The sequence below is a fragment of the Catenulispora rubra genome (assembly GCF_015356825.1).
GTDB classification, from domain to species: Bacteria; Actinomycetota; Actinomycetes; order Streptomycetales; family Catenulisporaceae; genus Catenulispora; species Catenulispora rubra.
Genome location: NZ_JAACYW010000013.1, coordinates 1 through 57,671 on the forward strand (window position 1 = coordinate 1; position 57,671 = coordinate 57,671).

Sequence of the window (57,671 nt, forward strand, 5' to 3'; positions counted from 1 at the left end):
GGTGGCGGCGGAGGCTGCGGTTCGGCCTTCTCGGTACGATCCTGCCCCTTCCCCACCAAGAGCGTCCGTGCCTCGTCGATGCCGGGCCGGTCGGCGGGATTCTTCGCCAGGAGCTGGTTGATCAGTGGCGCAAGGCGCTTCGCCCTGGTCATCGGGGGGTGCGGTTTGGTGCAGATGGCGTTGATCGTTGTCAGGAACGATGGTGGGTCCTGGCGGAACGGCGAGATTCCCTCGACCGCCTCATACAGCGTGACGCCGAGTGAGAACAGATCGGCGGCGGTTCCGTCCGGGTCGCCGAGAGTGGGCTCGATCCGTTCCGGAGCGGCGTACTCGAACGATGCCAGGATTTTGCCGGTGACGGTCATGGACGTGTCTGTGAGGCGCTTGGCAATGCCGAAGTCGGACAGGAAGACACTGCCTTCGACGCCCAGTAGGACGTTGCCGGGTTTGATGTCGCGATGCATGATCCCAGCAGCGTGGGCGGCCTGCAGCGCGTCCAGCATGGCACCGGCGATCTTGGCCGCCTCGTCTTCGTGGAGAGGCCCGTTTGTCTTGAGCTGGTCCAGCAACGTCCGGCCTTCGACGTAATCCATGACCAGCCAGGGCATGCCGTCGGCCTCGGTGACGACATCGAACACGGTCACGACGTTCGGGTGACGACGCAGCCTGGCTCCGATCCGTGCCTCGACCCTTGCGCGCGCGACTGCCTCGGCCCAGTCGTCGGCGGTGGCGTCCGGATCAGCCAGATTCACGCGCTTGAGTGCGACGTCGACGTGCAACTCGTTGTCCCAGGCCTTCCAGACCTCGCCCATGCCGCCGCGGGCGATCAGATTAGCCAGCTGGTACCGGTCGATCAGTTGCCCGGGTGCGTACTGTGCCATGAGCCCTACCCCCGCCGATGTGGTCTTCTACGCGCTGCGATACCAGCTCGCGGTCTCGCGTACGTCACGACTGTCTAAGTGCCCTGAGTGAGAGCGTGACTGACTACTTGACGAAGTCGCCCTACTCCAGCGCCTGCTGATACAGCCGCTGACGGTGCCTGGCCGGCCGTCAGTCGCCGTCCTCGTCCGCCGACGTTGTACCGCCTGAAGGCGAAGAAATGCCTTGCCAGGCTCCGGTTGGCATGTTTTCGCTCTGGCCTCCACGGCGCTACTGCTGCAGTCGGCGTCTACATCGTCCAGGCTCTTGCAACGACCCGTCCGGTGGCGCATCAGAAACCACCTGCCTTGAGAAGTGTGTACTGCTGGCGGAGGAGGTCCTTGGCGATGTCGGGCGCCGGAGTGCGGCCGTAGACCTGGATTTCGATCACGTAGACGCCGAATTGCGCGGCCATTTCCGTCTTGGCGTAGGACTGTTGCTTCGAGGCCGGGATGGTCGTGCCCACACCGCCGTCTACCTGGTCGGTCAGTGGCGGGGAAGGCGCGGATTCCTGGCGGAAGTAGGTGTTCCAGGTTCCGATCTGGCTCGCCGCATCGGTCGGGGCAGCGAATCGGTTGATGATGACGGCTGCCTGCGTGCCGTCGGCGTAGGTCCAGCCCTCCCTGGCCGCCGAGACGAATTCGTGGCTGGACAGCCATGTCTTCTCGATAGACCAGTCGCTCGCCGGGTAGAGCTTCGCCACAGCGACCGCGAGGTCCATCGGGTTGCCGGTGCCGCTGGTCTGGGACCAGCCTCGTGTCCCAGCCGGCGCTGGCAAGACGGTCAGCGGCGGGCCCGCGATGGCGTTGTCGTACCCGGTGATTCCGCCAGCTTCTTCCAGGGCCTCGATCCGGGCCGCGATGAACCCGGTGTTGACGTACGCCTGGCTGATCTGCTTGAGGCTGCTGTTCAGCGCGGTCCAGAACGCCGTGCTGAGCTGATCATGCGGCAGCAGCGCGATAGCGGATTCGCAGCCGTGGCCTCCGGCCCCGGCGTACTGAGTGAACCCGGACCACCACGGCCCTGCCTTGATATCAGGCAGCAGGAAGTAGTTGGCGCTGTCTTGAGATACCGCGACGATGTCTGCACACGCTGGCTCGATGGCCAGGAAGTCCTGAACCGTGTACTTGTGCTGGAGGGTGTAATCGGCGGCCAGCACCGGGAAGATCCTCGCCGCGTCGGCTTGGAGGCGGTTGAGCAGGTCCGCGCCGCCGAGATTGCTCCAGTACCCGACCTCCAGTGCCGCGGTTCCCGGATCTGGTGAGGCCTGCTGGGCCGAGGACAGACCCATTCCGAAGCCCACCGAGGCTGTGACCTGGTTGGCCAGGCTCACGTACCGGGACTGCTGCGGGAATTTCATGATGACACCGGCGACTGCCACGCCGAGGGCAGTCGCCCCGGCTAGCCCTGTGAACACCGGTGTCTTCCGGTGCCCGGACCCGATCGGTGACCGGGGCCGCGCTGCCTGAAACTCGCCGTGATCCCGGCGTGCTGCCGGGTGGGCCAGGGCGACCACACACACGGCGAACGCGACGAGGGCGGCGACCACGGCCGTCACGTCCACCAGGGTGGAGAAGCCCCACACGATCAGGCCGGGCCGCCAGGAGCAGGAGGTTTCCAGGGTGTCCAGGGGCCGGATGCAACCGTCGGTCGATACGAGCACGAAGACACCGGCGAAGCCTGCGAGCACTGTCGCTTCGGCGGCGACTAGCGAGGCCAGCAGCCGGAACCGGTTCTGCCGCAACCCCACTCCCACCGCGACCACCACGGCCGGCCCCACCTGCGCTCCCAGGATCAGCCACATATACGAAAACTCATACAGGCCGTGCAACGGCTGCACCGGCTGGGTCCGGTGCATATACGCCTGCGCCCACACGACGCAGGCCCAAGTGGCTACCGCGCCGCACGCGGCCCAGATGAGAGGTGTGCGGAGGGAAGGCAGACCGCCTGCGAAGGAGCCGCCACGGCGCGCCCATGCCAACAGCGGGATCATCCAAACCGCGGCCACCGCCAACAGGTCGAGCGGCGGGTAGGTCAGCTCGGAAAGCACGAACTCGAACCAGCTGACCACGTTGAGAATGGTGGGATGCACGACCGGCTGACCGTAGAAGTATTTCATGTATCGCAGGAAGCCGCTGGGAGAGATGCTGATGCCTGTCGAGTACGGGCTCCCGAAACCCGTCCACCAGGCGAACCACCAGGACAGGGCGAGAAAGCCACCAGCCAGGCCCGCCGTCAAGGCCCAACGCGGGATCCCGCCCGGCGACCGGGCCAGCAACGCGCCCGCACACTGCACGGTCCACACGGCGAACCCCACGCCGGCGGCGAGAACGATCAGAAGCATCTCCGGCCTGGCGGGAACCAGCTGAGCGATCGTGCCCTGGCCCGCGGTGAGATCGCCGACCGCCATGCCGGCGCCGAGCCACAGACCCGTCCGCAACCCGGTGACCACCGCGCGCGGGCCTGTCGGCGCTGTGCTCCCCTCCTGGCCGCTGTACGCCACCAGGCGCCACAGCGCGACTCCCACGATCAAGGTGATGAGGATGGCCGACAGCGCTCCCGCAGCCTGGACGATCCACGGCGCCCCCATCCACGAGCCGGCCACGAAATAGACCACGTTCCCGTACTGGAAGTCGGCGTCGATCAGCGCGGCGGCCACGCCGGCCAGGAACACCGGCACCGCCTGCACCACGAACAGCACGTGCAGATCGTCCAGAGACGCGGCGCGCAGATCCCAGCTCGGGTGGTTGCGCCACAACCCGGCGAACCCGCGGGCCGCCCGCCGCGGCCCCGACAGGGTGCCGGTTCTGTGTTGCAGCCAGAGCTGCCTCGCCGCGCAGTGATTGAGGACAGCATCACGATCGGCGTAGATCTCCCGGTTGCGCAGCACGTCGCACCGCGCAAGGTACCCGAGAGCGGCGAGCACGAGCGAGATCAAGATGTCCCGCGTGTCGACCGGATTGATGCCGCCCAGTCCCGGCCGGACGGGTCCTCTCGTGGCCAGGACTGCGGCGGTGATCAGATAGGGCAGTAACGCCACGAGCACGAAGGCCCGCCAAACCGCCATGGTGCCCCGGGCCGCGGAGACGTCGCCATAACGAATGTGAGCGAATTCGTGCAGGAGTACCGCACGGAACTCCGGGTCGTCCTCGTTGTCTGCCGCCCTCTGCTGTCTCTGCGCTACGAGGCCGAAGTGCAGGCACAGCACCGGATTCCTGGTGCTGCCCAGGACGGTGGCACTGCAAGCCTCAGAACTGATATCCACGACATAAGTGACCTCGGCCCCCACTCCGGCGTGGCCCTGCAGCCTCGCGACCTCTTGAGAAATGAAGTATCCGCTCGTCGGATCGTCGAAGTCTTTCAGCGGGCGCACCCGCGACGGGCGGGTGTGCCACCATCGATCGGTGTGGAAGGCAAGGACAGCCACGACGAGCACGAGAACGGGCCAGCCCAGCGTCAGCCACACCGGCGGCGGCGGAGCGACGCGGGTCTCGCAGCTCGTATACGCGCGGGCCTGGGTGAGCCGGGCCACCAGCGTGCTCCGGTCCGGGGATCTCAACACGTCGATGCCGGCGGCCAGGTCGCATTCCGGGAGTCGTTTCCCAGTAACGGAGTACGCCGTTTCGAGCACCATCTTGGCGCTGGTGACCAGCGCTAGCGCGACAACAAGCGCGAAACGTGCCCCGGTCCCGGCAGGCATCGCCCGTTCGTCTGGGCGAGGCGCCACGGCGACCACCGCTACTCCTTGGTCGGCGCGGGCGCCATCGACAGCTCCAGGAACACCGCGTTGGCGATGTCGGCGGCACGCTGATTCCCCAACTTCCTGTTCTCCAGCTCCTGGCGGACCGCATCGCGGATTCGCTCCCGCTGCTCCTCGGTCAGGGGCGGAATGGTCGCGAGCCGGGGCTTGCGATGCAAAATCCTGCGCAACAGGGCCCCCACGCCGGCGAGCATTCCGTCACCCGCGGCGGATCCGAACTTCTTGGCCGCCTCGTTGAGGGTGATCCAGACCACCGGGGTGGCCAGCGTCGCCATCTCGCCCAGCCCGAACCCCAGGGGCTCGTCCCGTCCCCGCCGGTGACGCAGGCGCCACAGGATCCAGGGATCGCCGGTACGCGCCAGTCTCGTAAAGTACGGAAGCTCCCCACTGGACTGGGAAGAAATCACCGAACGCACGACGTCGCGAATGACTATTTCCTCAGTGTTTTGGGACATGCCAGAATAGAAGTTTCCCATAACCCCTCCTGAGGCAACGCGCATGATCGTGGATGCCCCGTTGCTACCGTGACGGTAATGACACCCACGCAGCGCGGACCAGCGTCCGCGACCTTTGCAGATCGATTACATAAGGTGTCGCGGTACTGGTTAGTGAGGCTATCCGGGAGGCATCGTCACATACAAGACCCCTGCGATACCCTTGCAACGGAACAGCATCCTACGAGGGCAACCAACCCACCCCTTGACCGGCGGCTCCGTCGCCGACGTACTGCTTATGCCACCCCTCGAAGGCCATGCATCCGGGCATTGAGCACTGACGTGGAACCTGATCGCCAATGTCGCGCTTCACTCCTGCATTCGTCACCTCCCACGTTCAACACTAAGGGCTCTGCGACACCTAGAGAGTTGGCTTGCTGAAGGAAAAGCCCTTAGCCTTCCTGTTGTGGCCGCAGCACCCGAAGGTGCCCATCGCACTATGCTAGAGCTACCTCAACGGAGCGATCCTGATTTCAGCACCCACCTCCTGCAAGACTCCAGCCGGACGGCAGAATCGAATAGTTGACATCACCGATGCCGCATGGATCATCGCTCCGAAGCGGCTGGATCCGGGCGTGGACGCATCCGGCTGAAGCCGACGGCACTTCCAGCAGCGGCGCTGCGGGGGCGTCCTCCTTCTGGCGGCTCGATGGTTTCCCAGGGCTGCTCGGAGTTGTTCGGCAAGCTGTCGGCCGACAGTGGTGTAGGTGGCGGTCCGATGTCGTGTGCTGTCGCTGCGCTGGAACAGCTCCAACCCGGTGTCACGTTCGATCTTGTTGCGGCAGGGCGCGATCGTGAAGGTCTCGACGATGGTCGCCGGCTTCGGGATGCCTGGAATGGCGCTCTACAGCTCCAGCAAAGCCGCCATCAACCTGCTGACCAAGGCGTGGGCGGCCGAGTTCGGGCCGCGCGGGGTGCGGGTGAACGCGGTCTCGCCCGGACCGACGCGCACCGAGGGCACCACCCCGATGGGGGAAGGCCTGGACCAGCTCGCCTCCCAGGCGCCCACCGGGCGGGTCGGCGACCCGAACGAGATCGCCCAGGCCGTCGCCTACCTCGTGGGCGACGGTGCCAGCTTCGTCCAGGGCGTGGTCCTGCCGGTCGACGGCGGACGCGCCGCCGTGTGATCCAGGCCGGGCCGGGGACCACCGCCGACCCCGGCCCGGCTTTCCGCGGATCTGAGAGCTTTCAGCACAGCCCACAGACGGAAGGCCGCTGAAGGACTATTGCCAGCCCAACGGGATCGGGTCATGCGCTGCAGGAGGTTCACCGCCCGCGGCGCTGAACGCTTCGAGCGCCTCGATCAAGCTGTCGCGTTGCTCCACGGGCATGCGCTCGACGATCGCGGCGATCTCGCCGCGGCGGCGTTCGGTGACCTGCTCCACGACGCGGCAACCGGCGTCCGTCAGCGACAGGATCGACTCGCGGCGGTTCTCAGGGTTCGGGGCGCGGTCGATCATGCCCGCGGCGTTGAGCCGCTCCGCCATCCGCATCGCGGTGGAGGGGTTGACCGCGAGGTGTTCAGCCAGGTGGGTCAGGCGCAGCGGGCCGCGCGTCGACAGGACGACCAGGGCCCGGAACTGCGGAAGGGTCAGGCTGTCCTCCGTTTCGCTCAGCGAGCGGGCCGAGACCGCGACGAGCAGGCGCGATGCGGTCAGCACGGCCTCGGTGACCCGGTCGACGTCGCCGAGTGCGTCGGAACCGGGCCGGGTGGTGGTTGCGTGCGGCTTCGCGCTGTGACTGGCGGCTCGCGGGCTCATGCCACCTGTTCTACCGCGCCGCCGAGGCCGATGTCGGGCCGGCACCGCAAGCCGCCGGCAGGCGCGTCGGCACCTGAGACCGGCTTGACTTGACGACCTGCGACGTTTGCATAATGCAAACCATGACCCCCACGAGCGATGCCCCACCCCGAATACCGTCCCGCACGCTGCTGCTTCCTGCGCGGCGAGGCTTTCGGCGGCAGGTCAGCGCTCTGGTCGCGAGCCGCGCCGGCCTGGTGGCGCTGGCTCTGACGATCGGGGGCGGGGCCGGCCTCGGGGCGATCGCTTTCCGCTGGCTGATCAACACGTTCACGCACCTGTTCTCCGGTCACGCCGACTACTCCGCCGCCGGCCACGCCGCGAACCCGCATGTGCCGTGGCTGGGGATGTGGTTCGTGCTGTTCGCTCCGGTGATAGCCGGGCTGATCTACGGGCCGCTGGTCTACAAGTTCGCTCCGGAGGCGCGCGGGCACGGCGTACCGGAGGTGATGTACGCGGTCGCGCGCAAGGGCGGCCGGATCGCCCCGCAGGTCGCGGTCGTGAAGTCGCTGGCCTCGGCGTTGTGCATCGGTTCGGGTGGTTCGGTGGGCCGGGAGGGGCCGATCGTGCAGATCGGCTCGGCGCTGGGGTCGACTCTGGGCCGGGTGGTCGGCGCCGGGGAGGACCGGATGCGGCTGCTGGTGGCGTGCGGCGCGGCCGGCGGCATCGCGGCGACGTTCAACGCACCGCTGGCCGGGGTCTTCTTCGCGATGGAGCTGATCCTCACCTCCTTCGCCGCCGAGGGGTTCGGGATGATCGTGCTGTCCTCGGTGGTCGCGTCCGTCATCGGCCGGGCGGCGTTCGGGAACGAGCCGTTCCTGGTCCTGCCGGAGTTCCACACCGCCAGCCCGAAGCAGCTGCTGCTGTTCGCCGCCCTCGGGATCGTCGCCGGGGCGGTCGGCGTCACGTTCTCGAAGATCCTTTATCTGATCGAGGACGCCTGCGACTGGGCATGGCGCTGGCCGGAGTGGGCCCGGCCGGCGGTCGGCGGCCTGCTGCTGGGCGTCGTGCTGCTGGTGTTGCCGGAGATGTACGGGGTCGGATACCCGGTGCTGGGCAACGCCGTGGCCGGCAAGTACGCGATCGGGTTCCTGTTGGTGTTGCTGGTCGGGAAGATCGTGGCGACCAGTTTGACCATCGGGATCGGCGGCTCCGGCGGGGTGTTCGCGCCGAGCCTGTTCATGGGGGCGATGGCCGGCTCAGCCTTCGGCCTGCTCGCGCATGACGTCTTCGGCGCCTCGGCCGGAGGCCTCGGCTCGTACGCACTGATCGGAATGGGCGCCGTGTTCGCCGGCGCCGCCCGCGCCCCGATCACCGCGGTGGTGATCATGTTCGAGCTCACCGGCGAATACTCCATCATCGTGTCCCTGATGGCCGCGATCGTGGTGGCCACACTGACCAGCAAGATGCTGACCGGAGACACCGTCTACACCTTGAAGCTGCGCCGCCGGGGCATCGACCTGGCCACACCGCCGGCGTCCTCACCGTTCGCCGGGTTGGACGTGGCCTCGATCATGGAGCCACTGCCCGCACCACTGCCTGGCGGTACGCGCTTGTCAGAGGCCGCCGACTCGCTGGCCGCCTCACGGCACGGCGTTCTGCCGGTCGTCGCGGCGGACGGGTCCTTCGTCGGACTGACTTCCGCCCGGGCGGTGGCCGAAGTCCTGGCCGAAGGCGGACGCGACGGCGAGCCGGTGCGCGAGTTGGTCCACTCCCCCAAGACCATCCGGTCCGACACCGACGTGACCACAGCGCTGGACGCACTGTTGGCCGCGGATCCGGCGGGTCTGCCGGTACTGGATGCCGACGGGACCGGCCTGGCCGGGTGGATCACCCACCAGTCGGTGCTGGCGGCCGTACACCGGCCGAGCGTGCCGCAGGCGGCTTGAGCCCCTGGCAGGCGGCTTGCTCCGGCCATAGGCAGTAGGTTTGCACTACGCAATCATGTCTCGGTTCCAAATAATCCGGTCGTGCGGCGGTTCTTGGCCGGGGCAACATCTTCAGGAAGAAAGGGAGTCGGTGATGTCGGCGGCGGACGCGCTGGTGGTGTTCGTCCTCGGGGTGGTCGCCTCGCTGTCGATGAGCTGGCTTCTGGTCTCACGTCTGGAGCGGATCGGGGAACGCCTCGGCGTCTCGGAGGCGATTCTGGGGCTGGTCGCGGCGCTGGCGGCGGACGCCCCGGAGGTCACCTCTGCGGTGACCGCGCTGACGCATCACGAGGCGAAGGTCGGCGCCGGGGTGGTGCTGGGCTCCAACGTGTTCAACCTGGCCGCGTTGCTGGGCCTGGGCGCGATGACGGCCGGGCGGATCGCCTTGCACCGCAAGGTGGTGCTGCTGGACGGTGCGGTGGGGTTGTGGATCGCGTCGGCGTGTCTGGCGGCGGTGACCGGAGTGATCACGCCTCTGGTCGCCCTGGCCGTCGCGTTGCTGGTGTTCGTGCCCTACATCGCCGTCTCCGCGGCCAAGCCCGCCACAGTGCAGGCCTGGCCCCTGCCTGCCCGCTGGACCCGATGGCTGACGTCGGCCGTCGACGATGAGGAGGCGGAGATCGCCGAGGCGATCCGGTCACGCCGGGGACGCCCCGTCGACGTCGCCGTGGCCGTCGTCGCCCTGGTGGTCGTGGTATCAGCGAGCGTGGCGATGGAACGCGCGGCCTCCGACCTCGGCGACCGCTGGCAGGTCCCGCAGATCATCACCGGCGGCCTGGCCCTGGCCGTGATCACCAGCCTGCCCAACGCCGTCGCCGCGGTGTACCTGGCCGCACGCGGCAGGGGCGCGGCGGTGCTCAGCGCCGCGCTGAACAGCAACACACTCAACGTGGTCGCCGGGCTGCTGCTACCCGCCGCGATCCTCGGCATCGGCGCCCCGACCCCGCAATCGGTGCTGGTGGCGGCCTGGGCGCTGGGACTGACCGCGTTGGCGCTGGCGTTCGCCTGGCGTGATGCCGGACTGTCCCGCGGCACCGGCATGCTGATCATCGCCGCCTACCTGGTGTTCACCGCGACCCTGCTCGCCGGGGCGACCCGGCTACCGGTGTGGCCGGCTACCGTTCCGCCGGTGTTGATCGCGGTGGGATCGACCCTGTGGTGGCTGCGTCCCCAGCCCGCACCGAACGTTTCGGTGGTCTTCGTGCCTGCACAGACCCGCGGCGTCCCGCCTGTGCCGGTCCGCAGCCGGGTTGTCGCTTTCATCCGTAGTGCCAGTGGCGGCCAGGCTCCTTCGCTATGGCCGGATCGCACGGTGTCTTGGATGTTCGGCTCCGGCCTGGCTTGGTGCGCGACGGTGGCGGTGCTGGACGCGGCCTCCGGCCGACACCTGGTGCTGATCGGGCTGCTGATCGTCGGGCCGTGCTGCGTGCTGCTGACCGGACGCTGGCGCCGCACCGCCGCGGCCGGACTGTTCGCGATAGCACTGGCGGTGGTCTGCGGCTGGCCCGACGGGATCTTCGGCACCAGCGAACACCTGACGTTCATCGCCTCGGTGATCGCCGTCAGCGTCGTCAGCACCACGGCCGCTGCCGTCGTCGATCGCTCCCGGTCGGCCTGACCGGGAACCACGGGTTGGCGCCAGGCAGCCTTCGGCGCGCTCAGCGCTTCCCGCCGGCGAAGACCCGGGCCTCGTCGATCAGCTCGGCCCAGTGGATCTCGTCTCGGTCGTCGATCAGGACCCATTCACGGAAGGTCCTGCCCGCAGGAGCGAACGGCTTGCCCACTCCGGCGGTGATGAGCTCCTCGACGCGGTCGCGGGGAAGTCTGACGATGAGGTCGCCGGTGCGGTGGTCGCAGGAGGCGAAGAACGCGCCCGCGCGGCGGAGGCAGGGGAAGCCCATCATCGTGCCGGTCGTCACGTCCGGGTTGGCGAGCGCGGCGACGCTGGCCTCCCGGAAGAAGTCGGTGGGGTGCTCAGTCATGTCTGCCTTCTTCCATCACGAGGCCGGCGCCGGGGCCCGGCTCGACTCGCAGGAGGTAGCCGGTGGCGGCCAGCCAGCGCGGCCACGCCGCGGCGGGGCCTTCGACGCTCACGTCGCCGGAGGCGCGGCCCTCGTCCCAGCCGGTCTGGCCCGCGGCCCAGCGGTCCAGGAATTCCGAATCCGTCCGCACGATCAGTTCCGCCCCGAGCGCGGCTCCGGGTTCCTGGCGCAGCCGCCCCTCGGTGAAGTACAGGGTCGTCGGCCGGTCGTCGACGACAAGCTGGAACTGGCCGTCGGCCAGCGTCTCGATGCCTTGGACGTAGGTGACGTCGAAGTGCTGGCGGTCCGAGCCGTCGGCTGTCGGGTCGGCCAGGAATCCCACGCCCCATCGGCGCAGGGCACCGAGGGCCTCCTCCAGTTCCCGGCCGCGGGCGGTGAGCGTGTACATCACGCCGGCCCCGACCACGCCGGATTCCCGTGCCACGACGCCGGCTCGCTCCAGGCGCCGCAGCCGGTCGGCCAGGACGCTGGTGCTGATCCCGGGCAGCCGGTCCAGCAGGGCGCCGTAGCGGTACGGCTGTTTGAGCAGCTCCTGGACGATCACGAGCGTCCAGCGCTCGCCGATCACGTCCAGCCCGCGGGACAGCGGACAGAACCGCCCGTAGCCGGTCCAGGGCTTGCTTGGCATCGCGGCGTCCCTGTCTAGGCGGTCGGCATCAGTGCGGCCATAACCGCGGTGTCGAAGATGAGGCGGGCGGAGGCGAGTTTGCCGTCGCGGACGGTGTTCCATTCGGCCATCGGGATCGAGCCGGCCCCGGCCGGCGTCTCGATCTTGAAGTCGTAGAAGGAGCAGACCTGGTCGCCGTCCTGCCACTGCCGGTGGATCCGGACGCCGCGCATGATCGGGCCCAGCTGCGCCGAGCCGGCCAGGAAGGCGGCTTTGCCCTCGGACTGCAGGATCGGCCCGTGGAATCGGAAGTCGTCGGTGAGCAGCTCGGCGGCGCCGGCTGTGTCGCCGGACGTGAAGCGGTCGAGGTAGGTGCGGAAGAGCTCGCTGGCGTCCATGACGATGATCCCTTTCTTTACTGGAGAGTGCTTCTATAATGAGAGTATCGCGCCGCGATCGAAACCCGCCAGTCGACCGCGAGCGGTTCTGCCCGCGAGGTGTCAATCTGGGCCTGGCCCGTTCGTAGCAGTGGTGAGGAGGCGGGATCGGCCCGCCAGGCACGAGGAGATGCACCATGGCGAAGTACCTGTTGTCGGTCCACAGCGTCGAGGGCGAGGTCCGCGAGCCGATGACCGACGAGGAGATGCAGCAGTCCTTCAAGCAGGTCATGGCATTCCAGGAGGAGATGAAGTCCGCGGGCGTCTGGGTCTTCGGCGGCCGCCTAACCGAGCCGGCCACCGCCACCGTGGTGCGCATGTCGGAGGGCAAAGCGCTGACCACCGACGGCCCGTTCGCCGAATCCCGGGAACACCTCGGCGGCTTCTACATCATCGAGGCCGAGGACCTGGACGCCGCGCTGGGCTGGGCGACCAGGACCAGCGACCTCATCGGCCGGCCGATCGAGGTCCGGCCGTTCTGGGACGAGCCCGGAGCCTGACGCCCATGGGCGAACCCGACGCCGCACCCAGGCCCGACCAGACCGAAGTCGGCCGGATCTTCCGCGAGGAGTCCGGCCGCTCCGTGGCCACGCTGATCCGCCAGTTCGGCGACATCGACATCGCCGAGGACGCAGTCCAGGAGGCGTTCACGGGCGCCCTGGCCAAATGGCCGGCGACGGCCTGCCACCCAACCCCGGCGGCTGGATCACCACGACCGCCCGCAACCGCGCCATCGACCGCCTGCGCCGCGAGACCCGCGGACAGGAGCTGCTCAGGGAGGCGGCGGTGCTCTCACCCGGCAACGAAGGCCCCGGCGGTCCCGAGGAGACGGGGCCCGTGTCCGATGACCGGCTGCGACTCATCTTCACCTGCTGCCACCCGGCGCTTTCCATCGAGGCACAGGTGGCGCTCACCCTCCGGCTGCTGTGCGGCCTGTCGACCAAGGAGGTCGCCAGGTCCTTCCTGGCGGCCGAACAGACGATGGCGGTACGTCTGGTACGCGCCAAACGCAAGATCAAAGCCGCGCGGATCCCCTACCGCGTCCCGGCCGATCACCAGCTGCCCGAACGCCTGGGCCCGGTACTGGCCGTCATCTACCTCATCTACACCGCCGGGCTGGACGGCCCGTCCCAGACCGGACTGTGCCCGGAGGCAATCCGGCTGGCCCGAATCCTAGCCACGCTCATGCCCGACGAACCCGAAGTAGCCGGCCTGCTCGCACTGCTGCTCCTGACCGAATCACGGCGGCCCTCACGAACTCGATCAGACGGCTCCCTGGCGCTGCTCGACGAACAGGACCGCACCCGCTGGGATCAGGCCCTGATCGCCGAAGGCCAAGCGATCGTGCGGCACTGCCTTCGCCGCAACCAACCCGGCCCATACCAGCTCCAAGCCGCCGTCAACGCCGTACACTCCGACGCCGCCACCGCCGATCAGACCGACTGGCCGCAGATCCTGGCCCTGTACGACCACCTACTGGCACTGGCTCCCACACCTGTCGTAGCCCTCAACCGCGCCATCGCCATCGGCGAAGTACACGGCCCCGCCGCCGCCCTGACGCTGGTCGAGGAACTGGACCTGGACAACTACCACCCGTTCCACGCCACACGCGCCGACCTGCTTCGCCGGCTGGGCCGCGACGACGAGGCCGATGCGGCATACCAGAGCGCCGCCGAACTCGCGCCGACCGACGCCGAACGCGACTTCCTCAGACGCGGAGGCAGGGCCGCCCACGGATCGCTTGATACGCCCTGACACTTCGATGCCGTACTACGGCAGCAAGCTCAGTTTTCTCGCAGGCCTCGATGACGCGCGCAGCACCACGCCCGGGAGGGTGAGCCGGCGATCATTCCTGCGGTACTGCTCGCTCCATCACTCGCCCGGGTGACATTTCAGCCGGATGGCCGCGTGTGCGTTGTGGTTTCGCCGGACTTCGCTGGTGAGATTTCCCAGCGGCCCCGGCGGCGAACACTGTCCAGTCTGCCGCCCCCGCATTCGCCAGGAGGAGGATTGTTGTGGCCGGCGGATCAGGCGGAACACCGAAGCCACCGCGGCAGACGAGCCAGCGCGCACAAGCGCCCATCAAGCACGGCGCCGCTGCACTCCGTCGCGCGGCCCGGGCAGCCGGTCAGCAGATCGGCCGGGTGGTCGCGAACGCCCGGGCAACGTCGCGTCGCCTGCGGGAAGCACCCGCGCCGGGTGGGCCGTTCCAGCCCGGGTTCTGGCGCAGTCCGATCCGCGGACCTTGGCTGACCTCCGTGTTCGGGCTGGTGCTGCTGGCCGGCATCCCCGTGCTGTTCGTGACTGGTGCGCTGTCCTACGCCGCCTACAATCCCGGGCTCGGCCCACTCAATGATCAGACCCCGGACAAGGGCCTGCTCGGCTTCTACCTCTTCCACTGGCCGACCCATCCGTACTGGCTGTACCGACTCACCCAGGGTGTGCACGTCACGCTCGGCGTCGTCCTGGTGCCGGTGCTGCTGGCCAAGCTGTGGTCGGTCATCCCGAGACTGTTCGCGTGGCCGCCGGTACGCAACCCCGCCAACGCGCTGGAGCGGCTGACGCTGGTGCTGCTGGTCGGCGGGGTGATCTTCGAGTTCGTGACCGGGATCTTCAACATCCAGCTGTACTACATCTTCCCGGGCTCCTTCTACCGGCTGCACCTCTACGGGGCCTGGGTCTTCATCGCCGCGTTCATCGTGCACGTGACTCTGAAGGCGGGCCCGATGTGGCGCGCGCTGCGCTCCCGCAGCTTCGTCACCGAACTGCGCACCGACCTGGCCCACACCCGCCCCGAACCCGCGGACGCGGACCAGGACGGCCTCAGCCTGGTACCGGCCGCCCCGGCGGCACCGACCATCAGCAGGCGCGGCGCGGTCGGCATGGTCGGGGCGGGATCCCTGGCGCTGCTGGCGGTCACGGCCGGACAGAGCATCGGCGGACGCCTACGCGTCACCGCGCTGCTCGCACCGCACGGCCGCAACCCAGGTAGCGGACCGAACGGCTTCCAGATCAACAAGACGGCCGCCGCCGTGGGCATCTCAGCCTCCGATGTCGGCCCCGACTGGCGGCTGGAGGTCGCCGGCCACGCCACGATGCTGACTTTCACCCGCGCGGAGTTGCTTACGCTGCCTCAGCACTCGGCGGCACTGCCGATCGCCTGCGTGGAGGGCTGGTCGACACCGGACCAGCACTGGAGCGGCCTGCGGCTCGCCGACCTGGCGGCGATGGCCGGCCTCCCCGACGCCGGCACCGTACTGGTGGAATCGGTCCAGCCACCCGGCCCCTACACATCGGTGATGCTGCGCGGCAACCAGATCCGCGACCCCCGGTCCCTGCTCGCCCTGCGCGTCAACGGCGCCGACCTGTCCCTGGACCACGGCTACCCGGCCCGCATCATCGTCCCGGCCAACCCCGGCGTGAACAACACCAAATGGGTCCGCCGACTGACCTTCAGGACCTGACCATGAACCGCTTCCTCCGCTGGTACGGCGACGGGCCACTGCACCTGCTCGCCCTGATCTGCTCGCTGGCCCTCGCCGGTTATGCGGGCCAGCGCCTGACCACCGACCGCCCGCTGCAGGTGTCGATCTGGTTCCTCGGCGCCGCCATCGGCCACGACCTGATCCTGCTCCCGCTCTACTCCCTCGCCGACCTATCCGCCCGCTCCGTGCTGCGGCACCGCAACCAGCACACACCGGCACTGCCGTGGATCAACTATCTGCGAGTACCGGCCTTCCTGTCCGGGCTGCTCCTGCTCGTGTGGTTCCCCCTGATCCTCGATCTGTCAGCCCCGTACCAGCGCGATACCGGGCTCTCAGAAGGCGTCTACCTCGGCCGCTGGCTGGCGATCACCGCTGTACTGTTCGGCGTGGCCGCGATCGCCTTCGCGGTTCGACTGCGTATGACACGGGCCGACTACCTGAAGCGCCGATGAACGAAGCGCCGGAGAAGCAGGCCCTCGCTGAGACCGAGGCGACCACTCCGTGACCGATCTGCGACGGACCCTGCTGATCGCCGGCGGCTGCGCTGCCGCAGCCGGTGCGATCGGGCTGGTGGCGTTGCGGTTGCTGCGCGGCCGGTCGCTCTACGCCAAACTCATCACGGCGCTGGCACCCATAGCCTTGTCGACAACCGCAGGAAGCCTGTGCACTGTTCGCACGGGGTTTTTGTCCGGGCAGGTCGCGGTCTGCATCGCCGCCGCGCTTGCCCTCCCGGCCATGGCAGTGCTGCTCACGCAGCGCGTCACCGCAGATCTAAGAATCCTGCGCGCGGCAATACGCACCATAGGCGAACAAGCGCGTAGCGAGCACCCACACCAGCCGGTCAGGCTGGCCACCGCCGAACTGGACGATCTCAGCTGTGAACTGGTCGCGACCGAAGCCCGGCTGAGCAGGTCACGTGAACAAGAACGCGCCGAGGAACGCTCTCGCCGAGAGCTGCTGACCAAGGCCAGCCTCGAACTGCACACCCCGCTCGCGAACCTGCACGCCCTGACCGTGGCGCTGGAGGACGATACGGCCACGGAGCTGGATGCCTGCTATACCCAGACGCTCACGGCAGTAGACCAGCTCACCCGCATGGTGGACGACCTGTTCACGTTGTGCCGCGAACCGAGTGGCCACCAAGATCCGGGACGCCCCGAGTGACCGCGCGGCGGGAATCGAAGCCACGGCCGGTCGCCCCACCGTGATCAAGGGCGGCGCCGATGTCATCGGCCAGGCGGTTGTCCGAGCGGGTCGGACTGACGAGGTTGGTCCAGCAGGCGGTCACGGAATCCACGCGGGCAACGCATATCACCTGCGGAGTCGCCAGGGACTCACCGCGCAACCGATCCGTCCGGGCGGACCAGCCGCGGGATGCTGATCCGCAGCGTCTCGATCGCCTGATTCGAATCCATCCGCCCAGTGCGCACCTCTTCGCCCGCCGCGTGTCCGAGTGCCAGGACCGCGGCCAGGACCCAGTCGATCGTGAGCTTCGGATCGATGTGTCCTTCGCGCTGACCGCGTGCGACGACTGCCTGCAGGCGCTCCAGGATCGGCTCATGCCGGTCACGGTCCTGCTCCGGGGATGCCGGAGGCGACGACAGGTGCAGCAGGAACGGATCGGTGTCCATGCTGCGCCAGCCGATCTCCATCAACCGCACCAGAGCCTGATCAGCCGGGCCAGAGTCCAGGTCGGCGGCTTCGAGTGCACAGACGACGCGTTCGGTGGCCCGCTCGATCAGAGCGTTGATCAAAGCGTCGCGGGAAGCGAAGTGCGCGTACAGGGTCTTGCGGCTGACTCCCGCGGCCTGGGCGACCTCGGCCAGCCCGGCCTCCGGCCGTTCGGCCAGAACCGCCGAGGCCGCGTTCAAAATCGCCTCGGCGTTCTGCACGGCGTCCGAGCGCAGGCGGCGCTGCCGCGGTTTCTCGCTTAAAGGTGACACGGTTGCTTATCTTAGCGCAGCGGTTTACCGTGACATCAGTGTCACCTTTAAGTCGATCGCCGCCGTACCACGCTGAGGGGACCTTCCATGGCTACACCGACCGACCCAGCCATCCACGCCGTCGGCCTGACCAAGCACTTCGGGGACAACCACGCCGTAGACGGCCTGGACTTGACGGTCCCCGCCGGAAAGGTCTACGGGCTCCTCGGGCCGAACGGCGCCGGCAAGACCACGACCGTGCGCATGCTGGCCACGCTGCTGCGCCCCGACGCCGGAACCGCGACCATTCTGGGCCACGACGTCGTCGGCGAGGCCGACGCGGTACGCAGCCGCATCGCACTGACTGGGCAGTTCGCAGCCCTCGACGACGACCTGACCGGCGCCGAGAACCTTCGGATACTGGCACGCCTGCTCGGCCATCGGCCCCGACCCGCGGCCGAACGCGCGGCAGAGCTGTTGTCCAGCTTTGGCCTCGAAGACGCCGCCGACAAGCTGGTGAAGTCCTACTCCGGCGGCATGCGCCGCCGCCTGGACATCGCCGCCAGCCTGATCGCCACCCCCGAACTGCTGTTCCTGGACGAGCCCACCACCGGACTGGACCCGGCCGGCCGCAACCAGGTCTGGGAGACCGTCCGGTCCCTGGCCGGGCAGGGAGTCACCATCCTGCTCACCACGCAATACCTCGACGAGGCCGATCAACTGGCCGACCGGCTGGCCGTGATCGACCGCGGACAAGTCATCGCCGAAGGCACACCCGACGAACTCAAAGCCGCCACCGGAACCGGCGCGTTGCGGATCCGCCTGGCCGAGCCGCACCGCCGCGACGACGTCGTCCACCTGCTGACCGCATCCCTTGGCACGTCCCCGCAGTTGGACGGCGACCCCGCCGCACTGACCGTCACCGCCATCGAGCCCCAGCGCGCGCTCGCCGCACTGTCGCAGCTCGAAAGGGCCGGAATCGCCCTGGCCTCTTTCGCCCTGGAGCAACCCAGCCTGGACGAGGTGTTCCTCAGCCTCACAGGACGTGCCCCGCAGCCCGACGCCACCGAGCCCGCCACCGCCTGACCGCAAGGGGACCAACATGACCACGACCACCCACACCACACCCCGGTTCCCCGTGCCCACCGTGGTGCTCGGATCGCGCCCAGACCCGGCCGGCCCTTGGGCCGCCGCCCGCGTCTTCGCATGGAGATCGCTGCTGAAGATCCGCCACGTGCCCGAACAGCTGTCTGACGTCATCGCCGTGCCGATCATCTTCACGCTGCTGTTCACCTACCTCTTCGGAGGCGCCCTGGCTGGATCCACACACCGCTACCTGCAGTTCCTGCTACCCGGAACACTGGTCATGGCGGTCCTGCTGGCCACCATGTACACCGGCATCAACCTGAACGCCGACCTGGACAAGGGCGTCTACGACCGCTTCCGCACCCTGCCGATATGGCGCCCCGCCCCGATTGTCGGCGCGCTGCTCGGCGACACACTCCGCTACTTGCTGGCCTCCACGCTCGTCGTCGGCCTCGGGCTGGCACTCGGCTTCCGTCCTCACGGCGGCGTCGACGGCACGGCCCTCGGCATGGCGCTCGTGATCGCCTTCGCCTCCGCACTGTCCTGGGTGTTCTGCTGGCTCGGCCTGCTCCTGCGGTCCGCGAACTCGATCATGAGCCTGGCGATGGTGGTGCTGTTCCCGCTCACGATGGCCAGCAACACCTTCGTGCAGCCGGCCACCATGCCCGGCTGGCTGCGCGACTTCGTGGACGTCAACCCGGTCAGCCACCTGGTCACCACCACCCGCGCCGCCATGGCCGGGACCGTCATTGCCAGCCAGGTCGTGGGGGTTCTACTCACCACGCTGGCAACGATCGCGGTATTCGCACCGCTGACGTTGCGCGCCTACAGCCGCAAGCCCTGAAACGCGGCGACCGCTACCTTCGGCTACTTACTCGGCTACAGCTTCTTCTCCACTCGCACCGAGACCCGGACCCGCAGGACTAATTGAATCGACAACTTTCGCGATACCAGGAGACGCCACAACGCGCTGGCAATAGTGCACAGATCTGATTTGAACGGATCACAAAGGTCCGCCATCCCCAACTCTGCAACCCTGTCGACGGAGCAGGAGCGGCGAGGCTCACTAAACGAAAGGTTGAGTCACAACCCCTTGAGCCACCTCAACGCCACCCAAGCATTACATACGTTTGTTGGATGGCGCCCCCGTGTTCGATCTGAAAGACTCAAGCAGGAACTGAGGCAATTGGATCGGGGGATGCGAGGAAGCCTTTGACCGTTGATCACCTTTGCGAGGGGAAGCATGGAGATCAGTATTCTTGGTCCAGTATCAATTGTGCACGATGGAATTCACCGTGAGATAAAAGCGAGCAAGGTGCGGGCACTGCTCGCCACCCTCGCGCTGGAGCCCGGGCGCGCCGTGGCACGTGTCGAACTCGCCGAGGAGCTCTGGGCGGGGCAGCCGATGCGCAACACGCACAACGCTCTGCAGGTGACGGCGACGCGGGTGCGCAAGATCCTTGATGCGGCGGGGGGAGCTTCCGTGGGGGCGTTGCTTCGCGCCGTGCCGAAGGGCTACTTACTGGATTTGCCGGCGGGGTGGATCGACAGCAACCGGTTCCTCGACACCGCTGCGCAGGGAACCGCTCAGCTGGCGAAGAGCCCCATACGCGCCGCGGAGCTGCTGGAGTCGAGTCTCCGGCTTTGGCGCGGGCCCGCCCTTCTCGACGCGGGTGACGGAATGCGCTGCCGGGGCGCTGCCGCGCTGCTGGACGAGCGTCGGCTCGTGGCGTGGGAGGACCTGATCACGGCGCGGATCGCGCTCGGCCAGGTGCGGGAGACCGTTCCCGAACTCCAGCAGTTGACGGCCCGCTACCCGCTGCGGGAGCGCTTCTGCGAACTGCTGATGCTGGCCCTGTATCGGACCGGCCGGCAGAGCGAGGCGCTCGAGGCCTACGCCGTCACTCGCCGCCACCTTGACGAACAGCTGGGTGTGCGACCCGGCGACGGGCTCCTGCGCCGGCAGGCGCAGATCCTGGAACAGGCGCCGGATCTGAACGACCTTTCGGTGGTGTGGACCGAACGAGAATTCTCTGCTTCCCGTTCGGCCACGGCGGGGTCACGTACGCATCGCTGAGTCCTCGCCCAGCAAGGCGATGAGCCCGGTCTCGTAGGCGACCGCGACGGCCTGTGCGCGGGTCCGTACGCCGAGTCTGCCGAGAAGCTGGTGGACGTGGGAGCGCACTGTCGCGTCCGACACCGCCAGCTTCTCGGCGATCTGCATGTTCGAGCATCCCTGCGCGAGCAGGAGCATGGTCTCCGCCTGCCGTGCGCTCAGCTTGGCGGCCAGGCGCTGGGACGTGTCCGAGTGCCAGGGCCCCGGCTCGCGCCGGAGCTCCGGGGCTGCGGCCGCCGGCATGATCATGACGTCGCTGATCGCGACCATCCGGAGGGCCTGCAGCAGGTCCTCGGCGGAGCCCTCCTGGGACAAGATGGCGTGGACGCCACGGCGCATCACCTCGACCGCCCGGTGGGCGTTCTCCCCCTTGGCGGCCAGCACCACTTTGGTGACCTCGGCCAGGGCACCGAGCTCGTGGACATCGTTGATCGTCAAGGCCGGCGAGACGACGACCGTCACATCGGGCCGCAGCTCGCGCGCGGCGTCCAGGATGACGTCGCCCGTGCCCTCGCCGACGACGGTGAAGTCCTCCGCGTGCGTCAGAAGCAGCCGTAGACACCCGGCCAGCATCGACCCGTCGCAGCACAGTAGGACCCTGAGCATCATATCTGTGCTCCGATATGACGACGGCCGGCTCGGCCGGATACGTCAGCGCGGCGTGTCGCAGGAGCCGGAACAGGCCCCTGCGACACGCGGCGAGATCCGACGTTCATGAAAATCCCCCATGTTTTGTACCCGACTGGTGGCATTATGCGTACAACTTGCCCTGAACCAGGATCGACAATCGCCGACGGTCACGGCCGCGCAGGGACTTCGGCATCCCGCACCGGGGCCGCTTCCGTGGCGTCCTGCTTACGCCACAACGCGCTGGGCCACCAGATGCGGCGGCCGATGTCCAGGTTGAGGGCGGTCACCATCACCGAACGCACGATGACGGTGTCGATGAGGACGCCGAAGGCGACCGCGAATCCGAGCTCTGCGAACTGGGTCAGCGGCAGGGTGCCCAGGACCGCGAAGGTGCCGGCCAGGACGATGCCGGCGGAGGTGATGACACCGCCGGTGGACGCCAGGCCGCGCAGTGTTGCCGGACGTGTTCCCACGCTGTGGGTTTCCTCTCGGATCCGGGTCATCAAGAAGATGTTGTAGTCGATCCCCAATGCGATCAGGAAGACGAAGACGTAGAGCGGGAAAGAATTGTCCTCGGCTCCGAAGTGGAAGATGTGCCGGAACACGAGCGCGCTGACACCCAAGGTGGTGGCGCAGGACAGCACCACCGTGCCGATCAGCAGCAACGGGCTCACCAGCGCGCGCAGCAACAGGATCAAGATGGCGAGCACCACCGCCAGAACGATGGGCGCGATCAGCGCGCGGTCGTGCCCGCTGGCGCTTCGGGCGTCCAGGTTCATGGCACTGTCCCCACCGACCTTGGCGTCGGCGCCCGCGACGGCGTGCACGGCGGTGCGGGCGTTTCGCACGGTGGCGTAGGCCGCCGAGCTGTCCGGCGCGCCGGTGAGTGTCGCCTCCTGATACGCGTACCCGTCCTTCAGCACGGGCGCTGTGACGCTGCCCGGCGCGATCCCGGGCACCGTCTGCAGGGCCTGGTGCACCTGGTCCGCGCTCCCGGCGCGCGCGGTGATCTCCAGCGGGCTGGCGACCGCGGCGTCGAAGTGGCGGGCGACGGCGGCGTTGCCGACCACCGAGTCCTGGGTGGCTGTGAACTCCTGGGCGACCGACAGGCCGCCGGAGTGCAGTTGCCCGATGCCGATGGCCCCGACTCCGAGGATCAGCGCGGTGCCGATCCAGGCCAGGCGCGGCCGGCGGGCGATCCGGTCGCCGACGGCGGCCCACCGGCCCACGTTCGCGTGCTCGCCGCCGCCGACGCGGGGCACTGAGGGCCAGAAGATCCACCGGCCGCAGGCGACCATGAGCAAGGGGAACAGGGTGAGCATCACCAGCGCGCCGACCGCGATGCCAACCGCGAACACCGGTCCAAGGCCCCGGGTGGCGTTCATGTCGGCGAAGCTGAGGCAGAGCATGCTGATCGCGACGGTGGACGCACTGGCGATCACCGCGGGCCCGGAACGGCGCAGGGCCACCGACATGGCCTCAACGCGGCTGTCGTGGTTGCGCAGTTCCTCACGGTAACGGGCGATCAGCAGGAGCGAGTAGTCGGTGGTGGCGCCGAAGACGAGGATGGTGAGGATGCCTGCGCCGTCGGAACTGACCGTCAGTCCGGCATGAGCCGCCAGCAGGTAGATGATCCCCTGTGCCACGGTCAGGGCGATCCCCGCGCAGATGATGGGGAGCAGCCACAGCACGGGACTGCGGTAGGTCAAAAGCAGGATGGCAATGACGACGATGAGCGTGGAATACAGCAGGGTGCTGTCGATGCCGCCGACCGCTTTGCTCAGGTCGGCCGAGTAGCCCGCGGGTCCCGCGACATGGATCGCGAGGCCGGCTGGCGCCTGGTCCGTGGCGACGCCGCGCAGCGCGGTCACCGCGCCCTTGGCCTTGGTGAGGTAGTTCTGGCCGAGGTTGAGCGGGATCACCGTCTCGGCGGCCTGGCCGTCGGTGGAGAACTGCGGACCGAAGACCTGCCCGCTGAGGTCGGTGAGCGTGGCGTACTGCTTGGCGTCGGCCGCGGCCTTGGCCCGGTCCTGAGCCGTCAGGCCGCCGGCCCGCTCGTAGACGATGACGGCCGGCACCGTGTCCGGGTTCTGGAACAGCGACTGGATCTTGTAGACCTGGGTGGACTCGGCGCTGCTGGGCAGAGACTGCTCGACGGTGTTCTTCTCCGCGCCGGAGAGCTTCCCCGAGAAGCCGGCCGTGGCGCCGATGACGATCAGCCAGAACACGACCACCAGGTAGATCACCCGGCGGCGGCGGAGCGGGAGGAAGGCGCTGCTCGCCGGTCGCGACGACGCTGTTCCGTCGGGCGTTCCGGCAGGCGTTGCGGACGAGGGACGTCGTTGTGTCGTCATCGGATGGTTCGTCCTTTCAGGCGGCCAGGTAGCCCGGCTCGATGGGATCCCCGGAGATTTCGGCCACGACCGAAGCCAGCGCACTGAAGTCGGCGCTGAGCGTGCGGAACGCGCTGATCTGCATGTCCCGCTCGAACGCCGCACGGCTGGTGGCCCAGATGATCTCGAAGAAGTGGATCTTGGCATCCGGGTCGTCGGAGACCCGGTGCACGGTGAAGGCGTTCACACTGGGCAGCTGAGGACAGGTCGCGTAGTCGGTCTCGCGGACCCAGGCCTCGAATCGAGCGGGACTGATTCCTGGGCGCAGCCGGATGGGATGAACGATCACGTGCATGGCGACTCCATCGTCGATCGGGAACTCGGGGGTGGATCGTCGGCGGCCGGTCAGGCGCCGCGTGCTGGGCGTTTCGGGCGTGCGGTACGGTCGGGGCGGTCGAGGCGCAAGGCCCGGGCGACGTTGTTGCGCTGGATCTCGTTGCTGCCGGAGAAGATGCGGGCCGGCAGGCAGTCCCGAAGCAGCCGCTCGGCCTCGCCGTGCATGACGCCCTGCGCCCCGCGCAGCTGGACCGCGTCGAGACCGACCTGGACCGCGGCCTCGCTGACCGCGATCTTCGCCATCGCGGCGGAGACCCCGTCGACGGCACCCTCGTCGAGGTCGTGCGCGGCTTTGTAAAGCAGCAGACGCGCGCCCTCGTATCGCAGGAGCATGTCGACGATCCGATGACCGACGGCCTGGAAGGAACCGATCGGCGTGCCGAACTGTTCGCGCTGGCGGACAAAGGCGATCGTCGAGTCGATCACCCGCTTCATCGCCCCGAGGTAGACCGCGAACAAGCAGGTTCGCTCCCAGTTCATGGAAGCCGTGAAAACGCTCGACCCCCCTCCGGGAACGCCCAGCACGCGGTCCACCGGCACCTTGCAACCGTCGAGGTAGACCTCGGCCATGGGAGATCCGTGCAGACCCACCTTGCTCTCCGGCCTGCCTATGCTCAGGCCCGGGGTTCCCGCCTCGACGAGGAACGTGGTCAGCCCGAAGACGCCGCCGTCGGGTTCGGTCGCCGCCTGGACGATGAAGACGTCCGCGACCGGTGCGTTGGTGATGAAGGCCTTAACTCCGGTGATCACGTAGTGGTCGCCGACCCGTTCGGCGCGGGTGCGCAGGTGCATCGCGTCGGACCCGGCCTCGGGCTCGGTCACCGCGTGCGCTGCTATCAGCTCGCCCGAGCAGAGCCCGGGCAGCCACCGCCGTTTCTGCTCCTCGCTCCCGAAGTGCACCAGCGGAGTGACGCAGGCGAGCAGGTGTGCAGCGACGGAGAACGCGAATCCGGTGTCGCCGGTGCCTTCGCCGAGCGCCTCCAGCACGCCGGCGGTGTCCGCGGCTCCCAGGCCGCTGCCGCCGTATTCGACCGGCGCACAGCAGCCGGCGAGCCCCAGCTCCGCCGCCGCGCGCCAGCGCGCGCGGAACTGCTCCGGATCGGGTTCGGCGGGGTCGGCCAGCTTGCTGCGCGCGAAGTCGCGGACCAGGTCGCACAGCTCGTGCGTCGCGGGCTCCAGGTCGAGTTTCATGACACTCCGTCCGGGTGTTCTTCGATCAGGACGTGGTAGTTGATGCCGCCGGTGCCGAAGGAGCTCAGGGCCGCCCGGCGCGGCCGGGTCCCCCCGGCGGGCCACGGCGCGGGCCGACGGTCGATGAACGCGGGGATCGCGTCGAGGTCCAACTCGGGGCTGATGGTGCGCAGGTTGGCGTTCGGCGGGAAGGTGCGGGCCTGCAGGGCGAGCAGCACCCGCAGCAGGCCGGCGGCGCCGGCTGCGGCGAAGGTGTGGCCGAAGAACGACTTGGCCGAGCCCACCTGCAGGGGACGCCGGCGCTCTCCCCCGCCGTAGACGTCGGTGACGGCCGACAGCTCGACCCGGTCGCCGACCCGGGTGCCGGTGCCGTGCGCCTCCAGGTAGTCGACCGTGTCGGGGCCGAAGCCCGCGTCGCCGAACGCCTGGCGCATGGCGCGCGCCTGGCCGGCGCGGTCCGGCGCGATGAGGGAGTGGGCGTCGTTGGATCCGCCCACGCCGCGGATGACGCCGAGGATGCGGTCGCCGTCCTCCAGCGCGTCGCTGTATCGCTTGAGCAGGAACAGCGCGCAGCCGTCGCCGGGCGAGAAGCCGTCGGCGGCTTCGTCGAAGGGCGTGATCTTGTCGTGGGAGAGCAGACCGAGGGAGGAGCACAGGATCAGGTCCCTGACGTTGCAGGCCAGTTCCACGCCTCCGGCGATCGCGTAGCGGGCGGTGCCGCTGCGCAGGGCGCCGACCGCGAGGTCCAGGGCGGCCAGCGAGGACGCGCAGGCGGCCTCGACCGCGACCGGGACCGCTGCGAGGCGGAACTCGCCGGCGATGACGGCGGCGGTCCCGCTGGCCAGCCAGCCGTCCAGGGCGCCGGGCGCGTCCGGGTCCTCGGGGGCGCCGAACCGGCGGCGCGTGCGGGCGGCCAGCCGCCGCCGGTCTTCGCCGTCCAGGTGGGCGAGCGCGTCGAGAGCGGGAATCGCCCTGGCCGCCAGGTCCAGCTCGGCGGCGCTGTTGAGGGCTCGTTCGCGGCCCAGGCTCAGCGAGGAGCCGACGGCGATCAGGCCCGGACCATGCAGGGAGGCCGGTCGCGGTCCACCGCCGGAGAACAGTTGGGCCGCCACGGTCAGGGCCACCCGCTGTGCGGCGTCCATCGCCGTCCAGCGGCGCGGGGTGATCCGCAGACCGCGGGGCGGAGCGGTCGGGACCGGCGCGGGCGAGCCCTGGTCGGTGTAAGTGTGGGTGAGACTGAGCGCCGAGGGGTCGAAGTAGAGCTCCCGGTCCAGGATCCGGGTCGGCAGGGGGCCGATGCGGTCCCGTCCGGAACGGAAGACGTCCCACACGGCTGCGGGGCCATTCGCACCGGCGAAGTGCGCGCCCCAGCTGATGACCGCCACGGGTTCGCCCTCCCGGACCCGTACCGGCCGACGTATCGGTGTGACCGGGACAGCCTGGTGTTCCTCCAAGACGAAGTGGGCCAGCATCCCGGTCAGCGACGCGCCGCTGACGGTGGCACGGCGCGGCGTCGCCGACCGTTCCCAGAGCTGTGGGCTCGTCAGGAACCGGAACCCGGAGCCGGGCGTCGGCAGGGTATCGCCGGGCGACCACGTGGGTGGCAGAGTGCTGCGCTCGAGCGCGAGCGCTGCTTTGATCACACTCGCCAGGCCTGCGTTGGCGAAGGTGTGGCCGAGGCGGTCGCGGATGCTCCCAAGGACCGCCTCGGCGGGCGAGCCCGTGAAGAGGTCTGACAGCGCCGTCAGTTCGGCCCGGGTTTCGTTGGGGAAGCCGGACCCGAAGCACTCCACCAGGCCGATGGAGTCGGCGGGCACGTCCGCGTCCCGGCAGGCCAGTTCCGCGACCTCCCGGCGGCGTTCGACCGAGACCGAGTAGCGGAAGGTGCCCGGACGCGGGTCCTGTCCCAGAGCGCAGCCACGGATCACCGCACGGACCCGGTCTTCTTCGGTCACGTCGGACAGCCGTTTGAGGAGCACCGCGCTCACCCCTTCGGCCAGGGTGAACCCGTCGCCCGGGCCCGCGAAGGGGTGACCGCAGGCCGACGTCAGGCCTTTGACGTCCAGGGCACCGGCCAGCAGACTGCTCTCCCGCAGCTGGCCCGTGACCACCAGCACGGTATCCGAGTCGCCGCGGCGCAGACTGCCGACCGCGTGGGCGAGCGCGACGAGCGAGGTGCCGTCCGCCGCTTCCAGAGCCACGGTCCTGCCTCGGAGCTTGAAGACGCTCGCGATGCGCGCGGGGATGGTGCTGGCCATCTCACCGACCCGGTCATGCGGTGACCCGGCCAGGCGGGGCCCGAGCAGTTCCAGCAGCTCCGATGCCGCGGCGTCGGCGGCCGGCCCGAGGTCCGACCCGACGTCCAGCCCCAGGTCCGTATCGGAGTCCGGCCCGAGATCCCACCCGGCGTCCGGGCCGGAACCGTCCTGTCCGGCCGATCGCAGATCGTGGGCCAACCGCTGCGCCTCGATCCGCAGCGCGTTGAGATACTGCCGGTCCAGTCCGGCGCAGACCCCGACGATCACGTCGAACCGTTCGCCGCGCACCGGCCGGTCGGTGAGGCCCGCGTCGCTCAGCGCTTGCCGAGAAGCCTCAAGCATGAGCTTCTGCATCCGGGTCATCGACGCCGACTGCGCCGGCGGGATCTTGAACTCCGCCACATCGACCTCGATGTCGAGCAGGCCGTGGGGCAGAGTCGGGCGTCCCGCAGGGTCCTCGACGGCCGGCGGATCGGTGCAGGCGCAGTGCAATCGCGTGGCAGTCACCAGATCCCAGAACGCTTCAACGCCGCGGGCCCGCGGGTACAGCGCCGACATCCCGACGATCGCGACGGGCTCGCTCGGGGGGAGATCCATCGGAGCAGCTCCTTCGCGGTCGGTTGAGTGGCTCAGACGGCCGGGGACGGGGGAACCCCGGCCGTCGGTCAGGGGGTGGCCGGTCGGTCCGCCGCTTCGGGCAGGCCGATCAGCCGGCGCAGCGGGCCGTCGACCGGCACCGCGAGCTGCGGGTCGACCAGACGGTGCAGGACCAGGCCGTCGAGCAGGGCGCCGAGGGCCAGCGCGGTCGGCTCCGGGTCGGTGGTCAGGCCGTGGTCGGCGAGCCACCGCGCCACCGCCTGGACCCACTTGCCCTGCAAGGTGGCCAAGCCGGTGCGCAGCCGCTCGTTCCGGGTGGCAGCGAGCAGCATCTCGCTGGTCAGGACGGTCGCGGCGGGGTCGGCCGAGTACTGCGCCATCCCCGCCACAGCCAGTTCGACGCCCTGCAGGCCGGGAGGGGCCTGGTCGAGCATCGCCATCACGATCCCGACCTCGCGCTCGACGGTCTCCAGCGAGGCCTCGATGAGCAGGTCGGTGACCGTGCCGAAGTGATAGTGGACCAGTCCGGCCCGCACATCCGCACGGGCCGCGATCTTGCGCGTGGTCACCGCGCCCCAGCCCTCCTCAACGATGAGTTGGCCGGCGGCGGCGAGCAGCCGCGCCCTGGTCTCCTGGCCCCGCTCCACTGACGTGGGTGTCATCCGCTATGTGCTCCGTCGTGACTGGCCGGCGTCGGTCGCCGCCGGTCAGCGGCCCGCACGGTCCGTCTTCTCGTCGATTGGGCGATCGCCTTAGGCGTACGCCTTGGCCGATCGCCTTGGGCGTTTGCCCAATGACTCACAGCTTAGCGCCGGCGACGTTCTGTTGTCACGCGGCGCCTCATTCCGAAGAGGCGAGCAGCTCGGCTTCCAGCTCGGCGTCGTCGACCCGGTACGCCGCCTCTGGCTCGTCCGGCCGGGCCCCGGCCTGCTTCTTCAGTTGGTCACGCATCACCACGTACTTGGCGTTCAGCTCGTCGACCGCCACGAAGCGGTTCACACTCCGGCCGGTGACGCGCGGTTGGATCTGCTGGACCACCCGCATGTCCTGCACCTCCTGGACCCGCTTCTGCGCGAACAGCGCCATCCGCGGGATCAGCCGCCGCAGTGCCGGGAACCGCAGCGCCTTCTTCAGGTGCGCGTCCTCGTACCAGCGGAACAGGACCTGGGTGTGCTCCTCGTCGATCGGGGTCATCCAGATCGTGACGTCGAAGGGCTCGGTGTGGATGTGCACCATGCCCGGGAACGTGAAGGTGACGTTCATCGGCGCCCGGTTGGTCGGGTCGCCCTCCTGGCACAGGTCGAAGTCGTGGCGCAGCGTGGTGCCGTCCACCGACAGCCGGCTGTTCTCGACCTTGGTCATGGCGAAGTAACGCTTCCTGCCGTCCAGGCCGAGGTGCTTGGCGGTACCGCTCCAACCGATGTAGTCGAACCAGTTGAACCAGTGGTCCCGGTGCACGACCGGCACGTGGTAGAAGTCGAGCAGGCTCTCGATGTACCGGGTGTAGTGGACCGGCTGGGACCAGCTGGACGTCGCGTACAGCTCGGGCTTGTCCCGCACTTCCGGCGGGATCTGCACCTCGGGCAACGGCTCGGTGCGCCGGCCCCACCACAGCCAGATCAGCCCGGCCTCCTCGCGCACCGGGTGGGTGTCCAGGCGCATCGACTTGGGGATCCTGGCGTCCGCGCCCAGGCAGGGCGCGAGAACGCACTGGCCGTCGGCGTCGAAACGGAAGTCGTGATAGGGGCAGCCGAGGGTGTCGCCGCGCAACCGGCCGTCGGCCATGTTCGCGCCCTTGTGCGGGCAGCGTGCGGACTGGCACACCAGCGTGCCGTCGGTCGAGCGCCACAGGACGAGGTCCATGCCGAGCCGGCGGACGCCGACCGGCCGGTCGTTGCGGACGTCCTGGGAGCGCGTGATCGCGTACCACTGATCGGGAATCATTGTGCTGTCTCCTTCTCGGACCCGGGCACCGCCAGGCGGTGCCCGGTTTCGGGATGCGGGAAGTGAGTGCGGGAAAGACGAGAGGCAGCCCGGGCTCAGCCCTCGACGATCTCCACCACGCCGGCGTCACCGTCCACCACGACCATGTCGCCGGTGGCGATGCGGCGGGTGGCCTGCTTGGTGTTGACCACCGAGGGCACGTTGAACTCGCGGGCCACGATGGAGCTGTGCGAGAGCATCGACCCGATGTCAGTCACCACGCCACCGGCGATGGCGAACAACGGCGTCCAAGACGCGTCAGTGAAGCGGGTCACCAGGATCTCCCCGGCCTGGAACTCGTCGGCCTGCCAGACCAGGTCCTCGATCACCCGCGCCCGGCCCACCACGCGCCCCGGGCTGGCGGCCAGCCCCTCCAGGCGCGCGCCGTCCGGAGCCGGCACCACGGCACGCGTGGGATCGTGCTCGCCGATCAACGTGAGCGGGGGCTCGGGCAGCCGACGCACGTACTGGAACTCGCGGCGTGCCTCCTCCAGGCGTACCCGGGAGAAGACCTCCTGCGGCTCGTCGGTGCCCGACAGGTAGCTGAGCACGTCGGCGAAGTCGAGGTAGGCCACCTCGTCCGGCGAGCGCAGAACGCCGGCGGCGATCAGCCGGCGGCCCACCTCGTAGACCACGTTGCGGACCAGCCAGATCGAGGTGATCATCGACATCCGCGCGGTCTCCCGCAACTCGCTGCACTGCACGTACATCGCGATGACCTTCTCGATCACCGTGCGCTTCGTGCGCGGCAGCCGGGTGAGCACCACAGCGGCGTCGCCGTCCTGGTAGGCGCGGCTGCGGCCGAGGATCTCGTCGATGGAGAAGCCGTCCTCCGCGTAGCGGCGGATCATCTGGAACACGTAGGAGGGGTCGTCGATCCACCGCGGGTGGGTCAGTTCCATCTCCTGGTGGCTGCGGGTGCCGTTGGCCCGCAGGAACGGCTCGATCCGGTTCTTCCAGAACTCCTTTCCCGCCTCGTCGGCGAGCAGGGCGGCGGGCAGGGCCTCGAACGGGGTCTCGCGGATCAGGCGCATGACCGCCGGCCGGTCCTTGGCGGCCTGGGCCACGACCCAGATGTCCCGGGCCGACTCGACGGTGCGGAGGCTCGACATGTCGGTCTTCACGCGGTTCTGCAGGTTGTGGCCGTCCTTGCCGAGCCACTTCGCGCACAGTTCGGCCAGCACGCCGTAGAAGCCGAACGCGTTGATGTAGTACGGCATGTAGCCGACGTGCATGTCGTGGAAGTAGCCGAGGTAGCGCGTCATCTCGGCATCGAGCTCGCGGCGGCTCAGCCGGGTCAGGTCCAGGGCGCGGGCCCGGTCGAACTCGTACTCGCGCGAGCGGACCATCCGCTGCGCGCGGCGCTTCATCTGCGCCATCTCCACCGCGGTGCACCGCAGCCAGTGCGTCAGCGCGGCCCGGCCCTCACTGCCTCCGGGGTAGGTCCCGAAGGGGTTGTGGTAGCCGGTCAGGTCGGCCTCTTCGCTGGCGAACCGGGCGGTGAAGTGACGCTGGTCGCGGGTCGGCGGGCACTGTCCGAGCATGTAGGAGGTGAAGGAGATGTTGAGGTAGATGTGGCCCTGCAGGTAACCCATGTGCAGGTCCGGGTCGCCGGGGTCGAGCACCCCGACCGCCCGCGCGCAGTCGGTGTGCACGTTCGCCTGGTAGTACCGGGCGAACGACTGGCCCAGCGGGGACATGATGCCGGTGAAGATCTCGCCGATGTCCATGCGGGACCACAGCGTGCCCTCCGCGATCGGCCGCGGCTGCTCGGTGACGTACAACCGGTTGCGGTCGGTCCGCTGCGGGCGGGTGGTGATCGGCCGGGCCTGCAGGAGGTGGAAGCGGCCGTCCTTCAGGACCCACTCCAGGTCCTGTTCGGCCTCGTAGTACGTGCGGACCGAGACCGCCAGCCTGGCGAGCTCTTCCAGTTGATCGCGGGTCAGGCACGGAAGGTTGCGGTCGGCTTCGTCGACCTTGGTGATGCCGATCCGGCCGGGTTCCAGCGGCGCGCACTTGGTGACCTTGTACCGGATCTCCTGCTCCACCGGCGACATGGTGCGCTCGTCGACGAGGAACCAGTCCGACGGAACCTTGCCGGACACCAGGCCCTCGCCGAGGCCCCAGCAGGCCTCGACCACCATCTGGTGCGGCCGCGGGCTGACCGGGTCGGTCGTGAACAGCACCCCGCTGACGTCGGCGTGGATCATCTCCTGGACGATCACGGCGATCGCGCCGGCCGGTTCCGGGCCTTCGCGGTAGACCTGCGCCCGGTCGGACCACAGGGAGGCCCAGCATTCCTTGACCGCGGCGATCAGTTCCTCGTCCCCTGCGACGTCCAGGATCGTGTCGTGCTGGCCGGCGAACGACTGCCCCGCGGAGTCCTCGCGGACGGCCGACGAGCGCACCGCCACGCGGGGACGGCCCAGCTCGGCATAAGCGGCCAGGATCGGCTCGGTGATCGCCGCGGGCAGGGTGCCGTCCAGGACGCGGCGGCGCAGTACGGGCCCGGATTCGCTGCTCTCCCCCTCGTCGATGCCGAGGTGCTCCATCGCCTGCTCGAACACCGCGGTGCCGATGCAGAACGCCGGCGGGATCGGCAACCCGGCCGCGATGAGTTCGGCCAGGCGGGCAGCCTTGCCGCCGAGGACCTGGTCGTCGGGCTTGTCCACCCGGTCCAGGCGGATGACGGCGCTGCCGCGCTCGTTCACTGTCGTCGTGTCCAACGGAGGAACCTCCTTGTCGGTGCCGGGACCGGTCACGGCTGTCCGGCCGGGGCGTTGACGCCCACGACCGCGTGGAACTGGTCGCCGGGGATCAGGCGGCGGGTCGTCACCTGCGCGAACCCGGCGTCGTCCAGCTGCCGGACCAGGTCCTCGACCGTGGGCAGCGGCCCGCCGAAGTCGGCGTGGGTGAACCACAGGTTCAGGACCTCCAGGCCGAGGTTGCCGCCGCGGCACGCGGTGGTGAGCAGCAGCCGGCCACCGGGGGCCAGCAGCGAGCGCGCCTTGCGCAGCACGGCGACCCGTTCCTCGGGCGGGAAGTAGTAGATGTTGTTGTGCAACGTGACCAGGTCGAACTGCGGCTCGACGCTCAGGGTCCGCAGATCCCCCTGGCGGGTCTCCACGCGGCCCGCAAGCCCCCACACGGCCATGTTCTCGGCCGCCTCGGCGGCCACCTCGTCCTGCAGGTCGATCGCCAGCGCGGTCAGCCGCGGATTGAGCTCGGCCGCGAGCCGCACGTACGTGCCCGCGCCGCAGCCGACCTCCAGCAGCCGCAGTGGCCGGTCGCGATCCAGGGTGCGGCGCACGGCCTCCTCCACGAACGGCTCCACCACCCGCGTCGAGCGCGCGATGACCTTGCCGTCCTGGTCGCTCAATGACAGCGTCCTGCCCTCGCGCAGCATCTGCGGGGCCTCCATCAGCACCGGAAGATGGAAGCGAAGCACCTCCTCCAGCGCCGCCGCGACCGGTTCGCGGCCGGGCCGCGCCAACGCCTTGGCGGTCCGGCTCCGGAGCCGGTAGGTGTCGTCGAACCAGGCCAGGTCCCCCAGCCGGACGCCGATGTCGAGCCAGGTGCGCAGTTCCTCGGCGTGCTCGTCCACCTCCAGGCTGTGGGCCAGCGTCTGCAGGTCGCAGGGCCGCACGGCGAGTCGGCCGAGCACCCCGGAACGGGCGGCCGCGGCCAAAAACGCGGCCCGGTACATCGGCGTGACCAGACGTCTGGTGGCCGACAGGAGCAGTGGCAGCTGGCGCTCCTTGGCGATTCGGGTCAGGGTCAGCCGGTCCATCGCGAGTCCTCCGGTAGCTGGTGGGTGTGTCCTGCGCCGACCGTGTCGAACAGCCGGTCCAAGTCCGCGCGCACGAAGCGCAGCAGCGCGGCGCGGCCCGCGTCGTGGTTCAGGTAGAAGTGGCCGTCCGGCAGATGGCGGCGCAGCAGCGAGTTGGCGGTGTACTCCCGCCACGCCTCCATCTGCGCCGGGGTGGCGACCGGGTCGCCGTCGGCGGAGAACGCGGTCATCGGACAGTTCAGCGGCGCTCGCGGCGTCCACACGTACTCGGCGCACAGCCGCAGATCGGCCCGCAGCACCGGCAGCCGCCGTTCGAGGTAGGCCAGTCCCATCTCCTCGTCCGCGCCGAGCCCGCCGAGCTCACCGACCGTCCGGCGCAGGTCCGGGTCGTTGGTCGGCCAGCCGGCCGCGGCTCCGTACAGATGCGGGGCCTTGCTCGCGGACACGAACAGGTGCTCCGGCTCCGGCAGGCCGCGGTCGCGCAAGGCGCACGCGACCTCGTAGGCGAGCAAGGCGCCCATGCTGTGGCCGAACATGGCGAATCGGTCGGTGTGGCCGGCCTGGATCAGGGCTTGGACCACGTCCTGCACCAAGTGCCGAAGGTCGGAGACCGGCTGCTGATGGGAGCGCAGTCCGCGCCCGGCCAGCAGTACCGGCACCACCTGGACCGCGGGATCCAGCAGGCGCGGCCAGTCGTGATACAGGGACGGCGTGCCGCCGGCGTGGGGAAAGCAAATCAGGCGCAGCGCGCAGTCCGGATCCGCGGCCGGAAGCCAGGGGCCGGAGCGTTCCAGGACGGTGGTCATCAGCGCTTCGGCGGTCATCAGCGCTTCACCATCCGGCGGCCTTCGTCGGAGTCGAGCCAGGCGATGGTGCGGCGCATGCCTTCGGCGAAGTCGACTTCGCTCTTGAAGCCGAAGTCGTCGCGGGCCCGGTCGATCGGGTAGGACTGGTCCCGCGCGAACAGGTTGACCGCGTGCCGGGTCAGCACCGGCCGGGACTTGATCCGCAACGTGCCCCAGATCGTCTCCGACACGGTGGCGACCCCGGTGGCCACACCGGTCGGCAGGCTCAACTTCGGCGCCGGCGCGCCCAGCCCCTGGGCCAGCGCTTCCATGTAGGCGCGCCAGGTCGTCAGTTCTGCGTCGCGCAGGTTGTAGGCGCGGCCCGCGGCCTCGGGGGCGTCGCAGGCGGCGATCATCGCGTCGGCGAGGTTCTCCACATACAGCAGGCCGGCCGGAACGTCGCCGTGGCGGATGTAGACCATCTGCTTCTGCAGCAGCAGGGTGGCGAGTTCCACGACGAAGTCCTTGCTGCGCGGCCCGTAGACCGACACCGGCCGGATGACCGTCAGCGGGACGCCGGTGTGCTCGGCGGCCTCGCGGACCACGGTCTCGCCGAGCACCTTGCTGCGGTTGTACGGCAGCCCGATGTCGTTCAGCGCAGTGGTCTCGTCGCACGGGCGCTTCGGATACCCGTACACATCGGTGGTGCTCAGGTGCACGAACCGCTCGACGGTGCCTGCGTGGTCCGCCGCCTCCATCAGGTTCCGGACACCTTCCACGTTGGTCTGCTGGAACTGCTGCCAGGGGCCCCAGTCCGCCGACATGCCGGTGCAGTTGAAGACCTGCCGCACCCCGGCGGTGGCGCGTCGCAGGCTCTCGACGTTGGCCAGCGAGCCCACCTCGACCTGCACGGGCAGGCTGTCGAAGGCGGACCGGTCGCTGTCGGCCCGGACCAGCACCCGGACCTGGCGGCCCCGGTCGACCAGCCGCCGCGTCAGATGGCCGCCGATGAAGCCGCTGGCGCCGGCCACCAGCACGTCGGCCGTGCCGGGCGCCGAGGAGCGGGACCTCGCCGGGCGGACGGCGCTGTCGGGCCGGGACCGCTGCCCGTCCACCGGACTCTGATACCGCGGCTGCGGCTGCGTCTCCTCGTGCAGAAGGTCGAGCGCGTGGTCGAGGTCCTGCTCACGATGGTCGACGTTGACGAAGAACCGCAGCCGGGCCTGATCCTTCGCGACCGCCGGGTAGCCGATGGGCATCACGTTGACGCCCCGCTCCAGCAGCCGGTGGGAGACCGCCATCGCGCGGTCCCAGCTTCCGGTGATCACCGGGATCACCGCGGAGGCCCGCGAGACGCCGATGTCGAAGCCCCGGTCCCGGGCCTGCCGCCGGAAGTACTCGGACAGCTCCCGCAGCCGGGCGACCCGTTCGGGCTCGTCCCGGATGACGCGGAACGCCTCCAGCGCGGCTGCGGCGTTCGCCGGGGAGATGCCGGTGCTGAAGATGTACAGCGGGGTGGTGAACTTCATCAGCTCGATCAGGGGTCTGCGAGCGGCGATGTAACCGCCCAGGCTGCCCAGAGCCTTGCTGAGCGTGCCCATCCACAGATCCACGTCCTGCCGGTCGACGTCGAAGTACTCTCCGACGCCCCGCCCGGTACGGCCCATGACCCCGATCGAGTGCGCTTCGTCGATCATGAGCATCGCTTCGTGCCGCTTCTTGACCTCGATGAACCGGGGCAGGTCGGGGATGTCGCCGTCCTGGCTGTAGGCGCCCTCGATGACCACCACCGCACGCCGGTACTCGCCGCGCATCGCCGCCAGCATCCGGTCCAGCGCGGCCCAGTCGTTGTGCGGGAAGGGACGCCGGCGCGCGCCGGAGAGCATGGCTCCGCGCACGGTGCTGTCGTGGATCCACTCGTCGTGCAGGATCAGGTCCTCCGGGCCGAACAGGTGGCCCACCGTCGCCACGTTCGTGGCGTGGCCGCCGGCGAACACGATCGCCGCCTCGGTGCCGAGGAAGGACGCGATCTCGGCGTCGAGTTCGTGGTGCAGCGGCGTCTCGCCGCACAGCAGCGGAGTGGCCGAGCTGGAGGTGCCGTACTTGTCCACGGCCGCCTTGGCTGCGGCCAGCAGCCGCGGGTGACTCGACAAGGCAAGGTAGTTGAAGGCGGAGAAGTTGATGACCGAGCGGCCGCCGAGTTCGATCCGTCCGGTGTTGAAGCCTTCGTGGACGCGACCGTAGGCGTTGGCGCCGGCCGCCTCGATCCGCCGCAGCCGCTGCTGGATCTCGTGGTATTCGGGCCACTCCTCCACCACTCGCTCGCGTTTGACGGGGGTGCGGGTGGCGTCGGGCACGAGGCGGGCCGCCGGGGCCTCGGGGACGAACGTCGGGACCGCGGGTTCGGGTCGCGAGGCCGGGGGGCTGAAGCCGTAACTGGAACCCGAACCAGAACCAGAGCCCCCCAGCAGCCGCACCAGATCCCGAACGGTCGGGTCCTCGGGCAGGGACCGGCGCAGTTCCGGCACCCGGTGCGCGTACTTCTGCGCGATGCGCTGTTCCAGTTCCTTCTTCATCAGCGAGTCGAATCCGAGATCCGGTCCGAGGCGCGCGTCCAGGGGCACCTGGTTGTCAGGGAACCCGCTCACGCGGCCCACATAACGGATCACGTCGTCAGTCACGACCGCGTCGAGCGGCACGACGTCCTCAGTCCACGCCTGCGTTTGCACGGCGCTCTCCTTTCGTGGGGCATCGACGGCGGAGGCATCCAGGGGTGTCGCCGGGACGGGATCCGGCCCCGGCCCGTTCGGCTTCGAAGGCGCGATCTGGCGCCAGTAGGACTGTCGGTGGAACACGGTGCGGGGAACCGGGACCCGGGCCCGGCCGTGCGGCCGGTCCAGGCCCGCCCAGTCGACCTCGCCGCCGGCACAGTGCAGCCGGGCCAGGGACTGCAGGAACGTCTCCCAGTCCTCACTGCCGCGGCGGATGGTGGGCAGTCGCAGAGTCCTGCTCGCGTCGCCGTCCGTCCGGACCAGCGACAGCAGCGTGGGATGCGGGCCGATCTCCACGAAGCCGGTGCAGCCCAGCTCGTCCAGCGCGGCGAGGCCGTCCCCGAAGCGGACCGGGCTCAGCATGTGGTCGACCCAGTACTGGTCGCTGAGCTGGTCGACCCTTCGTCCGGTCAGGTCGGAGATCCAGGGCAACTGCGGAGCGTGGTGGTGTACCGCGCTGGCAGCACGCCGCATAGCGTCCGCAGCGCCGTTCATCATCGAGGAATGAAAGGCGTGCGAGACCTGGAGCGGCTTGGCGGCGATGCCCGCGCGCTCAAGGGAGACGGTCAGCGCCTCGATGTCGTCCGCCGGTCCCGACAACACCAGCCGGGTCGCGGAGTTGACGACCGCGACCGCGACCCGGGGACGGGCTTGCGCCAGCGATCGGATCACCTCGGCATCGCCCGAACACGCGACCATCGCGCCCCGGCCGGGCTGGGCGTCCATCGCCGCGGCGCGCGCCGCGATCAGTGTCAGTGCGTCGGCTTGCGACAACACGCCGCTTACGCAGGCCGCCGCGTAGGCGCCGACGCTGTGTCCGAGGACAGCGGCAGGTCGGACTCCGACCGAACTCCACAGATCGACCAGCGCCAATTCCACGGCCACCAGGGCCGGCTGGCAGTAGCGGGTCTGCCGCAGCCGGTCCGCGGCCGGGTCGGACAGCAGATCGTGCAGGGACGTCCCGAGCAACGGCCGCAACACCGCGTCGCTGCGCTCCAGACTCTCGGCCACCGCCGGGTGGCTTTCGGCCAGCGCCCGGGCCATCCCGGGGTACTGGGTCCCCTGGCCGCTGAAGAGAAAGGCCAGCTTCGGTGCCTCGGCCGGGACTTCGCCGCGCAGGACCGCGCGGGACGCATCGCCCGCGGCGAGGGCCGCCAGTTCGCGATCCAGCGCCTCGGTGGTGGCGGCGGTGACGACGGCGCGGTGCGCCAGGTGTGGGCGGCCGGTGTTGGCCGCGTGGCAGAGGTCTGCCAGCTGCACCTGGGGATGGGTGACCAGGTGGGACCGGTAGTTCCGGGCGACATCGGCCAGCGCCTGCTCGGTGGGGGCCGACAGGCACAGGGCGTCCAGCGGCCTCGGGGTCGGATAGCTGCGCCGGAGCGGCTCGGGGGCGGCTTCGAGCACGACGTGGCTGTTCGTGCCGCCGAACCCGAAGGAGCTGACCGCCGCGCGCAGTGGCCGCCCGACCGGGAGCGCCTGGCGCCGGGCGGCGACGAGCAGGCCTGATCCCGACGCGTCCAGGTGCCGGTTCGGAACCGCGAAGTTCACCTGCGCGGGCACCTGTCCCTCGCGCACGACCAGGGCCGCCTTGATCAGTCCGGCCAGGCCGGCCGCGGCTTCCAGATGGCCGATGCTGCTCTTGACCGAACCCACCAGGCACGGCTCGCCGGCCTTGGAGTCCCGTCCGTAGACCGCGGCCAGCGCGGCCCACTCGATCGGGTCGCCCAGCGGCGTGCCGGTGCCGTGGGACTCCACATAGTCCACGTCCTCGCCGTGCAGCCCGGCCTGGACCAGGGCCCGCTCGATCACGTCGCGCTGGGCCGAACCGCGCGGGGCAGTGAGGCCGTTGGCCCGACCGCCGTGCCCGATCGCGGAGCCCTTGATGACGGCGTGGACACGGTCTCCGTCGGCCAGCGCGGCCGACAGCGGCTTCAGGCACACCACGGCCACGCCCTCGCCACGGACGTATCCGTCGGCGGCGTCGTCGAAGGTGCGGCAGGCGCCTTCCTTCGAGAGCATTCCGGCCTGGGTGAAGGCCGCCGTGAGCTGCGGGGTGAGCATCAGGTTGACGCCTCCGACCAGCGCCATCGAGCACTCCGCCGCACGCAGGCTGCGGCAGGCGGCGTGCACCGCGACCAAGGAGGAGGAGCAGGCAGTGTCCACCGCGATGCTGGGCCCGTGCAGGTCGAGCACATAGGAGATCCGGTTCGCGGCGACCGATTGAGCGTTGCCGATCGCAGCGTGCATGTCGGCCTCGCCGGCGTCGGCCATCTGCAGCTGGTAGTAGTCGTGGCTGCTGATGCCGACGAACACGCCGGTCCGGGTTCCAGCCAGGCTCCCGGGTGCCATGCCCGCGTCCTCGACGGCGGTCCAGGCGGTCTCCAGCAGGAGGCGCTGCTGCGGGTCCATGCGCGAGGCTTCGCGGGCTGAGATGCCGAAGAAGCGGGCGTCGAACTCGTCGATCCGGTCCAGGAATCCGCCGACCGCCGAGGTCCCGGGGACTGTTGCCGGGTCCCAGCGCTCTGGCGGCACCTCGCCGATCGCGCTGCGTCCGTCCAGCAGCAGCTTCCAGTAGCTCTCCACGTCCGGGGCGCCCGGGAGCCGGCAGGCGATGCCGACGACGGCGATGGGCTCGGCGTGCGGGCTCGCTTCTGCGGCGGATCGGGTTGCGGTGGTCTGAGTTGCGGCGGCCTGGGTGTCCGAGCTCGGAAGCCGGTGGTCGCTGGTCTGTCGCGGTCCGGGATCCGTGCCGAGGGCGTCGGCGACGGCTCGGATCGTAGGGTGGTCGAACACGAGGCTCGCGGTGATCTCGCGGCCCAGGTGGGTTCCCAGCGCCTGGCTCAGTGCGACGCTCTGCTTGGAGTCCAGCCCGAGCGCGGCGAACGGCGTGTGGGCGTCGACTGTTTCGGGAGCGAGGCCGAGCCGGGCGGCGATCCGCTCGGTGAGCCAGCGCTCGATGTCGAGGGCGGCCGATGGCCTGAGTGCCTGCGTGGCGAATCGCTTCGCCGGCGGCTCCTCGCCGAGCAGGAGCGCCACGAGCGTGTCGACGTCCGGGCGGGCGAGCAGCTCTCCGACCGGCATCGGGACACCGAACCGCTCCTGCAGGAGGTCCACCACTCGCAGCAGACCCGGATAGTCTAGGCCGACCTCGGCCAGGCCCCGCCCGGCGACGGACCCGGCCACAGACCCGATTGCCGCCTCGACCGCAGCCTCGACCTCTCGACGGTCCCCCGGTCGGCTGCGGTCCACCGAGCCAGTCAGGCCGGTGCTCGCCGAGCTGAGCACGCTCGCCGCGAGGGCGTGCAGCCGCAGCTGAACGTAGTCCTCCCGACAGGCGCTGCGTTGGATCTTCCCGCTCGTGGTGCGGTGCACCGTCGAGCGTTTCACCAGCACCACCGCGTGCGGGCTCACCTCGTGCTCGGCGGCGAGCGCGGCGCGGACCGCGGCCAGTACGGCCGCGCCTCCGTCGTCGGGCCGGTGCTCCACCTCGCAGACCACCACCAGTTCTTCAACACCGTCGAGCTCTACGCCGAACGCGGCACTGGCGTTGGTCCGGATCCCCTTCCCCACCCGTTCGACGGTCTGTTCCAGATCCGGTGGGTAGTAGTTGCGGCCCTGAAGGACCACCACGTCCTTGCTGCGTCCGGAGACATAAAGGCCGTGCGGTCCGAGGAATCCGAGGTCGCCGGTACGCATGTAGGTGCGACCCGGCTCGCCGTCGATGACGGCTCGGAACGTCTCTTCGGTGGCCTCCGGGCGGCGCCAGTAGCCGCGCGCGACACCGGGACCGCCGACCCAGATCTCCCCGATCCCGCCCTCGGGCAGGCGCCGGCCGGTGGCGGGGTCGACGACGGCGACGGACACCTCGTCCGCGCTGCCGCCGCAGCCCACGAGCTCGGTGCGGCGGGCGGTGCCGAGCGACGCCGGTCGGGCGGCGCCCTGCTCCAGGGCGGCCGAGTCGAAGGCGGAGGCGTCAGCACCCTGACCGGGAAGCGTGGCACTGACCAACAAGGTGGCCTCGGCCAGACCGTAGCAGGGCATGAACGCACGCCGGTCGAAGCCGCACGGCGCGAAGAACTCCGCGAACCGCTCCAACGTGCGCGCCCGAACCGGCTCCGCACCGTTCAGGGCCAGCCGCCAACGGCTCAGGTCCAGCCCTTCCCGCTGCTCCGGCCGGATCATGCGCAGGCAGTGTTCGAACCCGAAGTTGGGCGAGATGCCGGTGTCCGCGCCGGTCGCGGCGATCGTCTCCAGCCACAGCAGCGGCCGCCGGACGAACGTCATCGGGGCCATGGAGTGCAGCGGGATCCCGCCGTACAAGGCGGTGAGGATCCCGCCGATCAGGCCCATGTCGTGGTACGGCGGCAGCCACAGGGCCAGCGCCGAGTCCCGGTCGTGGCCGAGCCGACGGTGGATCGCGCTCAGGTTGTGCAGCAGGTTGGCATGGCTGACCATCACGCCCTTGGGCTGGGAGGTCGACCCGGAGGTGTACTGCAGCAACGCCAGGGAGTCCGGTGTGGTCCGGGGTTCCGTCCAGTCGGCTCCGGTCAAGCCTGCGGTGTCGTCCGCGGACATCCAGTTCAGGTCGCCGAGCCCCAGCTCGGCCAGTTCGGCGTGTTTGTCGTGGGCCAGGCTGCTCAGCGGGGCGGACGTGAGGGCGTGCGTGGCCTTCGCGTCCCGGCCGATCGCGGCGAGCCGGGGCAGGGTCTGCCCGAACCGCGCGGCGTCCGGCGGATATGCGGGCACTGCGATCGCACCCGCGTACATGCAGGCCAGAAAGCCCGTGATGTAGTCCAGGCCCGGCGGGTGGAGCAGCAGCACCGGCTTACCCCGCAGCCGCTCGTCCTGCAGGCGGGCCGCGGTGGCCCGCACCCGCACTTCGAGCTGGCGGTAGGTCACTTCCTCGCTGGCGCCGTCCACTCCGGTGACGAAGCGGTACGCGAGCGTGTCAGGACGCTGACGGGCGTGGTGCTGCAACAGCGCGGCGACGGTGGCGGCCTCGCGGCGCGGGTCGGTCACGGCAACCTCCGGGGATCGAGGGGCGGTGCCGCGGGCGGATCGTCGCCCCCGGCGGTCAGCCGCTGGTAGTCGACCTTTCCGTTCGCGTTGTAGGGCAGGGCCGGCACGCAGACAGCCGCGCGCGGCACCATGTAGGCGGGCAGGTAGCGCGCGCAGTGGCGCTTGAGGTCGAGCAGACCGAGCGGCGCCGCCCCGGAGTGGACCGTGTAGTGCAGCACGATGTGCGCGCCGCCGCCGGACCCGGCCGCGACCACCGCGGCGGCGGTGGCGATGCCCGGGTGGCGCAGGGCCGCGGCCTCGACCTCGCCGAGCTCGACGCGGTAGCCGGAAAGCTTGACCATCCGGTCCTTGCGTCCCCGGTAGACCAGCCGGCCGTGGTCGTCGAGGCAGACCAGGTCCCCGGTGGCGTGGCTCGCGGGGTGGCCGGCCGCGGCCGTTTCCTTGGGCCGGCGCCAGTATCCGGGTGTCACGCAGGGGCCGGAGACGATCAGTTCGCCGAGCTCACCGGGCGCCGTGACCGCGCTGCCGTCCTCTGCCCGGACCGACGCGCGAGCGCCGGGCAGCGGGATGCCGATCGGGATCGGCTGGTCGTCGCGAAGGTCCTCGGGGCCGACCCGGTGGTAGGTGCACACGTTGGTCTCGGTTGGCCCATACAGGTTGTAGAGCGTCGTGACCGGCGGCAACACCTCCGCCAGCGCACGCAGTTGCGGGGTCGGGAAGGCCTCGCCGGCGAACAAGACGTGACGCAGCGAGGCCGCGACGTCTGGTGTCAGCGCCTCGGATCGGATGAGCAGGTGCAGGACCGAGGGCACCGAATACCAGACGGTGACCCGGTGCCGGACGATGCCCGCCGCGAGCGCGGCCATGTCCTTGGTCTGCGCGTCCGGGACGATCCACAGCGACGCCCCGACGGACAGTGCGGTGAACAGGTCGAAAGTGCTCAGGTCGAAGTTGAACGAGGCGTGGCCCGCGAACACGTCGTCCGGCCCGACGTCGAGTTCCTGGCGGGCCCATCCGATGAACACGCCCAGGTTGCGGTGCGTGATCTGGACGCCCTTGGGCACCCCGGTGGAGCCAGAGGTGTACAGGACGGCCGCGACCGAGCTGGGATCGGGCTCCGCAGTGGAGGTGTGGTGGCTCACGGCAGGCGCGAAGTCCTCCCAGCCCAGCACCTCGGCCTGATCCAGCGCCGGTCCCGACGCCCCGTCCGCGATCGCGACCACCCGCACAGAAGGGGGCAGGCACAAGGTCACCACGAAGGGCAGGTGGCTGCGATCGACACACAGCACCGTGGGTTCGGAGTCGGCGAGCACCGCCTGCACCCGCTCGGCGGGCTGCGCCGCGTCGAGCGGGAGGTAGGCGCAACCGGCCCGCAGTGCTCCCAGGATGGCCACCGCGTAGCGCGGCTGCTTGTCCATCCAGATGGCGACCCGGTCACCCGGGCCGGCTCCGTGCCGCAGCAGCGCGGCCGCCACCCGGTCGACCTCGGTGTCCAGCTCCGCATAGCTGATTGGGTGGTCGCCGAGCAGGGCGGGGCGCGCCGCCTGCTCGGGGGTGAAGTGGGGCGGCAGCGTGATGCGGCAGAAGCTGTCAGCGCTGTCGACGCTGTCAGTACCTTGGGTAGAGGTCGGTCCGGCATCGATCGGGATGGTGGCAGTGCTCTCGTTCACGATCACCACCTGGCCTGGCCGACGCCGGTCGCCCAGCGGTCCGACGGATCGGTGGCGGCCGATCGATCGGTGACGATCGGTCGATGAGCGTCGCCGCGCGAGGGCAGTACACCGGTCTCGCGGCCAGCGTCGATGAAGATGTTCGCGGCTTCGTCAAGGTCTTCGGGAGTGTGCTCGGACGTGACGCTGATCCGCAGGCGGGCATCGCCCACCGGGACACCGGGGTAGACCACCGTCTGGCAGAAGAGTCCTCGCGCCCGGACCGCACGCCCCATCTCCATCGTCTTGCGCTCGTCGCCGATGACGACCGGCAGGATGGCGCTGTCGGAGTTCTCCAGGTCGAACCCCGCCTCAACGAGGTTGCGCCGCAGGGTACGGATGTTGGACCACAGACGTGCCAGGCGCTCCGGCTCCTTCTCGATCACGTCGATCGCGGCGATCAGGCCGGCCGCGACGCCCGCGGGGATGGTCGCGGCGAACACGTAGGAGTTGGCGTAGAAGCGCAGGTACTCGATGACGTCCTCGTCGCCGACGATGAAACCGCCCATACCGGCCAGCGTCTTGCTCATCGTGCCCAGTTCCAGGTCGACGCGGCCCTTGAGGCCGAAGTGCTCCGCGGTGCCGGAGCCGGTCGCGCCGAGCACGCCGGTCGCATGCGCGTCGTCGACCAGGACGCGCGCGCCGTACTGCTCCGCGAGACGGACGATCCCGGGCAGGTCGCACACGTCGCCGTGCATGCTGAACACGCCGTCGGTGACGATGAGCCGGCCCTGTGCCTGGTCGGCGCAGCGCTTGAGGACGCGTTCGAGGTCGTCCATGTCGTTGTGCCGGTAGATGCGGCGCTGGCCGCCGGACAGCCGACATCCGTCGACGATGCTCATGTGGTTCAACTTGTCGACCACCGCGGCGTCGTAGCTCTTGACCAGCGCCGAGATGACACCGATGTTCGCCGAGTAGCCGCCGGGGAACACGATCGCGGCCGGCCGCTGCTTGAACGCCGCCAGGCGCCGTTCGAGCTCCTTGTGCAGCACGTTGGTGCCGCCGATGAGGCGGCAGCCGGTGTTGGTGGCCCCGTACACGCGGGTGGCGTCGCAGACTGCGTCGACGACCTTGGGGTGGTTGGCCAGCCCCAGATAGTTGTTGGACGCGAACATCAGGAACTCGCGGGTCCGGCCGGTGAGCTCGTCGTGGATCACGGCGCGGTTCTCGCAGCGCGACTGCAACGGCATGCCGTACCAGTGCAGCTGCTCGGCTTCCCGACTCCGGTGGTACGAGCCGAAGCTGCGCACCTTGGCGAACAGGTCCGGGTCGCGCTCCTCGGCGAAGTCCTTCATCGACCTCGTATCCCAGGGCACTGCTTCGTCGACTGCCGGGCGCCGGATCTGGGAGGTCCCCTGAACAATCCGAACGGGGGCGGGAACTGGCCGCCGCTTCGGCACCGTCGGCGGCGCTGTCGGCGGCGCATCCGGGTCGAACCGTTCGCACAGCTCACGCAACGTGGTGGCGCCCAGCGCGGACGGAGCCTCACCCACGAAGGGCAGCCTCTGCCGGACCTCCGCGGTGATCGAAGCCAGCACCACCGAGTCGACACCGAGCTCGCTCTCGAGGTCCGCGTCCGGGTCCAGGTCCTGGCGCTGGTAGTGGGTGTGCAGCATGGTGGCGGCGATGACTGCCTCGCGGATCTGCGAGCGCTGATCCGACGGCCCGTGCGCCGCAGCGTCGGCCGACCGGACCGGTGAGGGTGCGGGTGCGGGCGCCGCTGTCGGTGCCGGCGCCGATGCGGCGTCCGAGGAATCGACGACCGCGTCGACCAGGTCCTGCACGGTGACCAGGTCCGAGCGCAGCGTCCGCTCGTCGAGTCCGAAGCGCGTGCGCAACGCCACCGCGATCGACTCCAGGACGACCGAATCGATGCCCAGCTCGCCTTCGAGATGCGCTTCCAGGGGCAGCTGCTCCCGCTGGTACAGCGTGCGCGCGACGATGACGTCAAGGACCTGGTCCTGCACCGTCCCGGTGGCGCGGGAGGGACTGAAGGCGGAGTTCAGCTGCTGGGTCATCACGCGAGTTCCCGTTCGAGCTTGATTCCGCGCAGCTGGTCCACCAGGGCGGCGATCGCCGCGACGGTGCGGAAGTTGTCGGGGGTGACCTCGTGGAGCGGGACCTTGATCTGGTAGGCGACCTGCAGGTGGTGCACGAGGTCGAAGATCGCCGCCGAGTCGATGACGTTGAGCTCGACCAGGTTGGAATCCGCCTCCAGGCCGGTCGAGTCCCCGCCCATCCAGGTGTCCGCGATGTATCGCATCAGTGACTGCTGGGTGGTCATGACATCCTCAATGGTTGTTGCCCAGCCGGGACGTTGTGCCCGGCACTGTCTAGGCGCGGGTGAGAACCAGCACCGCGTTCTGGCCGCCGAACCCGAACGAGTTGCTCACCGCCACCTCGATGGGCCGGCGGCGCGGCTCCTTGGCGACGACGTCCAAGTCGATCTCCGGGTCGAGAGCTTCCAGATTGGCCGTCGGCGGGATGGTCCCGGTCTGCAGCGCCAGCGCCGTGAAGGCTGCCTCGATCGCGCCGGCGGCGCCGAGTGCGTGACCGACCACGCCCTTGGTGGACGTCACCGCGGCCTTGTCGCCGAGCACGGCGCGCAGCATGCGGCCCTCGGCCGCGTCGTTCAACGGGGTCGACGTGCCGTGCGCGTTGACGTGCTCGACCTCGTCCGGGGCCACGCCGGCCCGGGCCAGCGCGGTCAGGAGCGCCTGGCGGGCGCCCTTACCGTCCGGATCCGGGGTGGTCATGTGGTGGGCGTCGGCCGAAGCGCCGTAACCGGCGATGGTGGCGCGGACCGTGGCCCGGCGGGCGCGGGCGTCGGCGGCCCGCTCCAGGACCAGGATGCCGCTGCCTTCGGCGATGACGAACCCGTCCCGGCCGGCGTCGAATGGACGAGACGCGGCCGCCGGATCGCCGGTGTTCGCCGACAGCGCGCCCATCTGCGCGAACCCGGTGGCGATCAGTGGCGTGACCGCCGCCTCGGTACCGCCGGCGATCACCACGTCGCAACTCCCGTCGCCGAGCAGCTGCATCGCGGTCCCGATCGCGGTCGCGCCCGAGGCGCAGGCCGTGGCGGTGACCAGGTTGGGGCCGGTGGCCCGCAGTTCGATGCCGAGGTGGCCGGCCACCATGTTCGGCACCAGCATCGGGATGAGCAGCGCCGACACCGCACGCGGGCCGTCGCGCAGGCTGGTGCGCAGCTGGGCCTCGCCGGTCGCGGTGCCTCCGACCCCGCAGCCGATGACGATGCCGACGCGCGCCCCGTCCCAGGTGTGCGGGTCGAGCCCGGCGTCGGTCACGGCTTCGCGGGCCGCGGTGACGGCCAGCTGGACGAACCGGTCGTGGATCAGGCGGCTGCGACGGCCGACGTGCTTGCCCGGGTCGAATCCCGGGACGGTGCACGAGATGTCGACGGGGAGGCCGGCCAGGTTCGGGTCGTGCCGCGCGGTGGAGACGCCCGCGCACACCCCTTCCCAGCTCGCCCGCACGCCGATCCCGGCCGCGGTGACCAGTCCGATCCCGGTCACCGCGATCTCCGGCTGCGAACCCCGGGCTGTCACCTGGTACCCGCTGTGGCGACCTGCTCGCGGATGATGTCCACGGCGCGTTCCAGAGAGTCCTGTGCACTGATCGCGTCGTCGGGGATGGGGGCCTGGACCTCGCGTTCGACCACCAGCAGCAGTTCCACCAGGAACAGCGAGTCGACTTCGAGGTCTTCGAAGGTGACGCCGGGTCGGATCTGCTCGGGAAGGACCTCGAACTTCTCCACGAGGAGTGCGACGAGGGTTTCGTACGTCAAGTCAGCCATAGCCTGCTCCTAGTCGTGCGTCTGGTGTTGCCCGGTCGGGGACGAAACCGCCGGGCCTGATCACGGATGGGTGAGGTCGGGCCAGGTGAGCACTGTGGAACCCCAGGTGAGGCCGCCGCCGAAGGCGGACAGCAGGAGTCGGTCGCCGGGCTTGAACCGGCCGGCCTGATGGGCCTGGTCGAGGGCCAGGGGGATGGAGGCCGCCGAGGTGTTGCCGACCTCTGCGATGTTGGCGAGTACCCGGTTCTCGGGGATGCCCAGGGCGTCGGCGAGGCTGAGCAGGATCCGCAGGTTCGCCTGGTGGCAGGCCAGCCAGTCGACGTCGCCGGCCTGCCAGCCCGCCCGGGCCAGCACCGCTCCGGCGGACCGGGCCATGCGCTCGACCGCCTGGCGGAACACCTCGCGGCCGGCCATGGAGAAGTACTCGTCGCCGGGGGCGGGTGTCAGGCAGCTGCGACGTTGTTCGGCGCCGCCGGCGCGCACGGTGATCAGGTCCCGGCCGGTGCCGTCGCTGCCCAGGTCGAACGGGCCGATCGTGCCGTTGCCGGGGGCCTGGCCAGCCTCATCGGACTCGGTGGCACGCAGCACCATCGCCCCGGCGCCGTCGCCGAAGATGACGGAGGTGGTGCGGTCGGCGGGGTTGAGGATCGTCGAGAAGGTCTCGGCGCCGATCACCAGGACCGTGTCGACGCAGCTCATGGCGAGCAGCCCGCAGGCGGTGGCGAGCGCGTAGACGAAGCCGGTGCACACCGCCTGCACGTCGTAGGCCGGACGGCCGACCAGGCCGAGCTTGGCCGCGACCGCCGGCGCCGTGGCCGGGCAGGGCCGGTCCGGGGTGGTGGTGGCGAGCACCACGGCGTCCACCTCGGCCAGGCCCGCCGACTTCATCGCCCGGGCCCCGGCCTCGGCGGCCAGGTCCGACGTGGTCGTGCCGGGTTCGGCGAAGTACCGCTGGCGGATCCCGGTACGCATCCTGATCCACTCGTCCGAGGTGTCCATCTGAGTGGCCAGCTGCGCGTTGGGCACGCAGCGCGGCGGCAGGAAGCTACCGATACCGGCGAGAACTGCCGATCTTGTCATCGGTCACCTCCAGGGGACGTCAGCGAAGCCCTACCGTCGTGGTCTGGTATCGCGAAGGGGAAGCGCCTCTTACGGGCCACTCGGGCCGGACAGGCACGGCAATCACTGTCGCAGCTGAGGCTGACCGAACGCTTTCAGCTCCTTGACCGCCCGCGAACAGCCCTGATGACACCCGGTGGTGAAAGGAAGCTGTAAGCACTCTGTCAAAGCCGCATGCCACGGTGGACCCGTCCTGGTGGCACGCGATCGGCGACGACACACGCGTCCACCCCACGACCGCCCATGAACGGAGTCAGGCCCATGACATCCCAGACCAGCCTGCGGCGCCTGCTCGTCGCCTCCTGCGCCGGAGCCGCGACCGTCGTCGTGCTGCCCCGGGCCATCCCGATGCTGGCCGATACCGGCCTGCTCCGCCCGCCCGCGCACGACGACCTGGAGAACGAGTCGTCTGCGGAGGCGGCAGACCCGCCTACGCACCGATCGGGCCGGAAAGCCGCCGTCCTCGCGGTCGGCCTGGCCTACCCCACGTACCGGGCCTGGCGAGTCACGCGCAGGCTGCGGACTCGGTTCAGCACCGAAGCGAACTGACGGCAGGCGCGAATGAGCCTCGTGGTACCCGCCCGCGAACTAGCCGCCCTCGAAACGGATGTGCAGGCCGCCCTGGCCGCCGGCGATCAGGGATCTCTCGACGTGCTCGGGTACGGCGAGGTCACCCTCGTGCTGCGCCGCGACACCGAACACGGCTCGTTCGCCTGCAAACGCCTGCCCATCTTCCCGGACGGCAAGCGGCTCGACCGCTACCGCTCCTCACTGGACACCTACCTGCGGCTCCTGCAGGAGCGCGGCTTGCACGTCGCCGAGACGGCCCTGTGGCATATGACGCTGCCCGACGGTCGAGTCGTCGCCTACTGCCTCCAAGAGGCACTGCCTTCCAAGCGCCTGTGCTCCGCTCTCCTGCACAGCGAAAGCGAGCGATGGGCCGACGACTTCTTCTCACGCTTCCTGGACCACGTGCAGCAGACGGTCACGCCCAGCCTGGGGCTCGACGCGCAGGCCTCGAACTGGATCGACCTCGACGGCCGACTGCACTACCTGGATGTGACCACGCCGCTGCTGCGGGACGCGCACGGCAGCGAACTCCTAGACGTGCGGCTTTTCTTCACGTCCCTGCCGTGGCTGCTCCGCAACCCGGTGCGTCTGGCGGTCGGCAGCTCCATCTTCGACAAGTTCTACACGCTGCGCGGTGTCGTGCTGGACTTCCTCGGCAACCTGATCAAGGAAGGCCTCGACGAGCTGATCCCCCGCTTCGTCGAGCACGCCAACGCCCGCCTCGACGAGCCCCTCACCGTTGACGAGGTCGCCGCCTACTATCGCGGCGACGCCCGAATGTGGGAACTGATTCAGCGGCTCCGCAAAGCCGATCGGTTCTGGCAACGCCGGGTACGCCGCCGGATCTACCCCTTCCTGCTGCCCCCGGTGGACAGACGGTGACCGCCGCGATCGCACCGGACCCGACGCTCGTGGACGACGGACACGGCCTGCAGCAGCAGCTGGTCCTGGACCCGGCGCACCCGCTGCACCTGGCGTGCGTCCCGGACCTGCCGACGCTCGCGGTGGTGTCGATCGCGTGGCTGCGCGCCCGTGAGGAGTCGGTCCGGGCCGAACTGAGCCACCGGCACCTCACACCCCAGGAGCGGGCGCGAGCGGGCACCTTCTCCCGCGAGGCCCGCAGGATCGAATGGCTCGCGGGGCGACTCGCGGTCAAACACGCCGTCACCACCCACCTCAACCGCACGTCCGGCCAGACCGCCGAGACCTCGGCGATCGAGGTCCGCGCGGTGGCGTCCGGGCCGCGCGCGGGCAAGCCGTTCGTCGACGCGCCCGTGGAAGTCGGCCTGTCGCACTCGGGCGACTTCGCCATCGCCGCGTGCGGTGCCGGCCCCCTCGGCATCGACTTGGAGTGCGGCCGGGACGTCGGCCCGGTGCTGACCCAGGTGCTGGACGAGTCCCGGCCCTCGGGCGACCCCGGCGGGCGACTGAGCACGATCCCGGCCACCTTGCACTGGGCCTGCAAGGAGGCAGTGCTCAAGCACTTCGGATTCGGCCTGCGCATCGACAGCCGCGAGGTGGTGCTCACCGAATGGCTCCCCGACGGCCGCTTCTCCTGGCGGCCAGGGCCGACACTGCGTCGCCGCACCGTTTCAAGCCCCTATCCGGCGCACAGCATCGCGCACCAGATCGCCGGTTATTCCCTGGCACTCGTCTGGCGATGAGGGAGACCCACCAGTGAACCGCACCGGGCCACAGCCATCACGCACTCCAGTCCGCCTCCGCGCCAACGGCGTTCCCCTGCCGACAGGCTCCTCCTTCCAACAAGCGCTCGTCGAGGCCGCGGCCGTCGCCAACCTCAGCCCCTCGTCGCACAACTGCCAGCCCTGGGGCCACGCCTGGCTGAAGAGCGATCGGGCGAAGGCGTCGGCGTATGAACTACTCGATCTTCTCCCCGGCCACGACGACGCCACCGCCGGCGACCCGGACAACATCTACCTCGCGCTCGCTCAAGACACTGACCGCAGTCTCACCGCGCTCCCCGCACACTCCGCCGAAATGCACCTCAGCTGCGGCAGCTACTGGCACCTCCTGCTGCGTGCACTGGCCGCCCAAGGCTGGGTGCCGACAGCCGTCCACCACATCGAGCCGGAAGCCTTGGACCACGCGGCGCACCGAGCCGCGGCCGACTCCGACTGGCCGCGCAACTGGCGCATGCTCAGCCTTGCTGTGCTGAGCCGAACCGGCATCCCACGGTCCGCCGATCTCACCGATCTCCGCGCCACAGCAACAGCCAGACACACCAACCGTGCCCCCTACCGTGACCTGCGCGTAGCCCCGGAGGCCTTGCACGAACTGGCGCACCTGTCCCCCACAGCCTGGGCCACGAGCAACCCACCGCACGTGACGGTCCGCCACCTGCGATCACCCGTAGAGCTGCGGCGCCTCGCGACCTTCATCGCCCACCACGCAGGCAGGGACTTCAGCGACTCCGCAGCCTGGCGCGAGACCCACTCGTACTTCCGCTGGAGCGCCGAGGACGCCGCGGCACGCCCGGACGGCTTCACCCCCGAACAGGTCTTCGGCGCCGTGTCTACGCCCCGCCGACTACTGGCGCGCGTCGCCCTGAACCCCGCCGCACTCCCCCACCTCTGCCGACTGGGTTTCGACCGCTATCTGGGCACCCAGCTCGCAAAAACCGTACACACCACCCCCGTGATCACGGCAGCCGGCCTACCCACCGATACCCCGACCGCCCCCGACCTCCTCAGCGCCGGCATGTGGCTCGCAAACTACTGGCTCACCGCCACCCAAGCAGGCCTGGCACTCCATCCGCTGAGCATCCTGACGCAACATGAAGACCTTCGCAGCGAGCTCCAACAACGCTTCGGCCTACCTGGCAGGACGTTCTTCGTGGCCCGACTCGGCCACCCGACGACCACCACAGCTGCGACGCTGCGACATACCGCTGCAACCCTCACCCTGTGACAATTCTCGCAGGCCTTTGAGTGTGGCTCCACCAAGAACACCGACGGTACCCAGGGCGCGACGCGCGGCTGGCCGCCTCGCCGGATGATCCGCTTGACCAGCGGCAGTGCGGAGCGCAACCGCTGGTTGTAGGCCGATCGGGTCGGCAGGTACGGAAACATGCCGGTCAGGCGTTTGGTCGCGTACCGCGTCCACCGGCACTCCCGTACTCATCGTCGATCTTCATGTAAAGGGCGATGACGAGGGTCTCCAGGTCCTGATTCACACCCAGATCATGGGGCCCTCGCCCTATCTCGCGCCTACCTCGGGAGTAATTCGGCTCAGGTGGTCTGGCCTCGGCTCGCGAGGCGCCGTCTCGCGATCGACAGCGCGGCAAGGAGCACGGGGCCCATGAGCACCGCGCCATACGTTGCGGTTCGAGGGCCCACGCCGCCGAAGGAATACCAGGGGCTGGTCAGCTGCCATAGCACCTGCGGCGCCATGTATCCCAGAAAGGCGACCGCCGTCGCCACCGGCCACACCGGCGACTTCCACGCCTGGACGCATACCGGCACCGCCAAGGCCAGCACGAACGCGCCCAGCACTGCGCCCTCATACGAGTTGATGAGCCGCCGTGTGTCATTCGACACCACGAAGTCGATGTTGAGAAACACGGCCATACCGGCCATCGGGACGAGGGCGGCGATCCATCTGAGCTGGTGCCGCACCGGCGAGGCACCAGCTCCGAACGCCAGGAGAACGGCGACAGTGCCCAGCAGCACCGGAATCATGCCGAACAGAAAACCATGGATGACGCAGCCGATCGCCATGATCAGACACAGGGCGACCGCGAGCGCACGACCCGATCGGCGCATCCCGGCGACCAACGCCGCGTAGACGATGATCCATCCCGCCCCGGCGCAGGCGAGCAACGCCGTATGCCAGAAAGTGTTCGATCCGTCCATGGTGTGCCCGCTGGTGGCTGCGGCCACGAATACTGCGCCGGTCCCATTCACCGCCAGCAGCAGCACACTGAGTAGCGCCATGACTCGCATCGTCTCGGCACGCGTATTCGGTGACGCGGGCGCCGACGCTACCCCGGCATGGGTCCGCACTCCCAGCGTAGCCAGGCTGAGCACTTCGCCGAGGGCCGGCCAGCGCCGCCCCTCGCCGGCCGTGTCCATGAGAGCGCCGAGGAGTTCCTCCCCGCGCGCTTCCCGATACGACTTCGGCAAAACCCTCAGCAGCCGCCGATACCGCCGCTGCAGAACGTTGCTCATACGATCCCTCCCGCCGGGGCACGCCGCAACGTCCCCCTCTTCCGCAGCCTGTCCAGCGCCACCACTGCCTGTTGGGCGAGCCGGTCCGCCTCCTCCGCGAGGACCTGCGCCCCGGTGTCGGTCAGCCGGTAGTACCGGCGCAGGCGTCCCGAGACCGTCTCCTCAGCGTCCAGGACCAGCAGACCCTCGCCGGACAGCCTTTCCAGCGCGCCATAGAGAGTGCCTACACGCAGTTGGGTGCGGCCGTCGGAGAGGCGCTCGACCTCCTGGATGATCCCGTATCCGTGCAGGGGTCCGTCCACGAGCACGGTGAGGATCTGGAACGTCCGCTCCGTCCGTCCACTCGATAAACTCATGCACGATATATATCGGCAGCCGAGTGGTCGGCGCAAGAGACGGAACCGGGATCAGCACGGATACCGGCACAACCTCACCGAGGCGCCAGCCACCCGCTCACTGAGCACTTCGGAACAACTCCTCTGGTCGCGCCACTGATGGCGCGGCACGGGATGCAGTTGTAGATGCCTGAGCTCGATGGGGCGGTGCACCCGGCGGTCGACACCATCGAGAGGCTGATGGACCTGTTGGGCATCTTGGCCCGCCGGGAGGTGGTGCGGACCAGGCAGCGCGCCACCAACGCCATGACCGTCCAGGTCCTAGAGCAGGGCCGCTACGAGGGCGGGCCGGGTGCCATACGGCGACCTACTCACCGATGCCGGCCCGCACCTCAACCGACGCCTGGCCTGGCGTGGAGTCCGGTTGCAGCGGTTCGCCACCAACCCGACCGCAGCGTCGATCGTGCGGTGGTTGTTCACGATGCGGTTGCAGGAGATGAGCCTGGCCGGGATCACCACGGCCCTGAACAACACGGCGAAGCATCAGTATCAGCTCAAAGGGCTGCTGTGCGGCACACAATGCGGACGCCGGCTCGAAGGGCACCGGACCAATGCCGTTGCCAGCTACCAATGTCGGCACGACCACACCAGTGCCACGGACTCCAGTGTGCCACGGCCGAGGAACACCTACCTGCGCGAGGACCGCGTCCTGGCCAAGCCGGCGCTGCTCCACCACATGCTCACCGCCGCCGCACCAGCCGCGGTTGTCACCAGCGCACCTGCCAGCGCCACCCAACCCATCCCACCGAGCCCTGAGGAGCTGACCGACCACCTGCATACACACGCACTCGTGCTTCGCTACGACCCCAGAACACGGACGCTAAAGACCAGCAGCGAACACCCGGTGCCCATCACCTCTGATCGGAACGACACATCGGACAGTCGGGACGACGCAATAGGGAAGGAGGAGCCGGCTGCACACGACTTGCCGTCATGTCATGACTGTCGTCAAGGAACGCACTCGCTGGGAGGTGAGAGGAGGCACGACCAGCGTCCGGGATCGCGCGAGAAGAAGCTCGGGTGCCAGATAGGACAGCCCAAAGGCAGCCCGATATGGAGTAATTGTGCATCCGCATATGATCATCGCCAGATCCGAAACACGTGATCCCTCAAACCGTCGCGCTGCTCGTGTCTCACACCACGGACGTACCGCCGGACCGAACGCCTGTCAGCCCTCATCCACATCCACGCCACCCCCTAGAGTTCAGTAGTTCTCCCGGCTCGGCTTGGCCGATTGGACCCGATACGGTTCAGCGGTCGACTAATCTGGTCCCGTTTCGCTCGGGCGGCGCGTCAGCGGTGCCAGGTCAAGCAGCTGATCGTGCGACTATGTTGGGGGACTGATGGCGAGTCTTGCGCGGATACCGTTGGATGACGGCGGCTACATGTTGTTCGAGGCTCCGGCGGTGGGCGGCCCGGTTAAGGCCAGTGGCCTGGGGGACACGATTCGCGAACTGCCACAGACCCTTGGCAGCCTGCTGGAACCGGTCAAGGCGACCGGTCAGGTGCTGCTCGATCATCTCAAGGCGGCCGGGCCCGGGGAGTTGGAAGTCGAGTTCGGGTTGGATCTGACCGCACAGGCTGGAGTGGTGATCGCCAAGACCGGGACGGCTTGCCATCTGAAAGTAAAGCTCAAGTGGAAGAAGGGCCAGGACGACGAGTCCTGAGCCCGTGAGCGCCGAGTCTGTGGCCGGCGACGTTCGGCCGTCCGACTTGCTCGCAGCGGTCGCGCAGGTGCTCACCCCGACTGGCGAGGTGGCCGGCTCGGCCTTTCTGGTCGACCAGGGTGAGTTGTCAGCCGGCGAAGAGGCGATTGCTCTCAGTTGTGCGCATGTGCTGATGGCGGCCGGGGCCGGACCCGGCGAGCAAGTACTTCTACGCTTTCCGCATGTGCCGCAGGCGCCGAGTGTGCTCGCGGACGTGGAGCCAGCCGGGTGGCGGCCGGCAGAGGCTGCTGATGTCGCGGTGCTTCGGCTGGTTGTACCGCCGTCGGTCCGTGGCTTGCGGCTGGGAGCGGCGCGCGGTACCGGGGGGCGGAAGGTGGTCGCCTTCGGGTTTCCCAGTCAGGCACCGCCCGGCGGCCACCACGGCTATGCGGTGGTCGGCGGCCTACTGCCCGGCGGCTCCGAGGTGGGTACCTTGCTTCAGCTGACCGCCGCCAACGACCTGACTACTGGGTTCAGCGGCGGCCCGGTCCGGGATGAGCTGACGGGGCTGGTGATCGGCATGGTCACCGCGGTCACGTCGCCCGACGGCTTGGCGCGAGGTCAGCAGATTTGCTATGCCACCCCGACTGAGGAGTTGCGCGCCACCTGGCCTGGGCTGCAGGTTGGTGAGCTGTGCCCGTACATGGGACTGGCCCCGTTTGAGGCTGAGCACGCGCAGTGGTTCTTCGGGCGTAGTGAAGCTGTTGCGCGGCTGTTGGAGTTCCTGGCCGCGGCCCCGCCCGTGCTGATGGTGTTGGGGCCCTCCGGGGCCGGCAAATCTTCGCTGGTGCGGGCCGGGCTGGTGCCGCAGCTGGCCGCCGGCGCGCTGCCAGGCAGTGACCGGTGGCCGGTACTGCTGGTCCGGCCGGGTACCGGACTGCCCGGAGAACTTGCGGCGGCGGGCCTGCCAGGCGCCGCCACCGACCTGCCGGCGGCGTTGGCGCAACGAATAGCGGACCTTGATCCCGGCACCCGGCTTCTCCTGGTCATCGACCAGTTCGAGGAGCTGCTCACTCGCTCCGGTCCGGATGCGACGGCGGAGCTGGAGTTGATCAGCGCGGCGGTACGGGCCCATCCGGCACTGCGCACAGTGCTGGTGATACGGGACGACTTCTATCCTCGACTCGCAGCGCTGGCGCCGGAATTGCTTGAGGCTGCGCGGTCCGGGCTGTGCAACATCCCCGCCACGGTGAGCCGAGCCGAACTGGTCGACATGGTCGAGCGGCCGGCCGCACTGGTGGGACTGCGGTTCCAGGCAGGACTCGCCGAGCTGATCGTCCGAGACGCGCTGGCAGCCGAGCCGACTGCCGGACCGGGCGGGCTGGCGTCGAGCACTCTGCTGGCGCCGCTGCAACTGGCGCTGTACCAGCTGTGGGAAAGACGCGAGGACGCTTTCCTCACCCACACCATGTACCTGCAGATCGGCCGGCTGAGCGGAGGGCTGGCGGCATCATGCGACACGGTGATGGAGGGCCTGACGGAGCAACAGCGACCGATCGCGCGACGGATACTCACTTCGCTGGTGCGTCCGTCCGACGAGGCTCGACGGATCCCCGCGGTGCGTCAGCAGGTGACGGTGGCCGAACTGCGGATGCTCGCGGCAGGGCCAAGTACGCGCCCTGCTAAGAGGCGGAGGCGGGAGGGTCGTACGCGAGGGCTCCGGTATCTCATGGCATCGGTGTGGAAGCCGCGTCGGCATTCGGCAGAGCCGCCGGACGAACCCGGTCGTGGAATCTGGCAGCGAGCACGCCAAGCAGTAGGGATGCCCAGGCGGGAGTCGCTGTTCGCGGTTGGTAAGCAAATGTCGGCGGGGATCAGAGC

General features: G+C 69.5%; 43 protein-coding genes and 3 pseudogenes (1 of these 46 running past the window's edge). 18 read left to right on the forward strand and 28 right to left on the reverse strand.

Annotation, left to right across the window (positions count from 1 at the left end; translation table 11 throughout):
* From GWK61_RS06140 to GWK61_RS06150, 3 genes are all read right to left on the reverse strand, one after another.
* Nucleotides 1-881: serine/threonine-protein kinase (locus GWK61_RS06140; RefSeq protein ID WP_194905903.1), on the reverse strand; the 881-nt coding region annotated here is incomplete at its 3' end.
* Between the two features lie 329 nt (nucleotides 882-1,210).
* Nucleotides 1,211-4,618 (reverse strand): M48 family metalloprotease, encoded by a 3,408-nt coding sequence (locus GWK61_RS06145; RefSeq protein WP_194905905.1) that lies wholly within the window; start codon nucleotides 4,616-4,618, stop codon nucleotides 1,211-1,213.
* 38 nt (nucleotides 4,619-4,656) lie between these two features.
* Nucleotides 4,657-5,154 (reverse strand): hypothetical protein, encoded by a 498-nt coding sequence (locus GWK61_RS06150; protein WP_194905907.1) that lies wholly within the window; start codon nucleotides 5,152-5,154, stop codon nucleotides 4,657-4,659.
* 800 nt (nucleotides 5,155-5,954) lie between these two features.
* Here GWK61_RS06150 and GWK61_RS06155 point away from each other — a divergent pair.
* A pseudogene (locus GWK61_RS06155) lies at nucleotides 5,955-6,299 on the forward strand (SDR family NAD(P)-dependent oxidoreductase); the annotation flags it as partial.
* A gap of 96 nt (nucleotides 6,300-6,395) precedes the next feature.
* Here GWK61_RS06155 and GWK61_RS06160 read toward each other — a convergent pair.
* A complete protein-coding gene (locus GWK61_RS06160) occupies nucleotides 6,396-6,932 on the reverse strand; it encodes a MarR family winged helix-turn-helix transcriptional regulator (protein ID WP_194905910.1) in 537 nt (178 codons plus the stop codon).
* Nucleotides 6,933-7,045: 113 nt separating this feature from the next.
* Here GWK61_RS06160 and GWK61_RS06165 point away from each other — a divergent pair, with 113 nt between their 5' ends.
* Both GWK61_RS06165 and GWK61_RS06170 read left to right on the forward strand, forming a co-directional pair.
* Entirely contained in the window at nucleotides 7,046-8,860 is a 1,815-nt protein-coding gene (locus tag GWK61_RS06165; protein ID WP_194905912.1) for a chloride channel protein, read from the forward strand.
* A gap of 133 nt (nucleotides 8,861-8,993) precedes the next feature.
* Nucleotides 8,994-10,517 (forward strand): sodium:calcium antiporter, encoded by a 1,524-nt coding sequence (locus tag GWK61_RS06170; protein WP_194905913.1) that lies wholly within the window; start codon nucleotides 8,994-8,996, stop codon nucleotides 10,515-10,517.
* A gap of 40 nt (nucleotides 10,518-10,557) precedes the next feature.
* Here GWK61_RS06170 and GWK61_RS06175 read toward each other — a convergent pair whose 3' ends face one another.
* Genes GWK61_RS06175 through GWK61_RS06185 form a run of 3 tightly spaced genes read right to left on the reverse strand, consistent with a single transcriptional unit; the run spans nucleotide 10,558 to nucleotide 11,946 of the window.
* Entirely contained in the window at nucleotides 10,558-10,881 is a 324-nt protein-coding gene (locus tag GWK61_RS06175) for a hypothetical protein (protein WP_194905915.1), read from the reverse strand.
* Complete coding sequence (locus tag GWK61_RS06180) at nucleotides 10,874-11,569, reverse strand: winged helix-turn-helix transcriptional regulator (RefSeq protein WP_194905918.1); 696 nt, start codon at nucleotides 11,567-11,569, stop codon at nucleotides 10,874-10,876. Before GWK61_RS06180 ends, GWK61_RS06175 begins: the two co-directional genes overlap by 8 nt.
* A 14-nt stretch (nucleotides 11,570-11,583) precedes the next feature.
* Nucleotides 11,584-11,946, reverse strand: a complete 363-nt coding sequence (locus GWK61_RS06185) for a nuclear transport factor 2 family protein (protein ID WP_194905920.1) — start codon at nucleotides 11,944-11,946, stop codon at nucleotides 11,584-11,586.
* Nucleotides 11,947-12,122: 176 nt separating this feature from the next.
* Between GWK61_RS06185 and GWK61_RS06190 the strand changes: the two genes are divergently transcribed.
* The 5 genes and pseudogenes from GWK61_RS06190 to GWK61_RS06210 all read left to right on the forward strand — a co-directional run bounded on the left by GWK61_RS06190 (nucleotide 12,123) and on the right by GWK61_RS06210 (nucleotide 16,634).
* A complete protein-coding gene (locus tag GWK61_RS06190; protein ID WP_194905922.1) occupies nucleotides 12,123-12,485 on the forward strand; it encodes a YciI family protein in 363 nt (120 codons plus the stop codon).
* A gap of 5 nt (nucleotides 12,486-12,490) precedes the next feature.
* Nucleotides 12,491-13,740 (forward strand): annotated as a pseudogene (locus GWK61_RS06195) (RNA polymerase sigma factor).
* Nucleotides 13,741-14,162: 422 nt separating this feature from the next.
* On the forward strand, nucleotides 14,163-15,449 hold the full coding sequence (locus GWK61_RS06200; protein WP_369125558.1) for a molybdopterin-dependent oxidoreductase: 1,287 nt from the start codon (nucleotides 14,163-14,165) through the stop codon (nucleotides 15,447-15,449).
* A 2-nt stretch (nucleotides 15,450-15,451) separates the two neighbouring features.
* Entirely contained in the window at nucleotides 15,452-15,922 is a 471-nt protein-coding gene (locus GWK61_RS06205; RefSeq protein ID WP_194905925.1) for a hypothetical protein, read from the forward strand.
* Nucleotides 15,923-15,971: 49 nt separating this feature from the next.
* On the forward strand, nucleotides 15,972-16,634 hold the full coding sequence (locus tag GWK61_RS06210; protein ID WP_194905928.1) for an ATP-binding protein: 663 nt from the start codon (nucleotides 15,972-15,974) through the stop codon (nucleotides 16,632-16,634).
* A gap of 170 nt (nucleotides 16,635-16,804) precedes the next feature.
* Here GWK61_RS06210 and GWK61_RS06215 read toward each other — a convergent pair whose 3' ends face one another.
* Entirely contained in the window at nucleotides 16,805-17,413 is a 609-nt protein-coding gene (locus tag GWK61_RS06215) for a TetR/AcrR family transcriptional regulator (RefSeq protein WP_194905930.1), read from the reverse strand.
* A gap of 87 nt (nucleotides 17,414-17,500) precedes the next feature.
* On the opposite strand from GWK61_RS06215, the gene GWK61_RS06220 reads away from it, so the two are divergent.
* The 3 genes from GWK61_RS06220 (at nucleotide 17,501) to GWK61_RS06230 (ending at nucleotide 20,555) form a co-directional block, all read left to right on the forward strand.
* On the forward strand, nucleotides 17,501-18,478 hold the full coding sequence (locus GWK61_RS06220; protein WP_194905932.1) for an ATP-binding cassette domain-containing protein: 978 nt from the start codon (nucleotides 17,501-17,503) through the stop codon (nucleotides 18,476-18,478).
* A 16-nt stretch (nucleotides 18,479-18,494) separates the two neighbouring features.
* Nucleotides 18,495-19,322, forward strand: coding sequence for an ABC transporter permease (locus GWK61_RS06225; protein WP_194905933.1), 828 nt, complete (start codon nucleotides 18,495-18,497; stop codon nucleotides 19,320-19,322).
* Nucleotides 19,323-19,721: 399 nt separating this feature from the next.
* A complete protein-coding gene (locus tag GWK61_RS06230) occupies nucleotides 19,722-20,555 on the forward strand; it encodes an AfsR/SARP family transcriptional regulator (RefSeq protein WP_194905935.1) in 834 nt (277 codons plus the stop codon).
* Here GWK61_RS06230 and GWK61_RS06235 read toward each other — a convergent pair.
* From GWK61_RS06235 to GWK61_RS06315, 17 genes are all read right to left on the reverse strand, one after another.
* Nucleotides 20,538-21,203: a response regulator transcription factor gene (locus GWK61_RS06235; protein WP_194905937.1), complete on the reverse strand. Its 666-nt coding sequence runs from the start codon at nucleotides 21,201-21,203 to the stop codon at nucleotides 20,538-20,540. The genes GWK61_RS06230 and GWK61_RS06235 overlap by 18 nt on opposite strands.
* A 188-nt stretch (nucleotides 21,204-21,391) precedes the next feature.
* Entirely contained in the window at nucleotides 21,392-23,578 is a 2,187-nt protein-coding gene (locus tag GWK61_RS06240) for an MMPL family transporter (protein WP_194905939.1), read from the reverse strand.
* A 16-nt stretch (nucleotides 23,579-23,594) separates the two neighbouring features.
* A complete protein-coding gene (locus tag GWK61_RS06245) occupies nucleotides 23,595-23,912 on the reverse strand; it encodes a RedY/HapK family protein (protein WP_194905941.1) in 318 nt (105 codons plus the stop codon).
* Nucleotides 23,913-23,962: 50 nt separating this feature from the next.
* On the reverse strand, nucleotides 23,963-25,144 hold the full coding sequence (gene redW, locus GWK61_RS06250; protein WP_194905943.1) for an L-prolyl-[peptidyl-carrier protein] dehydrogenase: 1,182 nt from the start codon (nucleotides 25,142-25,144) through the stop codon (nucleotides 23,963-23,965).
* Nucleotides 25,141-27,999: a beta-ketoacyl [acyl carrier protein] synthase domain-containing protein gene (locus GWK61_RS06255; RefSeq protein WP_194905945.1), complete on the reverse strand. Its 2,859-nt coding sequence runs from the start codon at nucleotides 27,997-27,999 to the stop codon at nucleotides 25,141-25,143. The genes redW and GWK61_RS06255 overlap by 4 nt, the downstream gene beginning before the upstream one ends.
* Before the next feature lie 68 nt (nucleotides 28,000-28,067).
* Nucleotides 28,068-28,661: a TetR/AcrR family transcriptional regulator gene (locus GWK61_RS06260; RefSeq protein WP_194905947.1), complete on the reverse strand. Its 594-nt coding sequence runs from the start codon at nucleotides 28,659-28,661 to the stop codon at nucleotides 28,068-28,070.
* A 178-nt stretch (nucleotides 28,662-28,839) separates the two neighbouring features.
* Nucleotides 28,840-29,943, reverse strand: coding sequence for a Rieske 2Fe-2S domain-containing protein (locus GWK61_RS06265; protein ID WP_194905949.1), 1,104 nt, complete (start codon nucleotides 29,941-29,943; stop codon nucleotides 28,840-28,842).
* A 95-nt stretch (nucleotides 29,944-30,038) separates the two neighbouring features.
* A complete protein-coding gene (redH, locus tag GWK61_RS06270; RefSeq protein WP_228561833.1) occupies nucleotides 30,039-32,708 on the reverse strand; it encodes an undecylprodigiosin ligase RedH in 2,670 nt (889 codons plus the stop codon).
* A 32-nt stretch (nucleotides 32,709-32,740) separates the two neighbouring features.
* Complete coding sequence (locus tag GWK61_RS06275) at nucleotides 32,741-33,772, reverse strand: SAM-dependent methyltransferase (protein ID WP_194905952.1); 1,032 nt, start codon at nucleotides 33,770-33,772, stop codon at nucleotides 32,741-32,743.
* Complete coding sequence (locus GWK61_RS06280) at nucleotides 33,760-34,596, reverse strand: thioesterase II family protein (protein WP_194905954.1); 837 nt, start codon at nucleotides 34,594-34,596, stop codon at nucleotides 33,760-33,762. The genes GWK61_RS06275 and GWK61_RS06280 overlap by 13 nt, the downstream gene beginning before the upstream one ends.
* Nucleotides 34,596-42,347: a type I polyketide synthase gene (locus GWK61_RS06285; protein WP_194905956.1), complete on the reverse strand. Its 7,752-nt coding sequence runs from the start codon at nucleotides 42,345-42,347 to the stop codon at nucleotides 34,596-34,598. Before GWK61_RS06285 ends, GWK61_RS06280 begins: the two co-directional genes overlap by 1 nt.
* Entirely contained in the window at nucleotides 42,344-44,017 is a 1,674-nt protein-coding gene (locus GWK61_RS06290; protein WP_323747431.1) for a D-alanine--poly(phosphoribitol) ligase, read from the reverse strand. The genes GWK61_RS06285 and GWK61_RS06290 overlap by 4 nt, the downstream gene beginning before the upstream one ends.
* 2 nt (nucleotides 44,018-44,019) lie before the next feature.
* Complete coding sequence (locus tag GWK61_RS06295) at nucleotides 44,020-46,074, reverse strand: aminotransferase class I/II-fold pyridoxal phosphate-dependent enzyme (protein WP_194905958.1); 2,055 nt, start codon at nucleotides 46,072-46,074, stop codon at nucleotides 44,020-44,022.
* A complete protein-coding gene (locus tag GWK61_RS06300; RefSeq protein ID WP_194905960.1) occupies nucleotides 46,074-46,340 on the reverse strand; it encodes a phosphopantetheine-binding protein in 267 nt (88 codons plus the stop codon). The genes GWK61_RS06295 and GWK61_RS06300 overlap by 1 nt, the downstream gene beginning before the upstream one ends.
* A 49-nt stretch (nucleotides 46,341-46,389) precedes the next feature.
* A complete protein-coding gene (locus GWK61_RS06305; protein ID WP_194906036.1) occupies nucleotides 46,390-47,598 on the reverse strand; it encodes a beta-ketoacyl-[acyl-carrier-protein] synthase family protein in 1,209 nt (402 codons plus the stop codon).
* Between the two features lie 23 nt (nucleotides 47,599-47,621).
* A complete protein-coding gene (locus GWK61_RS06310) occupies nucleotides 47,622-47,873 on the reverse strand; it encodes a phosphopantetheine-binding protein (RefSeq protein WP_194905962.1) in 252 nt (83 codons plus the stop codon).
* A 60-nt stretch (nucleotides 47,874-47,933) separates the two neighbouring features.
* Nucleotides 47,934-48,953: a beta-ketoacyl-ACP synthase III gene (locus tag GWK61_RS06315; RefSeq protein WP_194905964.1), complete on the reverse strand. Its 1,020-nt coding sequence runs from the start codon at nucleotides 48,951-48,953 to the stop codon at nucleotides 47,934-47,936.
* 300 nt (nucleotides 48,954-49,253) lie between these two features.
* Here GWK61_RS06315 and GWK61_RS06320 point away from each other — a divergent pair, with 300 nt between their 5' ends.
* From GWK61_RS06320 to GWK61_RS06335, 4 genes are read left to right on the forward strand one after another with little or no spacing between them, the layout of a single operon-like run.
* A complete protein-coding gene (locus tag GWK61_RS06320; protein ID WP_194905967.1) occupies nucleotides 49,254-49,541 on the forward strand; it encodes a hypothetical protein in 288 nt (95 codons plus the stop codon).
* Nucleotides 49,542-49,553: 12 nt separating this feature from the next.
* The gene (locus GWK61_RS06325; protein ID WP_194905969.1) at nucleotides 49,554-50,444 is read left to right on the forward strand and encodes a DUF6206 family protein; all 891 of its coding nucleotides are present in this window, start codon (nucleotides 49,554-49,556) and stop codon (nucleotides 50,442-50,444) included.
* Nucleotides 50,441-51,226, forward strand: coding sequence for a 4'-phosphopantetheinyl transferase family protein (locus tag GWK61_RS06330; RefSeq protein ID WP_228561834.1), 786 nt, complete (start codon nucleotides 50,441-50,443; stop codon nucleotides 51,224-51,226). The genes GWK61_RS06325 and GWK61_RS06330 overlap by 4 nt, the downstream gene beginning before the upstream one ends.
* A gap of 13 nt (nucleotides 51,227-51,239) precedes the next feature.
* Entirely contained in the window at nucleotides 51,240-52,490 is a 1,251-nt protein-coding gene (locus GWK61_RS06335; protein WP_194905977.1) for a nitroreductase family protein, read from the forward strand.
* 80 nt (nucleotides 52,491-52,570) lie between these two features.
* Here the strand turns inward: GWK61_RS06335 and GWK61_RS61510 are convergent.
* From GWK61_RS61510 to GWK61_RS06345, 3 genes and pseudogenes are all read right to left on the reverse strand, one after another.
* Nucleotides 52,571-52,755 (reverse strand): annotated as a pseudogene (locus tag GWK61_RS61510) (IS982 family transposase); the annotation flags it as partial.
* Nucleotides 52,756-52,810: 55 nt separating this feature from the next.
* Nucleotides 52,811-53,653 (reverse strand): hypothetical protein, encoded by an 843-nt coding sequence (locus tag GWK61_RS06340; RefSeq protein WP_194905980.1) that lies wholly within the window; start codon nucleotides 53,651-53,653, stop codon nucleotides 52,811-52,813.
* Nucleotides 53,654-53,745: 92 nt separating this feature from the next.
* Nucleotides 53,746-54,105, reverse strand: a complete 360-nt coding sequence (locus GWK61_RS06345; protein WP_194905982.1) for a PadR family transcriptional regulator — start codon at nucleotides 54,103-54,105, stop codon at nucleotides 53,746-53,748.
* A 403-nt stretch (nucleotides 54,106-54,508) separates the two neighbouring features.
* Between GWK61_RS06345 and GWK61_RS06350 the strand changes: the two genes are divergently transcribed.
* The 3 genes from GWK61_RS06350 to GWK61_RS06360 all read left to right on the forward strand — a co-directional run.
* Nucleotides 54,509-55,249 (forward strand): hypothetical protein, encoded by a 741-nt coding sequence (locus tag GWK61_RS06350; RefSeq protein ID WP_194905984.1) that lies wholly within the window; start codon nucleotides 54,509-54,511, stop codon nucleotides 55,247-55,249.
* A gap of 238 nt (nucleotides 55,250-55,487) precedes the next feature.
* The gene (locus GWK61_RS06355; protein WP_194905986.1) at nucleotides 55,488-55,811 is read left to right on the forward strand and encodes a CU044_2847 family protein; all 324 of its coding nucleotides are present in this window, start codon (nucleotides 55,488-55,490) and stop codon (nucleotides 55,809-55,811) included.
* A gap of 88 nt (nucleotides 55,812-55,899) precedes the next feature.
* Nucleotides 55,900-57,671 carry the beginning of an nSTAND1 domain-containing NTPase gene (locus GWK61_RS06360; RefSeq protein ID WP_369125559.1) on the forward strand. Its footprint extends 3,397 nt past the window's final position, so 1,772 of the gene's 5,169 nt are visible here — the first part of the coding sequence; the start codon lies at nucleotides 55,900-55,902; its stop codon lies off the right edge, out of view.

What these genes read in the sequence shown, in the direction of transcription:
- GWK61_RS06255 (WP_194905945.1), bottom strand. Translation starts at nt 27,999, where the DNA reads ATGGATCTCCCCCCGAGCGAGCCCGTCGCGATCGTCGGGATGTCGGCG.
- GWK61_RS06275 (WP_194905952.1), bottom strand. Translation starts at nt 33,772, where the DNA reads ATGGACCGGCTGACCCTGACCCGAATCGCCAAGGAGCGCCAGCTGCCA.
- GWK61_RS06170 (WP_194905913.1), top strand. Translation starts at nt 8,994, where the DNA reads ATGTCGGCGGCGGACGCGCTGGTGGTGTTCGTCCTCGGGGTGGTCGCC.
- GWK61_RS06240 (WP_194905939.1), bottom strand. Translation starts at nt 23,578, where the DNA reads ATGACGACACAACGACGTCCCTCGTCCGCAACGCCTGCCGGAACGCCC.
- GWK61_RS06190 (WP_194905922.1), top strand. Translation starts at nt 12,123, where the DNA reads ATGGCGAAGTACCTGTTGTCGGTCCACAGCGTCGAGGGCGAGGTCCGC.
- GWK61_RS06345 (WP_194905982.1), bottom strand. Translation starts at nt 54,105, where the DNA reads ATGAGTTTATCGAGTGGACGGACGGAGCGGACGTTCCAGATCCTCACC.
- GWK61_RS06165 (WP_194905912.1), top strand. Translation starts at nt 7,046, where the DNA reads ATGCAAACCATGACCCCCACGAGCGATGCCCCACCCCGAATACCGTCC.
- GWK61_RS06225 (WP_194905933.1), top strand. Translation starts at nt 18,495, where the DNA reads ATGACCACGACCACCCACACCACACCCCGGTTCCCCGTGCCCACCGTG.
- GWK61_RS06260 (WP_194905947.1), bottom strand. Translation starts at nt 28,661, where the DNA reads ATGACACCCACGTCAGTGGAGCGGGGCCAGGAGACCAGGGCGCGGCTG.
- GWK61_RS06175 (WP_194905915.1), bottom strand. Translation starts at nt 10,881, where the DNA reads ATGACTGAGCACCCCACCGACTTCTTCCGGGAGGCCAGCGTCGCCGCG.
- GWK61_RS06265 (WP_194905949.1), bottom strand. Translation starts at nt 29,943, where the DNA reads ATGATTCCCGATCAGTGGTACGCGATCACGCGCTCCCAGGACGTCCGC.
- GWK61_RS06230 (WP_194905935.1), top strand. Translation starts at nt 19,722, where the DNA reads ATGGAGATCAGTATTCTTGGTCCAGTATCAATTGTGCACGATGGAATT.
- GWK61_RS06150 (WP_194905907.1), bottom strand. Translation starts at nt 5,154, where the DNA reads ATGGGAAACTTCTATTCTGGCATGTCCCAAAACACTGAGGAAATAGTC.
- GWK61_RS06145 (WP_194905905.1), bottom strand. Translation starts at nt 4,618, where the DNA reads ATGCCTGCCGGGACCGGGGCACGTTTCGCGCTTGTTGTCGCGCTAGCG.
- GWK61_RS06185 (WP_194905920.1), bottom strand. Translation starts at nt 11,946, where the DNA reads ATGGACGCCAGCGAGCTCTTCCGCACCTACCTCGACCGCTTCACGTCC.
- GWK61_RS06280 (WP_194905954.1), bottom strand. Translation starts at nt 34,596, where the DNA reads ATGACCGCCGAAGCGCTGATGACCACCGTCCTGGAACGCTCCGGCCCC.
- redW (WP_194905943.1), bottom strand. Translation starts at nt 25,144, where the DNA reads ATGAAACTCGACCTGGAGCCCGCGACGCACGAGCTGTGCGACCTGGTC.
- GWK61_RS06235 (WP_194905937.1), bottom strand. Translation starts at nt 21,203, where the DNA reads ATGATGCTCAGGGTCCTACTGTGCTGCGACGGGTCGATGCTGGCCGGG.
- GWK61_RS06220 (WP_194905932.1), top strand. Translation starts at nt 17,501, where the DNA reads ATGGCTACACCGACCGACCCAGCCATCCACGCCGTCGGCCTGACCAAG.
- GWK61_RS06245 (WP_194905941.1), bottom strand. Translation starts at nt 23,912, where the DNA reads ATGCACGTGATCGTTCATCCCATCCGGCTGCGCCCAGGAATCAGTCCC.
- GWK61_RS06310 (WP_194905962.1), bottom strand. Translation starts at nt 47,873, where the DNA reads ATGGCTGACTTGACGTACGAAACCCTCGTCGCACTCCTCGTGGAGAAG.
- GWK61_RS06205 (WP_194905925.1), top strand. Translation starts at nt 15,452, where the DNA reads ATGAACCGCTTCCTCCGCTGGTACGGCGACGGGCCACTGCACCTGCTC.
- GWK61_RS06180 (WP_194905918.1), bottom strand. Translation starts at nt 11,569, where the DNA reads ATGCCAAGCAAGCCCTGGACCGGCTACGGGCGGTTCTGTCCGCTGTCC.
- GWK61_RS06340 (WP_194905980.1), bottom strand. Translation starts at nt 53,653, where the DNA reads ATGGACACGGCCGGCGAGGGGCGGCGCTGGCCGGCCCTCGGCGAAGTG.
- GWK61_RS06315 (WP_194905964.1), bottom strand. Translation starts at nt 48,953, where the DNA reads ATGACAAGATCGGCAGTTCTCGCCGGTATCGGTAGCTTCCTGCCGCCG.
- GWK61_RS06325 (WP_194905969.1), top strand. Translation starts at nt 49,554, where the DNA reads ATGAGCCTCGTGGTACCCGCCCGCGAACTAGCCGCCCTCGAAACGGAT.
- GWK61_RS06295 (WP_194905958.1), bottom strand. Translation starts at nt 46,074, where the DNA reads ATGACCCAGCAGCTGAACTCCGCCTTCAGTCCCTCCCGCGCCACCGGG.
- GWK61_RS06355 (WP_194905986.1), top strand. Translation starts at nt 55,488, where the DNA reads ATGGCGAGTCTTGCGCGGATACCGTTGGATGACGGCGGCTACATGTTG.
- GWK61_RS06300 (WP_194905960.1), bottom strand. Translation starts at nt 46,340, where the DNA reads ATGACCACCCAGCAGTCACTGATGCGATACATCGCGGACACCTGGATG.
- GWK61_RS06320 (WP_194905967.1), top strand. Translation starts at nt 49,254, where the DNA reads ATGACATCCCAGACCAGCCTGCGGCGCCTGCTCGTCGCCTCCTGCGCC.
- GWK61_RS06160 (WP_194905910.1), bottom strand. Translation starts at nt 6,932, where the DNA reads ATGAGCCCGCGAGCCGCCAGTCACAGCGCGAAGCCGCACGCAACCACC.